Raw genomic sequence first — 57,671 nt, 5'->3', positions numbered from 1 at the left:
GCGAGATCCTCGAACTCAAGAACACCATCAACACGATGGTCGACCAGCTCTCCGCCTTCGCCGACGAGGTCACCCGCGTCGCCCGCGAGGTCGGCACCGAGGGCCGGCTGGGCGGTCAGGCCGACGTCAAGGGCGTCAAGGGCACCTGGCGCGACCTCACCGACTCCGTGAACTTCATGGGCGGAAACCTCACGTCCCAGGTCCGCAACATCGCCCAGGTGGCGACGGCGGTCGCGCAGGGCGACCTCTCCCAGAAGATCACCGTCGACGCCCGCGGCGAGATCCTCGAACTCAAGAACACCATCAACACGATGGTCGACCAGCTCTCCGCCTTCGCCGACGAGGTCACCCGCGTCGCCCGCGAGGTCGGCACCGAGGGCAACCTCGGCGGACAGGCGATCGTCCGGGGCGTGTCGGGGACCTGGAAGGACCTCACCGACAACGTCAACGTGATGGCGTCGAACCTGACCGGGCAGGTCCGTTCGATCGCCCAGGTGGCCACCGCCGTGGCCCGCGGCGACCTCTCCCAGAAGATCACCGTCGAGGCCAAGGGCGAGGTCGCCGCGCTGGCGGACGTCATCAACACGATGGTCGACACGCTGTCCGCGTTCGCAGACGAGGTCACCCGCGTCGCCCGCGAGGTCGGCACCGAGGGCAACCTCGGCGGACAGGCGCAGGTGCCGAACGTGGCCGGCACCTGGAAGGACCTCACCGACAACGTCAACTCGATGGCCAACAACCTCACCGGGCAGGTGCGCAACATCGCCCTGGTGACGACCGCCGTGGCCAACGGTGACCTGTCGAAGAAGATCGACGTCGACGCCCGCGGCGAGATCCTGGAGCTGAAGACGACCATCAACACGATGGTCGACCAGCTGTCGTCGTTCGCCGCCGAGGTCACCCGCGTCGCCCGCGAGGTCGGCAGCGAGGGACGGCTCGGCGGACAGGCCGAGGTGGAGGGCGTCGAAGGCACCTGGAAGCGCCTCACCGAGAACGTCAACGAGCTGGCCGGGAACCTCACCCGGCAGGTCCGCGCGATCGCCGAGGTCGCGAGCGCGGTGGCCGAGGGCGACCTGACCCGGTCCATCAACGTGGAGGCCTCCGGTGAGGTCGCCGAGCTCAAGGACAACATCAACTCCATGGTGGAGTCCCTGCGCGAGACCACCCGGGCCAACCAGGAACAGGACTGGCTCAAGACCAATCTGGCCCGGATCTCCAGTCTGATGCAGGGCCACCGTGACCTGCCCGTGGTCGCCGAGCTCATCATGGACGAGCTCACGCCGCTGGTCTCCGCCCAGTACGGCGCCTTCTACCTGGCGGAGGACAGCCAGCGCGGGCACGAACTGCGGCTGGTGGGCTCGTACGGCTATCCCGACGACGACGAGCGGCCCACCCGCATCCCGGTCGGGCGCTCGCTGGTCGGGCAGGCCGCGCGCAATCGCCGTAGCGTCACCGTGGAAGAGCTGCCCGAGGGGTACGTCACCATCTCCTCGGGTCTCGGGCACGCCGCGCCCTCCGCTCTGGTGGTACTGCCGATCGTGGTCGAGGAGCAGGTCCTCGGGGTGATCGAACTGGCGTCCGTCAGCCGCTTCCGGCAGATCCACCAGGACTTCCTGGCGCAGCTGATGCCGACCATCGGTGTCAACCTGAACACCATCGTCGCCAACGTCCGCACCGACGAGCTCCTTGACGAGTCCCAGCGGCTGACCGCCGAACTCCAGGCCCGTTCCGAGGAGTTGCAGGTCCAGCAGGACGAACTCCAGCGCTCCAACGCCGAACTGGAGGAGAAGGCCTCCCTGCTCGCCTCGCAGAACCGCGACATCGAGGCCAAGAACCTCCAGATCGAGCAGGCCCGGCAGGAACTGGAGACCCGAGCACAGCAGTTGTCGCTGGCCTCCAAGTACAAGTCGGAGTTCCTGGCCAACATGAGCCACGAGCTGCGCACCCCGCTCAACAGCCTGCTGATCCTTGCCCAGTTGCTGGCGCAGAACCCCTCGCGCAACCTCACCCCGAAGCAGGTCGAGTACGCGGGCATCATCCACTCGGCGGGCTCGGACCTGCTCCAGCTGATCAACGACATCCTCGACCTGTCCAAGGTCGAGGCGGGCAAGATGGACGTCGCCCCCGAACGGGTCCCGCTGCGCCAGCTCCTGGAGTACGTCGAGGCGACGTTCCGGCCGATGACGTCGCAGAAGAGCCTCGAGTTCACGGTGGCCACCGCGCCCGGCACCCCGGCCGACCTGCTCACGGACGACTCCCGGCTGCGTCAGATCCTGCGCAACCTGCTGTCGAACGCGGTGAAGTTCACCGAACAGGGCAGTGTCGAGCTGCGGATCGAACCCGCCGCCGACCAGGAGGTGCCGCCGGGCGTGTACCGAGGCGGTCCGGTCGTGGCGTTCCGGGTCAAGGACACCGGCATCGGCATTCCGCAGCAGCAACTGGAGACGATCTTCGGGGCGTTCCAGCAGGCCGACGGGACCACCAGCCGCAAGTACGGCGGCACAGGGCTCGGTCTGTCCATCACGCGGGAGATCGCCCATCTGCTGGGCGGCGCGGTCATCGTCGACAGTATCCCCGGCCAGGGCAGCACCTTCACGCTGTACCTGCCTGTCGCGCGTGCCGACTTCGAGGAACTGATGGAGGGAGGCGGACGTCCGGCGGAACAGCCGCACGACGCCTTGGCCTCCGAGGAGGCGGCCGAACCCCGGCAGCTCGCCGCTCCCGCGCCTTCTTCCGAGCAGCGCAGACGCCGTCTGCTGGTCATCGAGGAGCGCCCGCGCGGTCTGCTCACGCTCGTCGCCGAGCGGGCCGTCGCCGACCTCGCGTACGACTCCGACGATCCGCACGGGGGGATCGACATCATCACGGCGGTGGGAGCGCAGGAGGCGGCGAGCACACTGGCGGCCGACCCCTGCCACTGCGTCGTCCTCGAACTCGGCATGCGGCACGACGAGGGCGCCGACTTCCTGGAGGCCCTGCGCGGCGACTCGGCGCTGGCCAGCGTGCCGGTCCTGATCCACACCGGACACCGCGTGAACCTCGGCCAGGAGCAGGGGCTGCGGGCCCTGGCCGGCGACCGGCCGCTGGACTTCCTGGCCAGCCTGGACGAACTGCGCGAGCGCATCACCCTGCACCTGTCCGCCGAACAGCCGGGCGACGTGCTGTCGCTGGTGCGTCCCGAGGAGCCGCAGCGCCCCGCCGCACAGGCGGTGGACGACTCCTTCCTCGGCCGGACCGTCCTCGTGGTCGACGACGACGCGCGCAACCTCTTCGCGCTCAGCGGGGTGCTGGAACTGCACGGCTTCCAGGTCCTGCACGCGGACAACGGCCGCAAGGGCATCGAGATGCTGCTCGCCCACCCGGACATCTCGCTGGTCCTGATGGACGTGATGATGCCGGAGATGGATGGTTACGCCGCCACCGCGGAGATCCGCTCCATGCCGCAGTACGCGGACCTGCCGATCATCGCGGTCACCGCGAAGGCCATGCCCGGCGACCAGGAGAAGAGCCTCGCCTCGGGTGCCAACGACTACGTCACCAAACCCGTCGACACCGGCGACCTCATCGCCCGGGTCCGGCGGTGGCTGCCCGCGTGAAGCCACGCCGACACCACCAGCCGACCGCGTGACGTCCCAGCCGAGGAACAGGCCCACCGTGAGTGATCTCCGTCAGCCGCCCGAGTCCCGGAGTGCCGCCGTGGACAACCAGCCCACCGTCCACGGAAACGACGGTGACGGGCAGTCCTCTCCCGTCGGCAGGCTGGCGGCGACCGTGGAGCGGCTGCGGCGGGAAGTACGGGCGGCGCAGGCCGAGGCGGACGGACGGGCCCTGATCGAGCTGGCCAAGGGCATCCTGGTCGAGCGGCTCGGCTGCGGTCCGGCGCAGGCCTCGCGGCAGCTCGCCGAGCTCACGGTGCAGGCGGGTGTGACGCCGTTGGAGTTCGCGGTCGAGGTGATCAACCAGGCCTCGCGTGACCGGGTGTCGGAGGTGACCAGCGCCTTCCTCGCCGCCACCGCCGACCCGCCCGAGGGGCACTCCTCCGCCGTACGGCTGCGGACCGCCGAGAGCGGCGCGCTCGCCGCCCAGGACACGCAGGCTGTCGCCGACTCCCTGCTGGAACACGCGCTGGCCCCGCTGGGCGCGGAGGCGGTGGCCATCTGGGCCCTGGGGGCCGACGGGTCCCTCGCGCTGGCGGGCAGCGCCGGGTTCTCCACGGCCGAGGCCGGACGCTGGCGCCATGTGCCGCCGGGCGTGACGACCGTGGCGCGCCGTGGGCTCGCCGAGCGCTCGGGGGAATGGATCCGCAGTCTGTCCGAGACCGGCCTGCCGTCCATCGGGCAGCACTACTACCGCGACGGCGGCCGGGTCGCCGTACCCGCCGAGACCGGCGGGCGTATCCACGGCGTACTGGAGATCGTCTGGTCCACGCCGCTGGAGCCCCCTCCCGCGGCGATCGTCCGCCAGATCGAGGCGCTGGCCGAGCTGTGCGCGCATACCCTGGAGACGAACGCGCTCCCGCATCCCGACGACGCCCCGCACCCGCGCGTCCTGCCGGACGTCTCCGAGCTGATGGACCTGGCCGACGGCCTCCACGACCCGGCGCTGGTGCTGGTGCCGCATCTGGACTCCGACGGACACCTCGTCGACTTCCGCATCCACCACGTCAACAGCCGCTTCCTCGACCCGGCGGGCCGGCCGCGAGGCGTAGTGAGCGGCGCGCTGCTGCTGGAGGCGTACCCGATGGCCGCCGGTCACAGCGAACTGTTCGAACGGATGGAGCGCGTCTACGCCACCGGCGAACCCTTCCGCGCCCACCGCATGCGGCTCACCGCCCTGGTGGACGACGTCGCGCTCGCGGCCGTCGCCGACATCAACATCAGCCGGCACGGCGGCAGCGTCCTGCTCATCTGGCGCATCGAGGACGAGACGGCCCGCCTGGCGAGCCTGCTCCAGCACGCCCAACGCCTGGGCCGCATCGGCGGTTTCGAGGAGAACCTGCTGACGGGCGAGATCACCTGGAACGGTCAGCTCTACCACCTCTACGGCAAGCAAGTCTCCGACGCCGCCGTACCGCTGGAGAACCTGCCCGCCCACGCCCACCCCGACGACGCGGTCGCCATCGGCCGCTTTCTGCGCACCCTGCTCCATCAGCGCCGTCCCGCGTCCACCGCGTTCCGTCTGCAACGCCCCGACGGGGTCACCCGCCACATCCGGGTCGTGGCGGAGCCCGTCCTCGACTCCTCCGGTCAGTTGTACGTCGTGCGCGGCGCCTACCAGGACATCTCCGCCCACCACTGGACCGAGGTCGCCCTCGCCGCCACCCGGGACCAGCTCGCCCACAGCGAGCAGCAGGCCAGCGAACGCAACCGGCTGACCTTGCAGCTGCAGCACGCCATCATGCCCCCGACGCGGGCGCCGCTGGAGGTTCCGGGGCTGGACGTGGCGGTGCGCTACCGGCCCGCGGAGACCCAGCATCTGGTCGGCGGTGACTGGTACGACGCGGTCGTGCTGCCGTCCCGGATGGTGCTGCTGTGCGTGGGCGACGTCGCCGGGCACGGAATCGAGGCGGCCACCAGCATGGTCGTCCTGCGCAACGCGCTGCGCGGGCTCGCCGTGACCGGCGCCGGGCCCGGCCAACTGCTGTCGTGGCTCAACATGGTGGCCCACCATCTGACCGGCGCCGTCACCGCCACCGCGGTCTGCGGCCTGTACGACCCCGAGAACAACACCCTGCGCTGGGCGCGGGCCGGGCATCTGCCGCCGGTCCTCGTACGCGGCTCGGATGCGGCACCGCTGCCGCTGGTCAAAGGGCTGCTGCTGGGTGCCGTACCCGAGGCCTCGTACGAGGAGCACGAGGTCCAGCTCGCCGTCGACGACACGCTGCTGATGTACACGGACGGTCTGATCGAACGCCGGGACCGGTCGGTGGAGGAGTCCCTGGCGCAGTTCCTGACGGTCGCACGGGCGGTCCCGCCCACACTGGACCAGCAGTTGGACCGACTGCTCACCCACAGCAGGTCCGACACGGACGACGACACCTGCATCGTGGGAATCCGGGTGGCCTGAGGCACGGTCGGCCCCCGTAGGTGAGCTGGAGGCTTGTGTCGCCGCGTCCGGGCGGTGGACGGACGACGAGGAGGGTCGCCGCCGGCTGCCCGCCGGAGAAGTCCACGTCACCTGGTCCGACACGATCCCGGAGTCCGGGGGCGCGTCCGACCGGGTGCGGCGCCTGGGTCCGCGCGGTGCCTCCGTGGCGGGACGTCGTGGGGGCGACGCCCGCCCGAGGTGGTACCGCACCGACCCCGGACCGTGAAGGGAACGGGCATGCCCGACAAGAGGAGTTCCGGCGTCTCGGACCGGTTGGCGCGGACCGCCGGCGATGTGTTCGGCTGGAGCGAGCTGCGGCCGGGGCAGCTGACCGCCATGGAAGCGGTCATGCGGGGGCGGGACACTCTGGCCGTCATGCCCACCGGCGCCGGGAAGTCGGCCGTGTACCAGGTGCCCGGGCTGCCGCTGCCCGGGCCGACAGTGGTGGTTTCCCCGCTCATCGCCCTCCAGCGGGACCAGATCGCCGGCCTGCTCCGCCACGACGACGCCCCGGACGCCGTCGCGGTCTGGCGGTGATCAGCAGCATGCCCTTGGCGTCCGGGTGCTCCTTGAGGCGGCGGCGTACGTCGTCGGGCTCCGGCGGATGGGCGAGGTGCCGCTCGCGGTCGAACTTGGGATGGACCCAGATCGGTTCGACGCCGTTGACGACGACGCCCGAGATCACGGACTTGTGCGCGTTGCGCGACAGCAGCAGCTTCTCCCCGGGACCGGCCACGGCCAGCATGGCCGTCTTGACGGACAGGGAGCTGCCGCACGTGGAGAAGAACGCCTGCTCGGCCCCGACCGCGTCGGCCATCAGTTCCTGTGCCTGGCTGAGCACGCCCTGGGACTGACGGCGGTCGTCCAGCCCGTTGCGGGACAGGACGTCCGAGCGGAACACGTCGAGCCCGACGATCTCCGCCACCCGCGGGTCCACGCCGCGGCCCTGCTTGTGCCCGGGCGGACCACCGTGTCTCCGCGCCGCCGGAACTCCTCCAGCGCCTCCAGCACGGGCACCCGCGAGTGGTCCATGGTTCCTCCCAAGCCGTCCCGCTGGTCTGAACACCGTGTTGACCGCATGCGCCCGCAGAAACGCCCGGCACGGCCGTCCGGTCCTCCGGAGGGTCAGAAGGGGTGCAGGTGCCGCTCCATCCAGTCCGCTGCGGTCCGGCGGAACAGGCGCCGGTTGTCCGCGCGCAGGAAGTCGTGCCCCTCGTCCCGCAGGACGAGGAGCTCGGCGGGGACACCGCGCTCCCGGGCGGCCCGCACGAACTGTTCCGACTCCCCCGGCGGCACGTTGGTGTCGTGCTCGCCGTGGACGGCGAGCAGCGGGGCCCGCAGCGCGTCGATACGGCTCATCGGTGACAGGGCGTGCAGCAGTTCGCGGTCGCGCTCCGGGTGGCCGTACTTGTGCGCCGCCGATTCCGCGATCCAGGGCTCGGTGCCGGCGAAGAAGGTCAGCAGGTCGGACATGCCGCAGACGGCGATGCCGGTGCGGAAGAGGTCCGGGTGCCACACGAGGGAGGCGAAGGTCAGGTAGCCGCCGTACGAGCGCCCCATCACGGCCAGCCGGGTCGGGTCCGCGGGGCCCGCCGTGACCGCGTGCGCCGCGCAGTCCGCGACGTCGTCGAGCGCGGCGAAGCGGCCGCTGCCCAGGTCGGCGTCGACGAAGGACCGGCCGTGTCCGCCGGAGCCGCGGACGTCGGGGGCGAAGATGTCCAGGCCGCGCCCGAGCAGCTCGTGGTACAGCGGGTCGAACACCGGGCGTTCCTGGTCCTCGGGGCCGCCGTGTAGGTGGATCACGCAGGGCGCCGGCTCGTTCGGGGCACGTCCCGGCGCCCGGTAGTACCAGCCGCTGAGGGGCAGGCCGTCCCTGGCGGCCAGGCGCGAGAGGACAGGACGTACCGGCGGGCGGCCCGGCGGCACGGCGTCCTCGTCCCGGGAGGACCACGGGGTGCGCAGCAGGGACACGCCTTCATGAGCCCACCACACGCCGGGGCGGCGTTGCGAACCGGACAGCGCCAGCAGCAGCCGCCCCGTCCCGGCCGCCGCGATGCGCGTGACGACCTCGTGGGGCAGCGGTACCGGCCGCGCCGGTCCGGCGGTGTCCGGGGCGCCGTGCCCCGGGGCGGTCTCGACGACCTCCAGTTCGCCGGCGCCACGCACGTTCCAGGCCAGCACGGCCGTCCGGCCGTCGTGTGCCATCGCCAGCAGCTCGAGGCCGCTGTCCTGGCGTTCCGCCACGACGGTCCTGCCGCGCTGCGTGCCGTCGGCGTCGAGAGCGACGGCGAACAGGGCCGCGTACTCCCGGTCGGCGTCGCTGCGCAGCCACAGCGTCCGCCCGTCGGGCGAGAACCGGCCGATCCACGGGTCACCGTCGGCAACCGCCAGGGTGCAGGTGGTCGCCGCGTCCGAGGTGCGCCGGACGACCGCTTCCCGTCGGCCGCGCGGCCCCCGGCGCAGCAGCGCGAGCCGGCCGTCGCGGCTGAGGTCGCACACCCGGAGCGTGGGGGCGTCCGGTTCCGTGGCGAGCAGCACGGGCGAGGCCAGACCGTCGGGATCGATCAGGTAGGCGGACAGTCCTCCGCCCGGCCGGGTCGCCGGTGTCACGCCCGGCCCCACGGCGTACGCGGGGGTGCCGAGGAGGGTCGCCCGGCCGTCCCGGGCCGTCCAGTGGGCCGGGACGGCGTCCGTCGACTGCCACACAGCGTCCGCCTGGGCACGGGCGGTGGCTGGTGCGGCGAGGGTGACGGCGACGGCCGAGCCGTCGTGGGCCCAGCAGCCGAGGTAGGCGGAACTGTCGGGGTCTGCACCGGCCAGCAGGCGACGGCCGGTGCCGTCCGGGCGCACGCACAGCACCCGGGAGTGCTCCCCGCCGCCCGGCGCGGTCGTGTACGCGATCCAGCGGCCGTCGGGTGACCAGGACACCTCCTTCACGGGATCCGGGGAGGAGTCGAGCAGCCGGATCCCCTCGCCGTCCACGGGCCCGGCCCACAGCTGGGGGACGCCGCCCCGGTCGCAGATGAAGGCCACCTCGGTGCCGTCGGGAGCGGCGGAGGGATACCAGCAGCCGTGCGCGTGCAGCCGGGTCACGGCCTCCCGCGGGCCTTCCGCCTCGGGCAACGGCATCGAGGCCGGGGCCGCGGCGCGGGCGGGGCCCTGCGCCGGGGCGGGACCTGCGGCACGGGCGTGCTCCTGTGCCGGTGGCGGCGCCGTGGCACTGGCAGGTCCGTGCGCCGGTACGGGGCCGCCTGCGGCGCGGGCAGGCTCCTGCGCCGATACAGGTGCGGCACCACGGGCGGGTGGCCCCTGCGCCGATGCTGGCGCCGCCGCGTGCGGGGTCCGGGTGCCGGGCTGCCCGGTCACGTGATTCCGTGCGTCTGCAGCCATGTCTCCAGCAGTGCCACCTGCCACAGGGCGTTGGCGCCGCGTTTGGTCCGGTGCTCGTCGGGCGCCGCCAGGAGCTCGGCCACGTACGACTCCTGGAAGATTCCCCGTTTCTTCGCCTCGGGTGCCGAGAGGACCTCGCGCACCCGGTCCAGAACGGGGCCGGCCATGTGCCGGATGGCCGGGACGGGGAAGTAACCCTTGGGCCGGTCGACGATCTCCCGCGGCAGGAGCTTGCGTCCGGCTTCCTTCAGTACGCCCTTGCCGCCGTCGGCGAGTTTGAGCTCCGGCGGGCAGGCCGCGGCCAGCTCCACCAGCTCGTGGTCGAGGAACGGCACGCGGGCCTCCAGTCCCCAGGCCATGGTCATGTTGTCGACCCGCTTCACCGGGTCGTCGACGAGCATGACGTGTGTGTCCAGTCGTAGCGCCGCGTCCAGGGCGGTCTGCGCGCCGGGACGTGCCATGTGTTCCCTGACGAAGCGGCCCGACACGTCGTCCGGGGGCAGCATGTGCGGCTGGAGGATCCGCGCCAGGTCGGCGTGGGGACGGTCGAAGTACGTCTCGGCGTACCTCTGCGGTTCCTCCTCGCGCGCGACCGCGGCCAGCTCCGGGTACCAGTGGTATCCGGCGAACACCTCGTCGGCGCCCTGCCCGCTCTGTACGACCTTCACCTCCTTGGAGACCTGCTCGGACAGCAGGTGGAAGGCGACCACGTCGTGGCTGATCATCGGCTCGCTCATCGCGGCGACGGCGTCGTCCAGGCCGCTCGAGACCCGTTCGGAGGCCACCGTCATCCGGAGGTGGTCCGTGCCGAACTCCCGGGCGACCAGGTCCGAGTACTGGAACTCGTCGCCCTTCTCCCCGCCCTCGGCCTCGAATCCCACGCTGAACGTCTTCAGGCCTCGCTGACCCTCCTCGGCGAGCAGGGCGACGATGAGGCTGGAGTCCAGGCCGCCGGAGAGCAGGACACCGACCGGCACGTCGGAGACCATCCGGCGGCGCACGGCCGTGCGCAGCGCCTCCAGCACCGCGTCACGCCACTCGTCGGGCCCCATGCCCGCGTACTCGGCACGACGCGTGTAGGACGGCTGCCAGTAGCGGTGGTCGCGGTGGCTGCCGTCCGGTTCGACCACCCGTACCGTGGCCGGCGACAGTTTGCGCACGCCGTTGAGGACGGTGCGCGGCGGGGCGACCGTGGCGTGCCAGCTCAGGTACTGGTGGACGGCCACCGGATCGACGGAGGTGTCCACGTCTCCGGCAGCCAGAAGAGCGGGCAGGGAGGACGCGAAGCGCAACCGGTCCGGCGTCGGCGCCAGGTACAGCGGTTTGATCCCCAGCCGGTCACGGCCGAGCACGACACGGCCGGTGCGGTGCTCGACGAGCGCGAAGGCGAACATGCCGTAGAAGCGTTCGACGCAGGCGGTTCCCCACTGCAGGTAGGCGTGGAGCACGACCTCGGTGTCGGAAGTCGACTCGAAGCGGTGCCCGAGGCGCCCGAGCTCCTCGCGCAGCTCCCGGTAGTTGTAGACGCAGCCGTTGAAGACGCCGGTGATCTCGCCGTCGGCGTCGGTCATCGGCTGGGCGCCGAGGTCGGACAGGTCGATGATCTTCAGTCGTCGGTGCCCCAGCGCCACCGCGCCCTGTGTCCAGATGCCGTGGCCGTCGGGCCCGCGGGCCGCGAGCCGGTCGGCCATCCGCTCGACGGCCGCGAGGTCGGGTCGCCTGCCGTCGAAGCGGATCTCGCCGCTCAGACCGCACATGGCGCTCCGCCCCCTTCCCAGGAGCCGTCGGACAGGAGCCCGGACAGGAAGCCCGGGTCGCGCCTGCCGGTCGCGACCCGGGCGGTATTGCTGGACATGAACGAAACCTCTCCTCGGGTTGGGTGGGGTGAAGGGTGGACGGGCGGGAAGGTGGGACGCATCGCGCGCGACCGGGTCAGCTGCCCAGGACCTCCGGTGCCCCGGAATCTGCCGCACCCTCGGCGGAGCGCGCGACTCTCCTGCGGGAGAGGGAGGTCGGTATGCGGTGTCGCCGCTCACCGCGGGTGTCCGCGATCAGCAGGTCCGTGCAGGCCAGCAGGTCCTCTTCGCGAGCCTTGCGGCGCATGCGCTCGGCGGCGCTGCCCTCCGCCAGGGCCGCCTCGGTCAGATCCTTCACGGTCTCCCAGTCGCCGTGGGCCTCCAGCGCGGGACGCAACCGGGCCGGCAGCCCGCGTACGACTTCGGCGGCAGGCGCCTCCCGGTGGGTCCTCGGATCCACCAGCGCACCCTCCAGGCCGGACCGGGCAGCCCGCCAGGACGCGCCGCGCAGCCATTCGTGCCGGCCGTCGCACACCGCCGCGCCGGACGCGCGGCGTTCGATGGCCTCGGTCACCAGGGCACGGAACAGGCCGGCCACGAGCACGACGGTCTCCGCCCGCGGACAGGCGTCGCAGATACGGAGTTCCAGCGTCCGCAGGTGGGCCGAGGGACGAACGTCGTAGTAGATCATCCCTGGGTCACTGATGATTCCGCTCCGGACGAGGTCGTCCACCGCGGCGTCGTAGGCGGCCGCGCTGGGGAAGCAGCCGACGGGACCGGCGGTGGGCCAGCGCTGCCAGAGCAGCGTGCGCCAGCTGGCATAGCCGGTGTCGGCTCCCTGCCAGAACGGCGAACTGGCGGACAGCGCCAAGAGCACGGGCAGCCAGGGAGAGACCGCGCACATCACCCCCACGGCCGTCTCGCGGTCCGGTATGTCCACGTGGATCTGGGCGCCGCAGATGAGCTGTTCGTCGGCCACCTGGCGGTACTCCTCGACCATGTGGAGATAGCGCGCGCCGGCGGTGGGGTGTCCGGAGGCGGCCGGGGCAAGTGGTGCCGTGCCCGCGGCCATGACCGCGAGCCCCAGCGAGGAGGCGGCCGCGTCGAGCCGCCGTCTGGTTCTGGTGAGGTCGGCGTACATGCCTGCCAGGGTCGCGTGCACCCCGCTGTTCGACTCCACTGTGGACTGGTGCAGCTCCTTGGTGAAGGTGCCCTGGGGAAGCCGACGCAGGACCGCATCGGCACGCGGCACCAGCAGTCCGCTTTCCACTTGCAGGATGTGGAATTCCTCCTCGACTCCAATGCGCATGACCACAGTCGCTCCTTGAGATGTTGCTGAAGGTCCCGCCAGTCTCAGGGTGACCCCCAAGTGCCCAGGAGATCGATCGATACGCGTAGAATTGCGCATTTGAAAGAGATAATCCACAAATGAGCAGGGTTCCGGGTCAGCCGTCGGTGGTCCTGTCGACCAGCGCGCCGTACGCCAGCTGCAACGCGTCCGCCCCGGCCGGCGCGGCTGAGCAGCCGGCTGAGCCGGAAGGTGGCCACCGAGGTCAGGAGCACGTCCCAGGGTTCCGGCAGGTCGGGCAGCGGGCGATCCGGTCCCGTTCCCGAGGACGTCGTCGCGCGCACACGGCCAGCCGGGTCTCCCTCTGCACGTGCCGCGAAAGAACGAGGGCGCTCAGCCGCCCGACTGCTGCCGGAACATGTCGTACGCCCGCGGAGCAACATCGGGATGTAGCGCCGGCGGTGTTCGCAGCGCGTCTCGATGCGTTCGCCGTACTCCTGGCCCCTCATTCCGCCGGTTCGCAGGTGACCGTCACCGCCGACCACCGGTCCGCGCTGCTCGACGACCACCGGGGTGTCTCCGCACGGCGACGAGCGCCCGGGCGGGCGAGTACCCCGCCCGGTATCGAGGTGATCAGGGCTTGGACACCGCGTGGCGCCCGGCCCTCCCGGAAAGTGCGATGTGGCGAGGGGGCCGGGGCGAACCGGTGGACCCGAGGCGCCGCAGCCACCGGGAAGCCATGAGCAGCAGGCCCGTGAACACGGCCAGGAGCAGCAAGGAGGTCCACATGGGCCGGCTGCCGGGGGAATCCCCCATCGTCCAGGCTGACGATGCCGTCCACAGGACGACGCCGGCCGCGTAGAAGGCCCGGATGCGGCGCAGTTGCCTTGCGGCCCCGGCCGCCGTGGTGTCGTCGGTGTGTGTCATGCCGACCCGTGTACCCCGATCGACGTCCACAAGCCGGCGGGCCGACTAGTTGGTCTGTGAGCTCGTTCCGCTCTGCCGGGACACCTTGTCGGTCACGTCGACGGTGTCGGCGGACGGAGGCGCGGCGACGTCGACCTCGGTGCCGAAGCCGCTGAAGTCCATGACCACCTTCGCCTGGGCCTGCCGGGCGGATGTGTCGGTCCCGCCGGTCTGCGCCGTGTCCTTGACGGTCATCCGGATCTGCTGACGGCAGGTGAGGCCGTCTTCGTCGATCCAGAGGTCGACGGGCACGTCGTCGCCCAACTGCGCACGCAGCTGCCGCTCTTGGGCCGAGTCCCCCGGGCCAGCTTCGAAGGTCGAGATCGACGCGGTAGTGCGTGGTGGACACGCCGTTCACGGTCTCCTCGCCCACCTTCCGCACGTCCTTCTCGGACAGGGACTTGGCGTAGGCGAAGGAATTCGCCGGGTCGCTCATCGCGGGGCCGCCGGCGCCCTGCGAGCGATTCAGCCGCTGCAGGTCCACCTTCATCCAGCTCTTTCCCTCGGGCAGTTGGCCGCTTGCCGCAGGGGGCCTCTGGTACAGAACCTGGTTCACGATCCGCTGTTCGAGCTGCTGGCCGCCCTGGCCCAGCCCATACGGCTCGTACCGTCCTGCAGATCCAGCACGCCGGAACCGGTGATCGTCTCGCTGTCGCCGCCCGCGGCGACGGTGGTCGCCAGCTTGATGCGGGCCGTCTTCGCCTGCGTGGTCTTCTTGTTGGTCGCCTGGACCACCCGGGCCGGCGAGGACTGCGGCTGTTGCGGTGAGGCGGACCGATCGGCGCTGTCGGCCCCGTCGTCGCCGCATCCCGTCAGCAAGGCGACCGACACGACGCCGCCGGCGCCCAGAGCGGCTAAGCGAGAGGTACGTAAGGACGGTTTCATCACGCCTGACATCCCTTCATCACTTTGTGGTGTGAAAAGTGCTGCGAACCACCGGATGCCCCACCCGCAGCGCGATATACGCGGCCCTCGGCGATCGGGTGCCGCACCGGACCGCCTGCCGGTACGGCACAAGTACGGAACAAGACACGTGTCCTGCGTACTATCACTACGACAGCGGCGTGCGGCAGAAACTGACACCGCACCAGCGCAAGCAGGCGAGACAGCACGCCCATTGGATTTCGCGGAGGCCGCAGGCGCGCGCACTGCGGGCCACGGCCCCAGGAAGAGGTGCGAGCCCATGTCCGAAACCGCCCCCGGCACCACCGAGTTGACCTCCCAGTACAGCACCCAGGTGGCCGGTGACCTCGAAATCAACCTCAAGGAGCAAGAGCGCCTCGGCGGCGAAATCGAAGCACTCCAAGGTCAGTTGGCCGCTCTGCGGCACGACCACGCAGTTCTGCTGAACATGCAGCAGGTCCTGGGCACCCCAGCCACAGCCGGCTCGCCCGCCACCCCACCAGGCGCAGTGGTGCCCGCTCCCCGCAAGAAGAAGGCGCCCGCCCCGGACAAGCGGACGGGGACCCGGACATCCACCACACCGGCCGGAAAGCAGACCGGGAAGAAGGCAGCCGCCAAGACTTCGACCGTGCGGTCGGAGCCCACCCTCGTCGACCTTGTCCGAGAGCATCTGGCCGACCAGAGGGAGCCCCGCTCGGCGGCCGAGATCTCCACCGAGCTGGGCCGGCAACACCCCGAGCGCACGATCAAGGCCACCGTCGTGCGCACCACACTCGAGGGACTCGTGGCCAGGAACCAGGCCCAGCGCACCAAGCAGGGGACCTCGGTCTTCTACACCTCACCCGACGCGAGCGAACCCGCCGCGCAAACCGAGGGAAGTCCTCAGCAAGCGGACTGACGAACGCCGCGCGAGGCTCATTCAGCCGGTCGGCCGTGCGAGACGGAAACCGCCCCCGCCCCGTCCGTGCCATCCGGCGGCCGCGAGGACCGCGGCCGCCGCTCCGGTGCCCAGTACGGCACCGGCGACCACGTCTCCCGGATAGTGCACCCCGGTGTGGATCCGTGAGTAGCCCACCGCACAGGCCAACAGGCCCAGCGGCACGGTGGCAACGGGAAGCGCGGGCCCCACCGCCGCCGCGAAGGCCACCGCGGACGCCGTGTGCCCCGAGGGGAAGGACGCGGACTCCGGCATCGGCACGTGCCGCCCCGGAAACGGCGAGTCCTCGGCCCGGTGCGGACGCGGCCGGCGTACCAGACGCTTGCCGAGCATGTTCGCGCTCGCCGAGGCGACACCGATGGCCGCGACTCCGAGGGCGGCGGCGCGCCGGGGCCGCCCGGGGCACAGGGCGAGCAGTCCGGCGATCGTGAACGAGATCTTGGAGTGGTCCGCCGCGGCCGACAGCCGGCGCAGGGCGTAGTCCAGGGCCGGTGTGCTGGTGACCGTCACGGCCTCGTACAGCGCCTGGTCGAGGGCGGCGAGGTCCCGCAACAGCTCGCGCGAGGTTCGCTGTTGGCGCTGTGGTCGGTCAAGCATCGCTCTGCTCCTGGTTCTTGACGGCCGGGAAGGGAGTCCGTGCGAGGGCCAGTCGGACGACACGGCGCCAGTCGACGGACGGGGCAGTGTACGGCGCGCCGGGACGGTTTTTCGGTACCCGCACCCGCAGCGCCTTGGGTCGTACGGTGCACACGACCGGCGGGGGCAGCAGCAGCGCTTCGCCGTCCACGGCCACCGGGATGGTCTCCTCGTCGGCCTCGACGACCACCCGGCGCGAGGTCGACCAGGTGATCCCGCTGGCACGTTCGCCTCGCAGCGCGAGTTCGGCGGCCTGTGCCGCGCCCTCGATCCGCAGACTGATCACACCGAGTCGGCCTCCGTCGAGGTGGGATCTTCGTCCGCCGCCCATCGGGCCTGCCTGCACATAGGGGTTGTTGCTCACCAGCAGCGCGTGCGGGGCTTCGAGCCGCTGGTCGTCCGCCGTGGCGGTCAGCTGTGCTCCGGCCTCGCCGGCCAGCAGGTCCGGCAGCAGGTCGAGCGTGGTGGACGCCTTGGCCTCGCGGTATTCGGGCCTCTGCACGATCTCCGCGTACGTCCCGAACGAGACCGTGTTCACGAAGGGCCGACCCGCCACGTCGCCCAGATCCACACGGATCTCCACGCCGTGCGAGAGAGCCTTGAGGCCGCTTGCCGGATCGTCGCGGTCCAGGCCGAGGTCCATCGCGAAGTGGTTGCGAGTCCCGGCGGCAAGGACCACGAAGGGCACATCGTGTTCGGCGGCCACCGCTGCCACCAGGGCCTGGGTGCCGTCGCCGCCGGCCACGCCGAGCAGGTCCGCGCCCTCCGCGACGGCCTGGCGAGCAAGCGCAGCCGGATCGGGGCTGTTGTCCACGTCGAGCAGGATCACCCGGGCGCCCAGCGCCTCGGCCCGCTGCACAAGGCCGTGCTCGGCGACCTTTCCGCCGCCCGACAGCGGATTCATGATCAGCACCGGTCTGCGGGGCGGCCGGACCGGATGCGAGTGCATGCCACGGGGTGACCGCAGTCGGCGCAGTGCGCTTCTCGCGCAGGCCAGTGCCGCCGCCCACAGACCCAGCGCCGCCGCCGCGAACGGCCACAGGCCGGACACCGCGTACAGGACCAGGACGGCGACGGGCGCGGCGACGGCCAGCAGGGCCCCGCACAGACGCGCCACACCCCGATGCGCCAGAGCCCACCAGATGCCCACGCCGGCCAGGGCGAGGCCCACCAGCCCCAGCAGCAGGAGCAGCCACGGGCCCGCGGCCACGACCGCCGCGACCACCCCTGTCAGGCAGAGCAGAGCCAGCCTGGCCAGCGTCCGCGCCGCGGTACCGGAGCCGTCCGACTCCACATCGTTCATCGTCCGGGTCGCCTCTCACGGATCGTTGGCCCAACGATCTCATGTTGGTGCTCTCGCTGCCGGTGCCGCCCCGGTCCCCTGCGGTTCAGCGGGTCACGACGTGTCGCTCGTCGGGGACGCAGTGGGTCATGGTCATTCCCTCGACGTCGCGCGGAGGGTTCTTGCCGAGGTTCGACAACCGCTTGCGGTCCTCGTCGGTGAGGTCCTGGCCGGTCAGCGGCTCAAGCCCGGCGACGTCCTCCGGACTGACGCCGAGCCCCTCGCCGACCCGCAGGCCCAGGTCGTTCTCGACCAGCAGGAAGTGCCACACCATGCGCTCCTGCACGGGCCGGTCGCACTGGGCGATCAGGTCGGTGAAATTCTTCACCAGGTCGTCGCGCTCCCACTCCTCCAGGAGCAGGTACCGCTGGCCCGCCTGCAGGTAGTCGTTGGTGCGGGGGATGCGCTTGCGCGTGAGCCGGCCGTGGATCTCCGGGCCCTGTTCGTCGTGCGTCGGGTACTGCGCCTCGCGCAGGCCTCCGGTGATGAACGGCTCGTAGTTGACGTGCGGGTTCTCACCCGCGCCGTCCACGTAGTACGTCATCTGGCCGTCGCGCTGGTTGGTGCGCACGTCGGCGTTCTTGGCCTGGTTGACGGGGAGCTGGAGGTAGTTCGGGCCGACCCGGTGGCGCTGGGTGTCGCTGCAGGAGAAGGTCCGGCCGACCGGCATCTTGTCGTCGGAGAAGTCCAGTCCGTCGACGAGGACGCCGGTGCCGAAGGAGATCTGCTCGTTCTCGGCGAAGAAGTTGTCCGGCATCCGGTCCAGCACCATCCGGCCCACCGGCTTCGGCGGGAACTCCTGCTCGGGCCAGGTCTTGGTGTCGTCGAGCGGGTCGAAGTCCAGCTCGGGGTGGTCGTGGTCGTCCATCATCTGGACCAGGAGCTCCCACTCGGGGTACTCCCCGCGGGCGACCGCCTCGTACAGGTCCTTGGTGGCGTGGCCGAGCGAGTCGGCCTGCACGTTGGCGGCGTCCTCCTCGGTCGTCGAGCGGACGCCCGGCTTGGGCCTCCAGTGGTACTTGACCAGCTTGGTCTCGCCGTCGGCGTTGACCCACTTGTAGGTGTTGACGCCGAAGCCCTGCATGTGGCGGTAGTCCGCGGGGATGCCACGCGGGCTGAACAGGTTGACCAGCATGTGCATCGACTCCGGCGTCTGCGACATGAAGTCGAAGATGCGGCGAGGCTGCTGCTCGAAGGTGAACGGGTCGGGTTTGAGGGCGTGGATGACGTCCGGGAACTTGATCGCGTCCCGGATGAAGAAGACGCCCAGGTTGTTGCCCACCAGGTCCCAGTTGCCGTCCTCGGTGTAGAAGTTCACGGCGAAGCCGCGCGGGTCACGGGCGGCCTCGGAGGAGTCGCGCCTGCCGATGACGGTGGAGAAGCGGACGGCCAGGTCGGTGCGCTTGCCGCGCTCCTGGAACAGCTTGGCCCGGGTGTACCGGCTGATCGGCTCCTCGCCCCAGGCGCCGTAGGACTCGAAGTGGCCGTAGGCGGTCACACCGCGAGCGTGTACGACGCGCTCGGGGATGCGTTCCCGGTCGAAATGGCTGATCTTCTCCAGGAACTGGTAGTTCTCCAGCGTGGCGGGCCCGCGGGCGCCCACGGTGCGCTGGTTCTGGTTGTCGTGGACCGGATGGCCCTGGCGGTTGGTGAGCACCTTGCGGTCGTCCGCCGGAGCGGGACGGTCAGCGGACACGTCCGTCATGGTCAGGGACTCCTTGGTGTCGGGTTCTCGGCGAGTGGCGGCCCCTGGCGCAGCGGGCGGCGTCCGGCCGGTGTTCGGCGGATCACCCGAGTACCCGGTCGGCTCGCGCCACTCACGTCACGCGTCCGCCATCAGTGCGTCGTCGTCGGGGCGGGCGCCGGACAGCTGACGGCGGGCAGCTGCCAGAGCGGAGTCGATGTCACGGGTGCCCGTGGCGATGCACAAGGTGTACGACACGTCCTCAAGGCGCTGACGCGCCCCGGCGCTGCCCTCCTCCGCGTGCAGAACACGCAGCGCCTCGTAGCGCTCGAGCAGGTCGGTCAGAAGGGCGGGGTGGGCCATGAGCATGATGCGCTCCTCCATCTGCGCAGGGGAGTGAGGGCGGTCGCATCCGCCGCGTCACTCGGACTGTCGCGGGAGAGGCCTCGGCGGACACACCAAGGAGAGCCGCATTCGGCCGCTTCCGCGGTGGGCCTGTAATCCCAAGCACCTGCCGCCCGTCTGCCCTGACCTCACCGACGCAAACCCGCCTCCCGTTCAGCGCTTTTCCCAGCACGAGTCCACCTGCGGATCCGCCATCAGCTCTTCCCGGCGGGGGCAGCCCTGCGGGCGTCGACGTCGCCGTTGACCGTGGTCAGCGTCATGGTGTGGTTCCGGTCGGCGCGCTGTGCCGGGACGGCCACCGTGGCGCGGCCGTTGTCGGTGGCGGCGGTGACCCGGTAGGGCGGGCTGTCATGGGGCACGGTGACGTCGACCGAGCCGTTGACGGTCGCGGCGCTGACGCCCGACGGGACCGCGGCACATCCCACCACCACGTCGCCGTTCGTGGTTGCCGCGTGCACCCGCTGCGCTGCCACGCTCGTCGCGCGCACCGAGCCGTTGCGGGTGGACAGCCGTACGTCGGCGTCGTCGCGTCCGGAACGGGTCACCGTCACATCGCCGTTGACGGTCGTGATGTCCAGCGCAGCGGCGACGCCCGCCACGTCGACGCCGGCGTTGCGGGCGGTGGCCGTGACGCTCACACCGTCGGGGATCTCGACGTAGGGCATCCGGGGGCAGCCCTCGTCACCCGTGGTCCGGTCGGCGCACGACAGGTCGAGCGTCCACACCTTCCCGCGATGGGACCAGCGTTCGTCGACTCGGTCGTCGACGGTGACGCCGGGGCCGTCCGCCGGGCGCAGCCGCAGGCCGTTGTCGGTGGCGATCACGACGCGGTCGCCGGAGCCCGCTGTGCGGAAGGTTCCCGCCGCCTGGTGCCCGCCGTCATCGTCGCTGCACGCCCCGGCGAGAGGCAGCAGTGCCAGTACCATCATCAGGCGCGTGAGGCGCCGTGCCGGCATCGCCTTCATACAGGCTCGGATGCCCCGGTTCGCGATAGCCATGGCAGAGGCGGACGGCGCGCCGAGCCGTCGGGGCCTACGGCACCGGGACCGAGTCCGTCTCCGTCGGCCCCTCGGCCGCCGCGAGCGCCTTGTTGCGGCGCACGGAGGACCAGAAGGACCAGCCGATCAGGACGACACCGACGAGACCGGTGATGATCTCGTTGATCTGGTACTGGATGGTGACCATGAGGATCACCGCGAGGGCGCCGATCGCGTAGTGGGCGCCGTGCTCCAGGTAGACGTAGTCGTCGAGGGTGCCCTGGCGGACCAGGTACACGGTGAGGGACCGGACGTACATCGCGCCGATGCCGAGGCCCAGCGCCATCAGGACGATGTCGTTGGTGATGGCGAACGCGCCGATCACGCCGTCGAAGGAGAACGAGGCGTCGAGAACCTCGAGATAGAGGAACATGAAGAACGCCGCCTGGCCTGCCAGCTTGACCGGCGATCCGGTCCCGCCGGAGCGTTCGGCTTCTTCCTCGCGTTCCTCGTCCTCTTCGAGTTTGTTCTCGAAGTAGCCGGAGAGGCCGCCGACGACCATGTAGGTGATCAGACCCGCGATACCGGAGATCAGGACGGTCTGCGCCTTGTCGGCGTGCGCGCCGCCGTGCTGGTGGGCGTGGGTCGCGAAGGTGAACGCGGTGACCAGCAGGACGACCAGGGCGATGCAGACCGACAGCATGTCGACCTTGCCGAGCTTGGCCAGCGGCCGCTCCAGCCAGGCCAGCCACTTGATGTCCCGGTCCTCGAAGATGAAGTCCAGGAAGATCATCAGCAGGAACATGCCACCGAACGCGGCGATCGCCGGATGCGCGTCGGTCACCAGCTGCTGGTAACGGTCCTTGTCGGTCACGGCCAGCTGGACCGCGTCGTACGGATTGAGCTTCGCGGTGATGGCGACGATCACGACCGGGAAGACCAGCCGCATGCCGAAGACGGCGATCAGAACGCCGATCGTGAGGAAGATGCGCTGCCAGAAGTCGTTCATCTTCTTCAGGATTCCGGCGTTGACCACCGCGTTGTCGAACGACAGCGAGATCTCCAGCACGGCCAGGATCGCCACGATGCCGAACGCGGCCCAGCCGTCGTACAGCACTCCTGCGGCCAGGCCGAGCGCGGTGATCGCGAACGCCCAGCGAAAGGTCTTCAAAATCACTGGCACCAAGTCCTGTCATCGGGCGGTCGCCTGGGTGGCGGGCGCAAACGGCCCGTGGGGTCACGGGCGTTGTCTATCACGGCTGTCCGTCGCCGAGGTGGCGCGGGGTGCCGGCGCGGGCGCCCTGACGGGTGTCGGACCAGCTGTCCGGATCATGTCCGGAGGGGGCTCGTACGGCGAGGAGGGCGACGTCGTCGTCGTTGGTGACGTGTCGGACCCGGCGCAGCACCTGGTCGGTGAAGGAGGCCAGCGGGCGGTGGGCGAGGGCGGCGGCGTGTCTGCGAAGGCGCTGCAGGCCCTCGTCGAGGGTTTGGCCGGGCGCCTCGATCAGGCCGTCGGTGTACAGCAGCAGCGTGGAGCCGGGCGGCAGCAGGGCGGTCGCGTCGGTACGCGGTGTACGGACGCCGGTGCCCAGGAGGATGCCGTGGCCGTCGGTCAGGTAGCGGGCCAGGCCGTCGTGGCTGATCAGGAGGGGTGGCGGGTGGCCGGCGTTGGTCCAGGACAGCTCCCAGTGGCCGTCGTCCCGCTCCTCGACCCGGGCGAAGATCGTGGTGGCCATGGTGACGTCGGTGATGTGCATGACCGCCTCGTCGAGGCGGGCGACGATCCGGCTCGGCGGTTCCTGGTGCGCCCAGGCGTAGGCGCGGAGCATGTTGCGCAGTTGTGCCATGCCGGCCGCGGCCTCCAGGTCGTGGCCGACGACGTCTCCGACCGCCAGTGCGGTGGCGCCGTCGGAGAGTGAGAAGGCGTCGTACCAGTCGCCGCCGACCTGTGAGGCGTCGGGCGCGGGCAGGTAGCGGGCCGTCATCTGCAGTCCGGGCACCCGGGGCATCTGGGGCAGCAGGTGGTTCTGCATGGTCTCGGCGACCTTGCGCTGACGCTGGTACAGACGCGCGTTGTCCAGGGCCAGGCCGGCGCGGCGGGCGATGTCCTCTATCAGGGGGAGATCGGCGGTGGTGAAGTCCACCGGATCCTTGGCGCGGCCCAGGGTCAGTGCGCCCAGGACCGCGCGGGTGCTGCGGATGGGGGCGATGGCGGCGGAGCGGATACCGGTGGCCTCGAACAGGCGGTGCTGTTCCACGGCGATACCGGAATCCGGTTCCTGCTGGTACGTCTGCGGGCCGGCCAGAGTCGACGCGACCCCGCGCAGGGCCCTGGACAGGGGCATCGGTGAATCCTCCGGGATGGGCGGCATCGGTCCCTGGAGGTCCTCGTGGGGCACCAGGGTGCCGTTCTCCGCGTGGACGACGGCGGTGCGCCACACCTCGTCGCGCTCGGTGATCAGATCGACGACGGCCCAGTCCGCCAGCCGGGGCACCACCAGGGCCAACAGCCGACGCAGCGTTTCCTCGGCGTCGAGAGTGGACGTCAGCCGGGTGGTGGTCTCGGCCAGCAGGGCGAGCCGCTCGAGTTCCGGCAGCGCGTTGGCCGCCGTCTCCGGTCGTCTGACGGTCTCCGGCGGGCGCTGGGCGTGGACGAGCACGAGCGTGCCGGCTCCCCGGCCGTCCACGTCGTACGGCGTGATCATCCACGACACGGGCAGCAGTGAGCCGTCCCCGCACTCGAAGTGGTCCCCGTCGGCCTGGGCGGTGCGCCCGGCGTGGAAGGCCTGCCGCATGTCGCACCGGCTCCTCGGCAACGGGTGGCCGTGGGCGTCCCGGTGCAGCAGGTCGTGCGCGTCGCGGCCGAGGAACTCCTCGGCGGGCCGGACCAGCAGCTGTTCGGCGTGGGCGTTGACGGCGATGACGCGGCCCTCCTCGTCCACGACGTACGCCGCGGTTCCGATGGCCTCCAGGGCACCGGTGAGCCCCGCGGCGGGTATCGCCGTGGGTCGTCTCCCTGCGGTCGCCGCGTCCTCCGCGCCTGTCATGACTTCCTCTCCTCGCTGGTCGCCCGCCGCCGCCTGCCTGTCGGTGGCATTTTCGTCCGGCGGTACTGCCTTTCCCGTGTGCCCCGAGACCCATGTATCCAGCCTCGCGTGTGAGCGAGACCTCGCAACCGGGTCGGCAGGGCCGGGCGTGCGGAAGCGACCTGTGCCCCCGCCGAGATCCGCCACGCCGGCGGCGGCAGCTGCCGGGGAACACCACACCTTCGCGCCCCCTGGCGCTTCCGTGCGCCGGGTGCGCGTGGCCGAAATCCCTCTGTTTTCAAGGCACTTGGCTGCGCGCTGGGTATCCGTGAAGTCACGGGTGGAGACGGGCGGCATGGGGAGGGCCGGGACTGTGGCACGCCTATCGTGGACGTCCGGCCTCATCCCGTCACGCCGATCGCAGAGGCGCCATGTGGTGCGCGCGCTGCGGGCTCAGGGGCTCTACGGGCCCAGGTTCCGGGACGTGCTGCCCGCCTTCGCCGCTGTCGTGGCAGCCGTGTGTGCGGTGGCCGCCGTGCTCGCCGCGGGATACCGCGCTGCCGGGATCATCGTCCCTGTCGCCGGTGTGGTGTTCCTGGCCCTGGTCGTCACGGTCGCGATACGGCACGCCCGCCCTGGCGCTCGCCGCCGTATCGGTTACTACACCGCGGACGAGCTGCTCGAACTCGACACCCAGGGACTCGCGTTGGCGGTGGCGCGGATGCTGCGCCGGGACGGGTGGCGGGTGCGGCTGATGCCCGCGCCGGACCGGCCGCGTCTGTGCGCCCGGGACGCGGCCGGCCGTCGGATGGACGTGGCCTTCCGTCCGGTGGCGGAGCCCCTCCCCGACGAGGACACGCCGCATCCTCACCCGCACCACGGGAACCAGGAATCACCCCTGCGCCTGGTCGTCCATCGCGGTGTCTTCACCGCCCGGGACATCCGGTGGGCTCGGAGGGAGGGGACGATCTGCCTGCTCGACGGGGCCGCTCTACGGCAGTGGGCGGCGGGCGCACGTCTCAACGACCTGCTGTCGCAGGGGTGGTGACCAGCGATCGGTACGCCCCTGCCGCGAAGGAACGTCTCCGCGTCTGCCTCTCCCCCGTCAGATCCGCCCGCCGGTCAAGCGGGTGATCGGACCGTGCACGTTGCGCCCCGCGCGTCGGCCGGCCGCGTACGACGTCGCGGTCAGTGCGGTCACGCCGACACCCACGCCCGCGGCGATGAGCTTTCGCTGGGCTATCACCGTCCAGGCCGTCTTGGCGACGGCCGCGGCCTGCCCCGAGGCGGCGATGACGGTCTGGCGGCCCGCCTCGACGCTCTTGGCCGCGGTCTGCGCGGCCCCACTCGCCGTCCTGGCCGTCCGCTCCGTCGCCTCCTTGCCCGCTGACGCGGCGTCATCGGTCTTCGCGGCCGCCTTGTTCGCCGCCTTGGTCGCCGGGGCGGTGGCCTTCGCCGTGGTACGGCGGGCCTTCGCCGCGGCCTGGGTGGTCCCGGAATCTTGGTTCGTCTGCTCGTTCGATTCACTCATGGACAACGCGTTACCGCTCGCTCCGGCGGCAAACACGCTCTGTCGAAACGGCCCGGTGCCGTGGCACCGGGCCGTCACACGTCACCTGTCTCAGCCGATGTGGAAGCTGTCCCCGTAGACCTTCCAGTCCAGTGGCGGGTTCAGGTCGAGGTTGCCCTTGCGCAGGAAGACGCGCTGGGCGGTGTCGACCCTGCTGGTGTCGCTGTGCGCCTCCTCCTGCTTCATCGCCCACACGCGTGCGTCGAGGAACGCGTTCAGGTACGTCGTTTCGTCGCCGCCCTGCGCCGGGGGCTTGGCCTGGCGCAGGGCCCGGCGGCGGATGCTGCTGAAGCTGGTCGCGTCGCCGCCGTCGCCGTGCATCACGATGGCGTCGTAGTAGGCGAACTGACCGAGCACACGCAGTCCGTCCGTCTTGCCCTGCCTGACGGCGGGGTTGAAGTAGACGCGGTCGCGTTCGTCGTTCTGCGCCTGCTGGAACGCCGTGTCCCGGGCGGCCTTGCGCCAGTCGTCGGGGAAGTTCGGGTCCAGGCCGTCGTGCGAGTCGGTGCCGTCGACGCGGCGCAGCGCCGGCAGATACCTGGCGAGGACGTTGCCGGGCTTGCGGTCGGCGTACAGCTCGACGAGGTCGAGCATGTCTCCGGTGCCGGAGCAGAAGCCGATGATACCGGCGGTGTAGCCGCGGCCGTCACCTATGTCCTCTATGTACTTGTACTGCGCCTTCCAGTCGAGCGAGGAGTTCTCCGCGCTCGACACCAGCTTCATGGCGATCTCCTTCTTCGCGGGGTCGTCGAGGCCCACTGCGGCCGCGGGCGCTGCCGCGGCGCGCGAAGGGCTGAACATGGCGCCGCAGGTTGCCGCTCCCATCAGAGCGAGGAGGGTGCGGCGGGAGGCGTGGGCGGCCGGGGGCACTGTGTCAGGTTCCACGGGAGCTCCAAGTGGAGGTGGGGGGTGGAGAGTTGGTCCGTACCTGATTGTTAGGAACGTTTCCTACCAGTGCGGGGAGCCATCAGTAACCCACTACGCGGAACTTCGTAGGTTCGAACGAACGGTGGCCAGTAAGACGTGGGTCCGAGAAGCCGGACGAAGGGGACTAGCTCCGCAGGACGTCCTTCACGAACACGAGGCCGTCGCCGGCGGCCAAGTGCGCCGGGTCGATCGGGGCATAGCCGAACCAGGGGGACTCACGGGGGGCGGGTGGTGTGTCGCCGAGAGCAGTGGCCAGCCGCCGGGCGTCGATGAGGCAAGGGTCCAGCGGGAGGGCGTACAGGAGTCCTTCGACGGTGTCCGGCGGCGGTGTGTCCACTCCCTGGTGCCGGATCGTGCCGAGAGCCGTGGCCACGAAGGCGTACTCCTCACCGAGTCGGGCGCTCACGAGCGCACCGGCGCTCCACCACTCCACCCGCCCCTCCCACATCTGCATCGAGCTCTTCTCCCGCTGGAGATGGGAGTTGTGGGCGTGGACGAGTGCCGGGCCGCGGGCGGCGACGGCGAGGAGGTTGTCCGCCATCATCGAATCCCGCAGCGCGCACAGTCTCGTCATGCGGGTCGGTGAGGTGTCGGCCATCGAGTGGTGGTAGCGCAGCAGGCCGGTAGCGGTGCGGCCGTACAGACACGCCCGCTCCCAGTCGTCCCGCGATGTCGACGTGATCAGGTCGGGTGTCTGGACGTCGAGCAGCGTCATCAACTCGTCGGCGAGCAGACGCAGTCGGGCCGCTTCGGCCGATTGCCCGACGGACCGGGACGGGTCCCTCATCACGGCGGGATCGGTCCACCGGTCGTCGGCGCCGAGCAGGTGGTCGAGCGTCTCCGCGGTGCAGGGGAGGAGATTCGCGTCCACCCGGGCCGCCAAGTAGCCGTGGAGTGCGGTGAGTGCCTGCCGGGGGCTCGCGGCGCCGGTGATCTCCAGCGGGCCGTCGAAGCCGGCGAAGCGGAGCTGCTCGGACGCGGGGCGGCCGTCGTTGTGAGCGCGCATCCAGCGCACGAGGTCCCGGTTGGCCGCGCAGGCGCCCCAGCCGTGGCTGAATCCGTGCTCCATCACCTCGTCGAGGGTGCCGGTGCCCGAGGTGACGTAGTCGTCCACCGCCAGGCCCCTCATGCAGTCGCTCTCGATCGCGATCGTCCGGTAGCCCTCCTGCTCGACGAGTTGTCGGAAGAGCTCGTTGCGCAGTTCGAGCAGGGTGTCCTCGCCGTGGGTGGGCTCCCCCAGGGCGAGCAGCCGGGGCCGGGCCGGGAGCAGTCCCATGACGGCGGCAGCGTCGACGGCCTGGGCGGTGTCCTTGATGTCAGTCGCCATGCCTTCAACGCTATCGTTGAACCTTCGGTTGAAACTTTTTCGCTATATCCTCGCTGACGTGGGACGAAAGCTTCAAACCGAGCGGCAGCTCAGGCCGGTCGACCTGGCGCGCGGGCACGGTCTGTCGACCCAGGCGATCAGGAACTACGAGGAGGCCGGCATCCTCCCGGCGGCCGGTCGCACGCCGCACGGCTACCGCACCTACACCTCTGTGCACGCGGTCGCCCTGCACGCCTTCCTCGCCCTGGTGCCCGGCCACGGCCACCGGACGGCGACGTCGATCATGCGGGCGGTGAACGAGGGCGCTACCGAGGAGGCGTTCCGCCTCATCGACGAGAGCCATGTCCAGCTCCTCGACGACCGGCGGACCCTCGAGGCCGTGGAGCGGGCCCTGCGCGATCTGGAGGCCGGCACGGCGTCCGAGCCCGCAGCGGTGGCCGGGCCCGGCGGCACCTTCATCGGACCGCTGGCGGCCAAGCTCGGGATCCGGCCCGCGACGCTGCGCAAATGGGAGCGCGCGGGGCTGGTGCGCCCGCGCCGCGACGCGCTGACCGGTTATCGCGTCTACGACGAGGCCGACGTACGGGACGCCCGGCTGACCCATCAGCTCAGGCGGGGCGGCTATCGGCTGGACCAGATCGCACCGCTGATCGCCCAGGTCCGGGAGGCCGGAGGGCTGGAGCCACTGGGCGCCGCATTGCACGACTGGCACAGCCGGCTGGCCGCCCGCGGACGGGCGATGCTCACCGGGGCCGCGGAGCTGGAGGCGTACCTCCGCGAACGCGGATGCGGATGAGACCTCGGCCGTGGTCTCAGAAGTGCCGCGGCAGTCGGACGACCCGCACGAAGAAGCGGCTGTCGGCCGGAGCAGTTCGCACCGCTGATCGCCCAGGTCCGGGAGGCCGGAGGGCTGGAGCCACTGGGCGCCGCGCTGCGCGACTGGCACGGCCGGCTGGCCGTCCGCGACCTCAGAAGTGGCGTGGCAGTCGGACGACCTGCACGAAGAAGTCGTCGATCTGGCGGACCGCGGCGATGAACTGGTCCAGGTCCACCGGCTTGGTGACATAGGCGTTCGCGTGGAGCTTGTAGCTGCGCAGGATGTCCTCCTCGGCCGCGGAGGTGGTGAGCACGACGACGGGGATGTGGGCCAGGTCCGGGTCGGACTTGATCTTCTCCAGGACCTGACGGCCGTCGTACTTGGGGAGGTTGAGGTCGAGGAGGATCAGGTCGGGCCGCGGCGCGTCCGTGTGGTCGCCGCGTCGGTAGAGGAAGTCCAGTGCCTCCTCGCCGTCCCGGACCACATGGAGCGTATTGCCGATCTTGTTGTCCTCGAAGGCCTCACGAGTCATCAGCTCGTCGCCGGGGTCGTCCTCGACGAGGAGCACGTCGATGGGGCTGGCGGCGGGGGTGGTCATGCCAGGGCCTTTTCCTCGGTGCCGATACCGGATGTCTCCGGGCTTTCGGCGATGGACGGGAGAGTGAAGCAGAAGCGGGTGCCGTCCGTGTGGACGGTGTCGATCCAGATCCTGCCTCCATGTTGTTCCACGATCTTCTTGCACAGTGCCAGACCGATTCCGGTGCCACCGTAGGCGTCCCGCCCGTGCAGCCGCTGGAAGATGATGAAGACCTTCTCCGTGAACGGCTCCGGAATGCCGATGCCGTTGTCCGTGACGGTCAACAGCAGGCTGCCGGGGTCGTCGGGATCGGTTCCGCAGGTGATGGACACGTGCGGAGTGCGGTCGGGGTCGCGGAACTTGAGTGCGTTGCCCACCAGGTTCTGCCAGAGCATGGCCAGCAGGGTGGGGTCCCCGACGACCTCGGGCAGGTGTTCCGGGCGGTCGACGCGGGCGCCGGACTCCTCGACGGCCGTCCCGAGGTTGGCCAGCGCCTTGTCCAGTGCCTGGTCGAGACCGACGGGCACCCGGGCGTCGTTGACGCGTCCGACCCGGGAGAAGGTGAGCAGGTCGTTGATGAGGACCTGCATGCGCCGGGCCCCGTCGACCGCGAAGTCCACATACTGCCGGCCGCGGTCGTCGAGCGTGTCGCCGTAACGCTTCTCCAGCAGTTGGCAGAAGGAGGCGACCTTGCGCAGCGGCTCCTGCAGATCGTGGGAGGCGACGTAGGCGAACTGCTCCAGTTCGGCGTTGGAGCGGCGCAGTTCCTCGGCCTGGGCGTCCAGGTCGGCGGCCTGCCTGCTCAGCTCCTGTTCTTGTTCACGGGAGGCCTCGAGTTCGGCCACGACATGCCAGCGCATGCCCTCGACGGCGTTGGCCACCTCGGTCAGATCGGCCGGGCCGCCGCCGGTGATGACGTACGCGAAGTCGCCGCCCGCCACCCGCCTCGACGCCGTGCCCAGCGCCTCCAGGGGACGGGTCACCAGGACCCGGACCAGGACGGCACAGGCGACGCCGGCCAGCAGGAAGGCCGCGACCATGCCGGCCAGGACCGAGTCGCGCACGTTCCGTTCATGGGCGAGGTGGGAGCGGCCGTCCTCCACCGCCTTCGCCAGATCGGTGTTCTGCTTGCTCCACAACGTGCGCAGCCGGTCGAACTCCTTCTTGCCCTGATCGGCCTTCTGCTGGTCCAACGGCTTCGGCCGGCCAGGGGTGACCGAGACCGCGAGGGGTTCGGCGTAGCTGCGGCGCCAGTCGGCCGCCTGGCGTTCGATCGCCCTGAGGTCCGCCAGCAGTTCGGGCCGATCGCCGATCAACTCGCGCAACCGGGCGGCCGAGCCCGCCTCGGCCTGTTTGCCCCGGGTGTACGGGGCGAGGAACTGCCGGTCGGCGGCGATCGCGTAGCCGCGGATGCCCGTCTCCTGGTTGACCTGCGCCGCCTGCAGCCGGTACGCCTCGGTCTGGGCGGGCTGGATGCGGCGCAGCAGCTGGTCGCCGACCGCTGCCGTCCGGCCGAGCAGATGGGCGCCGACCACGCTGCCGACCACCACCAGCAGCGTCATGACAGCCAGAACCAGGTAGAACCAGCCCTGCACCGTCAGCCGGCGTCCGATCCAGGCCGTGCCCGTTCCTCGCCTCACCATGTGCTCCGACACCACGCTCCCGCTCACTCAGTTCCAGTTCAGGTGGACGACGGCCACATCGTCGGCCAGACCGCCCCGCGCCTCGGCGAGGCTCTCGGCCTTCTCGATCAGCCGGTCCACGAAGGCCTCCGCGTCCAGGGCGGCGCCCTCACGGGCGAGGGCCAGCAGCCCCTCCTCGCCGAGGCGTTCCGTGCCACGGCTCACGTGCCCCTCGAACAGGCCGTCGGTGAAGAGCACCACCGACGTTCCCGCCGGAACCGGCAGGTGTGCGGTCGGCCATCGCGCGCCGCCGGGGACCATGCCCAGGGCCGGTCCGCCGGGCACCTCCACCCACTCCACATCCGTTCCGGTGCGCTGCAGCAGACCGTGGTGACCGGCTCGTACGACATGGGCCTGCTGCTCTCCCGGGACGGCGGCCAGCGTCACGAGGGTCGCGAAGACCTCGTCACGCGCCCGTTCGGCCATCAGCAGCTCCTCGAGCCGGGCCATCTGCTGCGCGCCGGTGATGCCGCTGAGGACGAGGGTGCGCCAGGCGATGCGCAGGGCGACTCCCAGGGCCGCTTCGTCCGGGCCGTGCCCGGAGACGTCCCCGATGAGGGCGTGGAGGGTGCCGTCGGCGCTCTGGACGATGTCGTAGAAGTCGCCGCCCAGCAGGGTCTGCGCGCGTCCGGGCCGGTAGCGGGCCACGACCTGGACGCCCTCGGCGCGCAGCAGGGGGCGGGGCAGCAGTCCCCGTTCCAGCCGGGCGTTCTCCTGTGCCTGGAGCGCGCCGGCCTGCAGGGCCACCGCCGCCTGCTCGGTCTGCTTGCGCTGGATGGCGTAGCGCACCGCCCGCCCGAACAGTTCGGGCTCCACGCGGCCCTTGACCAGGTAGTCCTGCGCGCCGGCCGCGACCGCGGCGAGGCCGGTCTGCTCCTCGGCGAGCCCGGTGAGGACCACGATGGCGACCTGCTCGGCCAGCCCCTGGACCAGGGAGACCGCCTCGAGTCCATGGGCGTCCGGCAGGTGCAGGTCGAGCAGGACACAGTCGGGCGTCTCGGCGGCGAGCACCTCGGTGGCCTCGGTCATCGACCGCACCCAGCGCAGCCGCATCTTCACGGCGCCGTCGGCGACGAGTTCCTCCACCAGCAGCGCGTCACCGGGATCGTCCTCCACGAGGAGAACCGACGGCTCCCAGTGCTCCCACGCCGTCTCGGCACCGGCTGCCCTCGCCGACACCACCTCGGCAGCCCCAGTCCCCGGGATCACTGCGGTCCCGACCTCCCATACGTGTCGTTTGCCTCCAGACGTTGTCCAGCACAACGATGGGAGCCTGGTCAGAGCGACGATCCGATCTTCACGCGTCACGGAGAAGGCAACGGGGCCATCGCTGCGCCGCGCGGGGTCCTCCGCCGTGTGGCAGTGCCCTGCCCGTGTCAGCCCTCATCGCCGTCGTCATCGTCCGCCCATCCCGAAATTGCAATCGTTCTGGCCGCGGTTACCCCCGATCGGCGTCGCCATGCAGGGACAGGTCCAGAAAACGACCTTCCGCGACACACCTTCTCCACATCCGTGACCCTTCCCCGGGCCTTCGGTTCCGATCGGCCTGACGGGGAACCGGGTAGGACGTCAGAAAGGAGTCGCCGTGACCACCTACGTGATCACCGTCCCCGGCACGTTCCTGCGCGGGGTCCCCGACAGCGTCCGCTCCGACATCGGGCGAAGGCTCCGGCCTCAGGACCCCAGGAACACGGATCTCGGGGAGAGCGAGGATCTGAGTGTGCTGACCGTGGAGGAGGACGGCATGTTCGCCGCCCGGGTCGAGGTCGAGGCCGCCGACCGAACGCAGGCCGAAGCCGAAGCGGTACGGCTGGTTTCCCGGGCCCTTCGGGACAGCGGCCTGGCCGAGGAGGACTCGCCGTTGGGCGCGGCGGTCGTGACCGGCATCGACAGCGAGTTCTGAGGCAGGGGCCGCAACGGCCGTCCGGTTCGCGGCGTGTCCGGGGGATGGCGCCGCGGAGTCCGGCGGGCGAGGATGTTCCTTCGCGAAAGTGCGGTCCGCCCCCCGCGGTTCATGCCCTCTCGGTGCCCCGCGCGGCAAGGACGGACGGCGTCGGCCGCCTGAAGGAGCCTCGGGATGGGTTCACACGCAGCGCCGCACCACCACAAGCGCATCTTGGTGATGGTCTCGAGCCTCCTGCTCGTGGGAGGCGGCCTCCTGGGCCTCCCACGGGCCGACGGGGCACCCGCTCCGGCCGACGCCTGCCGGACGACCGCCACGCACCTGCCCCGCGGTGACTGCGGGCCCTTCTGGCAGGTCCTCGCCGAGGACTTCAACGGCGACCGGGTGCCCCTGGGTTCCTTCAGCGACTGCGAGCACGCCGTCGACACCTCCGCGGCCTACTGCGGGGGCCTGAAGGGGAAGTACCGCGACAACTGGTGGGCGTATCCGACCGGTTGGCCCGACACGGCCGGCAGCCGGGGGCGGGATGTGGTGGGGGTCTACCACCCGGAGGACACCGTGAGCGTCGGTCCCGCGGCGAACGGCGACGGAAGGATGTCGGTCCGGATGTGGCGACCCTCCGACGGCGGCCCCGTGCATGCCGCGGCGCTGGTGCCACGTGCGGTGATGCAGATGAAATACGGCAAGTACAGCGCCCGCATCAAGGTCACGAAACTCGCGCCCGGCTACAAGTCCGCGTGGCTGCACTACGGCGGAGGCTGCGAGATGGACCACCCCGAAGGCGAGTGGACCGGATCCCTCAGCTCCTTCCACCATCCCTGTGGTGGCGGTGAGCAGGGCTACTTCCCGGGAAGCGACGAATGGACGCGGTGGCACACGGTGTCCACCGAGTGGACTCCTGGCCACGTCCGGTTCTTCGTCGACGGCCGGCAGACGGGTCATGACACCCGTGATGTGCCGGACCGTCCGCTGTCCTGGGTACTCCAGAACGAAAGCGCTCTGGAGGGCCCGGGGGCGGCACCGGGAAGCAGCGCGCAGCTCGACATCACGTGGGTCGCGGCGTATGCCTACGGCTGGAAGTGACGGGTCGGACAGACGGGTTGATGAGTTCGTCCGTGACCCACCGGGCGACGTGCGCGGGGTAGGGCGACGGCAGGCCGAGGACCAGGTGGGTGAAGCCCGCGTCGATCGCTTCGGTGATCGCGTCGCGGGTGGAGCCCGGACGGTCGTAGGAGACCGGCAGGTGGATCGAGCGGGTGATCTCGGCCGGGTCGCGGCCGATCTCCCCGCAGTAGCGGTCCAGGAGGGCGCTGCGGCGGACGACGTCCTCGATGTCGCCGCCGGGGATGTTCCACAGGTCGGCGTGTTCGGCCGCGATGCGCAGGGTCGCGGTCGAACGGCCGCCGATGAGGAGCGGGGGGTGGGGGCGCTGGACCGGTTTGGGGTTGCCGAAGGCTCCGGTGAGGTGGTGGTGGGTGCCGTGGTGGTCGAAGGGTTTCTCCTCGGTCCACAGGCGCTTGATCAGGGTGCAGGCCTCCGCGAGGCTGCTCACCGCTTGGGCGGAGTCGTGGAAGGGCAGGCCGTGGGCTTCGTACTCGCGTCTGGCCAGGGGGTGGTCGGGGCGGGAGCCGACGCCGATGCCGAAGTCGAGCCGGCCTCCGGAGACCACGTCGACGGTGGTGGCGATCTTGGCCAGCATCGCGGGTGGCCGGAAGCGGTTGCTGGTCACCATGACGCCGAGCCGTAGGCGTCGGGTCTGGGCGGCCAGGGCCGCGAGGAGGGTCCAGCCTTCGTAGGCCGGGCCGTCAGGATCGCCGCCGATCGGCATGAGGTGGTCGAAGAGCCAGGCGTGCTCGATGGCGGGGATGGTGTCCGCCTCGCGCCAGACCCGGAGGATGTCGTGGTAGTCGACCTGCATGGGGGCGGTCATGATCCCGAAGCTGGGCGGGGGTCGGTGCGGCATGGACGGTGGGTCCCTTTCGTCCTGGGGTCTCCCCCGGCGGTCAGCGGCGGCGCAGTGACGGGTCGAGGAGCGCGGGCGGGGTGTCGTACTTCTCGTCCGGGGCCAGATCGGTGCCGGGGGCGACGATCTCGTCGATCGCGTCGAGCACGTCGTCGGTCAGGACGGTGTCCGCGGCGGCGAGCTGGGCGCGCAGGTGGTCGACCGTACGGGGGCCGACGAGGGCACTGGTCACGCCGGGGTGGGCGGTCACGAAGCCGAGGGCGAGCTGGATGAGCGTGAGGCCCGCCTCGTCGGCGAGGGTGGCCAGTCGCTCGACGGCGTCCAGCCTGGTCCGGTTGGCGGGGATCGTGGTGTCGAATCGCGCGGGCAGGAACGCGGAGCGGTGGGTGGTGATGTCCCGGCCCGCGCGGATCGCACCCGACAGCCAGCCCGAGGCCAGCGGGCTCCACACCAGTACGCCGAGGCCGTACTCCTGGGTGACGGGCAGGACGTGGGTCTCTATGCCGCGCTGGAGGATGGAGTAGCTGGGCTGTTCGGTGACGTAACGGCTCAGGCGGTGCTCGTGGGCGGCCCACTGGGCCTGCACGATGCGGTGAGCGGGGAAGGTGGAGGAGCCGAAGTAGCGGATCTTTCCCGCGCGTTGCAGGTCGGTGAGGGCCGACAGCGTCTCCTCGTCGCCGGTGTTCGGGTCCCAGCGGTGGATCTGGTACAGGTCGACATGGTCGACACCGAGGCGGCGCAGGCTGGCGTCCAGTTCGGTGACCAGCCAACGGCGCGAACTGCCCTGGTGGTTGCGCTCGTTGCCGATGGGCATGCCGGCCTTGGTGGCCAGCACGATGTCGTCACGGCGACCGGCGATGGCCTTGCCGACCATCTCCTCCGACTCGCCGTCGCCGTACATGTCGGCGGTGTCGATGACGTTGATGCCGGCCTCGAGAGCGGCGTCGACGATCGCGGTGGCCTCGTCCTGGGTGGTGCGGCCGATCGCGCCGAAGTTCATCGCGCCGAGCGCGAGGGCGCTGACCTGGACACCGGTGCGGCCCAATGTGCGGTACTGCATGAATGTTCCTCCGTGACGGGTGCAGCCGTGCGGCATGGCATGGCTTGGTCGCCGGGCTCCGCTCTGCCATCATGGACAAACGGAACCTCGTTCCGGAAACGATACGGAACAACGTTCCGTTTTTGCAAGGAGACGGAGGAAGCGGCACGGTGAACGACGACTCGGAGCGCGCGGCCCCACGCCGGAAAGACGCCCGGCGCAACAAGGAGAACCTGCTCGACGCGGCCGCCGCGGTGTTCGTCACCAAGGGCGTGGAGGCACCGGTGCGTGACATCGCCGCCGAGGCCGGTGTCGGCCTGGGCACGATCTACCGGCACTTCCCCACCCGGTCCGACCTGATCATCGCCGTCTACCGGCACCAGGTCGACGCCTGCGCCGAGGCCGGCCCCGCCCTGCTGGCGAGCAGCGCGACGGCGCATGCCGCGCTGGAGCGGTGGATCAGTCTCTTCGTCGACTTCCTGGTCACCAAGCACGGACTCGCGGGCGTCCTGCAGTCCGACAACTCCGGTTTCGACACGCTGCACGCCTACTTCCTCGACCGCCTCGTGCCCGTGTGCACCCAGCTGCTCGACGCCGCGGCCGCGGCCGGTGAGATCCGCTCCGGCGTCGGGGCGTACGAATTGATGCGCGGGGTCGGCAACCTCTGCATCGGCGCGGACAGCGATCCCGACTACGACCCGCGGCGGCTGGTCGGGGTCCTCATTGCCGGTCTGCGCCTGCGGGGCTGACGCGCCCCGGCGGGGGGTGTCGCCCCGGTCGGGCCGCACTTCCCCTCGCCGAGACCGGAGCCGTCTCACTGCAGCCCGCTTCCGCCGATCTCCTGTCGCCGCACGGCCTCCTGGCCGGGCCGGGCTCGCGCCGCACCGACCACGATCCGATGGCGCGCGGTACCGACGGCCGGTCTGCTCGATGACCTGGCGCCGGGACGACCACGGCGGTGGCGCAAGCAACCCGCGGTGGTCGTTCGGGGCCACCCTCCCCGGTAGGTCACATGCGTGCCTGTGCGCACCGGCGCGTGGAACGGCGGATCGTCGCCCCACCAGCCGTTCCGACACCCCCAGGCGCCAGGCTGTGACGCGGCTCACCAGGAAAAGGTGACAGGGGGTTGTCGCGGACGGGTGTGACCGTGGGTGCGTGATGATCACCGATGAGGACTGCCTCGCCGAGACCCTGGCCTTCAACGCACAGTTCGAGGCGACCGCCGCGAGCCGACCGGCGCGCGAAGGAACACCGGGCGCGGACCTGCTGGCCACGTTGCGGCGTAACCGCCTTGGTGGCGACACGCCGCCCACGAGACTGCCGTACGGCCAAGACCGTGTCGTCGAGGGCGGTGTCAAGGTGCGGGTCTTCGTGCCGGATCGCGTCGACGGCGTGTATCTGCACTTCCACGGAGGCGGCTGGGCGTTCGGTTCTGCGGACGGGCAGGACGAGCGGCTGTGGCTGCTCGCCGAGCGGGCTCGGCTGGCGGTGGTGAGCGTGGACTACCGACTCGCGCCGGAACACCCCTTCCCGGCAGGGCCCGACGACTGCGAAGTGGCTGCCCGGTGGCTGGTGAAGCACACCGCTGCCGAGTTCGGTACCGAACGGCTGCTGATCGGCGGCGAGTCGGCCGGAGCCCACCTGAGCGTGATGACACTGCTGCGACTTCGGGACCGGCACGGCGTCACCGGCGCGTTCCGGGCGGCCCACCTGCTCTTCGGGCCCTACGACCTGTCGATGACACCCAGCCAGCGTTCGTTCGGCTCCAGGCGGCTGTTGAGCAACACCGACACCCTGCGGCGTACGTACGAGCTGTTCACACCGGGCTCCGGGGCGGAGCAGCGCCGTGATCCCGAGCTCTCCCCGCTGTTCGCCGACCTTGCGGGCCTGCCGACGGCCCGGATCGTCGTGGGCACCGAAGATCCTCTGCTGGACGACTCGTTGTTCCTGGCGCAGCGGTGGCAGGCGGCGGGGGCGCCGGTACGGCTCGGGGTCGTAGCCGGAGCCATGCACGGTTTCACGCTGTTTCCCCTGACCGTCACCGAGCGGGAACTGCGCCGCGAGCGCGACTTCTTGTCCACGACGGGACGGTAGCGTCGCCCACGTGAATCGCACTGCCCGGCTCTATGCGCTGGTGGAAGAGTTGCGCGCGGCGGCGCCGCGGCCGCTGACGGTCGCCGCGCTCGCGGCACGTTTCGAGGTGAGCACGCGTACGGTGCAGCGTGACCTCCAGACGCTGATGGAGGCAGGTGTCCCGGTACGCGCCACGGCCGGGCGGGGCGGGGGCTGGGCGATCGACCCGCAGATGACCCTGCCCCCGGTCCACTTCACCGCCGAGGAGGCCTCGGCGCTGGCGGTCGCACTGGCCGCAGTCGACGTCTCCACCCCGTACGCCGGGGCGACCCGCACGGCAGGCCTGAAAATCGCGGCCTCGATGACCGGCCGCGCCTCGGCGGCGGCACAGCAACTGGCCGCACGGATCGTGTCGTTGCCGACGCCGGCCGACACCGCGGTCCGCGCCGCGGTGGAGCAAGCCCTCACCACCCAGACCGTTCTACGTCTGTCCTACGTCGACGCGGCAGGACGCCGAAGCGACCGCGCGGTGGAGCCGGCCGGGCTGCTCACGGCCGACGGACGGTGGTATCTCATCGCCTGGTGCCGCACACGACAAGCCGGCCGGGGCTTCCGGCTGGACCGCATCGCAGCGGCGGCCCCCACCGATGAGCAGGCCCAGCCGCACGACCTGTCCGCGCTGCTGCGGGGCTCGGCCGCCGCGAACGCCGTGCAGCCGGCCACGTTGGCCTCACTCATGCCTCCGCTTTGAGAGACGTGATGGTGGCCTGCCTGCGGCACCCCGTGTCACGGAACGCATCAGTGCGGGTCCGGCAGAACAGCCCGCCCCGCCGCCCGGTGTTCCGCCGCCGCTGCCGGGTCCGTCTCGTCGAGGATCGCTGCGATGCCCTCGTGGGCCAGGGCCTCGGCGTGGCGGTGGCCCAGCTTCGGGGCCAGTTCCAGGGCCTGGTGGTGCAGGCGCAGGGCCTGGTCGGGCAGGCCTGCCAGGCGGCAGGTCTCGCCGTAGGCACTGAGGAAATGGATCTTCCAGTGGTCCTCGAACAGTTCCTCCAGGAGCGCGAACGCCTGCTCGTGACGGGTCAGGGCCTCCTCGTAGCGGCCCATCCGGCGCAGGGCGACGCCGAGGCAGTTCAGGCACCAGGCCTCGTTGTGCTGGTGGCCGTCCTCGCGGGCCAGCGCGAGCGCCTGGTGGAGGTGGCCGACGGCCTCGTCGGGGTCCTCATGGGCGATGGCCACGCCCAGCGTGATCAGGGCCGTCAGGGTGGGCGGCCATGCTCCGTCGGCGGGTGGGGCCGCCAGCGCCGTACGGGCCAACTGCGCCGCCTCCTCGCGGTGCCCCAGTTGCAGCAGCGCCCAGGCCTCGTACGCGGTCGCGTGGGCCGTGCCCATCGGGCAGTCGGCGTCCGCGTACAACTTCGCCGCGAGACGGAACAGGCCCAGCGGCTCCTCGACGTATCCCTCGTCCCACGCCAAGTAACCGCGCCGCATGGTCAGTTCGGCCTCCGCGCGGAGGTCACCCGCCCGCGACACCACCGCTGCCGCCGCGTCGTACGCGGCACTCGCCTCCGCCATGCGGCCCGCGTTGTAGCGGGCGAACCCCAAGTCGCTGTGTGCCTCGGCCAGTTGCAGGGGGTCGCCGAGGCGTTGCGCGGCGGCCAGGGACCGTTCGAAGAGGCCGTTGAGCATCGTGGTGCCGCAGCGCCGGGCGAAGTAGGCCCGCATGAAGCGCGGGAGTTCGCACAGGTGCCGGTCGGCCCCGGCCTCCTCCGCCGCCTCGAAGGCGGCCAGCAGGTTGAGGTACTCGGTGCCGAACCAGATCAGGGCCGCGATCTTGTCGTCGAAGTGGGGCGGTTGGGACGGTGGGCGGTCCACGGTGGCCTCGCGGCTCAGGGACAGGAACGGCATCGCGGCATCCGCCGCAGCCGCCGCGTGCACGTAGTAGTCGAGCACCCGGGTCAGCGCCCGGTCCCGCTCCGCCGCGGAGTCCTGCTCCATGGTGGCGTGGCGGGCGTGCTGGTGGACCAGGTCGTGCAGGCGGTAGCGGCCGGCCGCGGGCTGCTGGACGAGGTGCGCGTCCAGCAGGTCCTCCAGCATCTCGCGTGCGCTGCGCAGCGGCACGTCGGCCAGGGCGGCTGCCACGTGCTCGTCGAACGACGACCCCGGCAGCAGGCCCAGCAGACGGAACAGCCGGGCCTTGGCGCGGTCCAACTGCCGTACGGACATGGCGAACGCGGTGTCGAACTCGCTCGCCCCCTCCGCCATCCGCTCGACGAGGATGCCGACGGTCCAGCCCGGCCGGTGCCGCAGCCGGGCCGCGGCCAGCCTCAGGGCCAGAGGCAGACGGCCGCACAGGCGCAGGACCTCTGCCGTGGCCTCGGGGTCGCGGGCCAGGCGCCCCTCGCGGCCCTCGGCCTCGCCGCTGGCGCGGGCCAGCAGCTCGGCGCTCTCCTGTTCGGTCAGGACGTCCAGTGACACCGGCGGGACCTCGTCCAGGCCGAGCAGCCGGTTGCGGCTGGTGATGAGGGCGACGGAGGGGCCGCCGGGCAGCAGCGGGCGGACCTGGTCGGCGTCGGCGGCGTTGTCGAGGACCACGACGGCTCGCCGGTGGGCCAGTTCGGAGCGCCAGCAGGCGGCCAGTTCCTCGACACCGCCTTCCTGCGGGACCTTCTCGGACGGCACATCCAGGGCGGCGAGCAGGGTGCGCAGGGCGCGGTCGGGGTCGAGCGGCTTGCGGCCCTCGGTGAAGCCATGCAGGTCCAGGTAGAGCTGGGCGTCCGGGTAGTCGGCGGTGAGCCGGTGCGCGGCGTGCACGGCCAGGCAGGTCTTGCCGACGCCCGCCATGCCGTCGACGGCGATCACCCGGCTGCCGACCAGCCCGTCGAGTACGGCCGTGAGCTGGGCCTCGCGGCCGGTGAAGTCGGGCACGTCGCGCGGGAGGTCGTTGCGGGGCGGGCGCGGGGCACCGGCGGGCGGTGACGGGGGGTGGACCTGGCGGGTGGTTCTCGGCGGTGCCGGCAGGGGGTTGGAGGCCCGCTCCCACAGCGGGCGCAGCGGGCGGGGGTCGCGCTGGACGAGGCGGCACAGGGCGATCACCGCGGGCCACGGCGGAACGGTCTGGCCGCTGAGGTAGCGCGACAGCGACGACGAGCTGAGCCCGGCGTCCCGTGCGAGGGCCCGTACGCCCCGCTTCGACAACTCCTGGAGCAGGCGCAGCCGGGCAGCCAGCTCCTCCTGAGGATCGCCGCCCACCGTCCTGTCGTGCTCGACCACTGCTCCCCCGCTCCCCTGTCCCGCCCCGGCCCAACTCTTCCAGGCCGGATCGTGCCTGTTCAAGGCTGTTTCGGCTGTCCCACGGTGTCCCACGGCCGTCGTCCTGACAAGCCCTCTCGGCTGAGATGGAATCACGCCCCGACGGACGGGGCACAGCCCGACAGAGGAGAGATTCCTGATGCAGTCCCGTATGCAGAACCCCGCCGTCGTCCTGTCCGACGCGATGCAGCCCATCCAGCAGCTCTTCAAGGCCGTGCACTCCGGCGGGGTGGACGGGCAGACGCTGGAGCTGGTGCATCTGCGGGTCAGTCAGATCAACGGCTGCAGCGCCTGTGTCGACGGCGGCGCCAAGACGGCCCGTAAGGCAGGCGTGAGCGACGAGCGGCTGGCCACGGTCGCCGCATGGCGGGAGGCCCCCTACTTCACCGAGGAGGAGCGGGCGGCGCTCGCGCTGGCCGAGGCGGCGACGCGTCTCGCCGACCGTCCCGAGGCGGTGAGCGACGAGATCTGGGACACGGCCGCCACCTACTTCGACGAGAAGCAGCTCGCCGCGATCGTCCTGATGATCGGCGTGACGAACCTGTTCAACCGGCTCAACGCCACGACCCGGCAGATCGCCGGCGCGTGGGGGTGAACGGCGCGCCAGTCCGGAGTGAAGATGTCCCCGATCATCCGTAGACCAGGAGGAACCGTCATGGCGGCCAGTACGAGGAAGACGACCAGGAAGACCGAGACGTTCACCGACGAGGAGCGCGCCGCGATGAAGGAGCGCGCCCAGGAGGTGAAGGCGTCGGCGCGCCGCGGCTCGCGTGCCGACAAGGCGGCGGAGGACGAGGCCGCCGTGGTCGCGAAGATCGCCGAGATGGAGGACTCGGACCGGGCCATGGCCGAAAGGATCCACGCTGTCGTCAAGGCGAGTGCACCCGGCCTGGCACCGAAGCTCTGGTACGGAATGCCCGCGTACGCCAAGGACGGCAAGGTCGTCTGTTTCTTCCAGAGCGCGCAGAAGTTCCACGCGCGCTATGCGACCTTCGGCTTCAACGACAAGGCGAACCTCGACGAGGGCACGATGTGGCCGACCGCCTTCGCGCTCACGAAGCTGACGGCGGCCGACGAGGCGCGGATCGGGGAACTCGTGAGGAAGGCGGCGGGCTGAGGCGCCCGGGGCCTGCGAGCAGGAAGAGGTGCACAAGGTGGAGCCGACGAACAGCCGACGACCTCAGGGGCTGTTCGTCGGCCTGTGCACGGTGGACGTCATTCAGCTCGTGGACCATGTGCCGGGCTCCGACGAGAAACTGACGGCTCGTGAGCAGGTGGTGGCCGCGGGCGGTCCGGCCGCGAACGCGTCCGTGACCTTCAGCCATCTGGGTGGCGTGGCCAGGCTGCTCACCGGGATCGGTTCCCATCCGCTGGGGGTCGCGGCAGCGGTGGATCTGCGGAAGCTGGGGGTGAGCGTGTCGGACCTGGCCGCCGATTCGGCCGACCCGCCCGCCGTGTCGTCCATTCTGGTCACCGAGTCGAGCGGGGACCGCGCCGTGGCGTCGACCAACGCGACCGGGTACCGGCTCACGCCGCCCGACGATCTCGACGCGCTGGTGGCCGCCTGCGACATCGTCGAGTTCGACGGCCACCACATGGAGCTGGCGACGGCGACCGCCCGCGCCGCGCGTGCCGCCGGCCGGAGGACCGTTCTGGACGGGGGCAGTTGGAAGGCCGGTACGGAGGAACTGCTGCCGTCGATCGACGTGGCCGTCTGCTCGGACGACTTCCGGCCTCCCGGCACGCACACCCCGGCGGACGTCCTGCGGTTCTTGAGGGATCACGGGGTTGTCTGGTCGGCGGTGAGTCGCGGTGCGCGGCCCATCGAGTGGGCGGGCCCCGAAGGCGGTGGCACCGTGGAGGTGCCTGGCGTCCGGGTCGCGGACACACTCGGGGCCGGTGACGTCCTCCACGGGGCGCTCACCCATCACCTCGCCACTCAGGGGGACTTGACGCCGTACGGCTTCAGCGAAGCCCTGCGTGCCGCAGCGGTGGTGGCCGCACGGGCGTGTGCCTCGTTCGGCACCCGGGCCTGGATGCACGGGCGATGAGGGACATCGGATCTATCCCGTTCCATTGACGCACAGCAACCCCATCTCTATGTTGCAACGCGGGATAGCTCCGATGATTCGCCCTTGCTGAGCCCGCTTGGAGGCACCGTGTCCAGCCCCTCCGCACCCGAGCCGTCCAGACGCACCGTGCTCGCCACCGGATCCGCCCTCGGCGGCACACTCCTGGCGTCGGGGCTGCCTCTCACGCAGGCGACGGCGGCCGACCGCACCGAGGCCACACCGTCGGCCGGCGACCCGTGGCGCACTGTTCTCGACGACGCCGACCTCGTCTGGCAGCGGATGCCGACCGCCTGGTACGAAGGCCCGTTCCTCGGGAACGGCTTCCTCGGCTCCGGGATCTACGCCGAACCGGGAGCCGCGTCGACGGCGGTGCGTTTCAACATCCAGCACTCCGAAGTACAGGACCACCGCCCCGAGTTCGGTTCACTCTTCGGTCTCGCCCGGCTGCCGATCGGATACTTCACACTGGAGCCGGTGGGCGCGATCACCGGGCTCGACTGGCGGCTGTCGCTGCGCGACGCCGAGTTGACCGGCACGCTCACCACCGACAAGGGCACCTTGGCCCTGCGCGCGCTGATCCACAACGACCGCTCGGTCCTGGCCGTGGAGGTGACGGCGAGCGAGGGGGAGCGCGGCTTCCGGTGGGTGTTCCATCCGGCGGACGCGATCAGTCCGCGGGCCGCCTTCAAGCCGCTGCCGGACGGCTACCAGGGCAATCCGCCCGCCCAGGTCGCCGACCACGACGGGATCACCGCCGCCGTGCAGCCGCTGCTGGCGGGCGGACAGCACGTCACCGCATGGCAGGAGCGGGCCAGGGGCCGGACCCGGACGCTGTACGCACACGTCGCGCACTCCTACCCCAGGTCCACGGCTCTGGGCCGGGCCCTCACAGCGGTCCGCCGGACGGCACAACTCCCCTACTCCGCCCTGGCGGTGGACCACCGCGCCTGGTGGCACGCCTACTACCGCAAGAGTTTCCTGTCCCTCCCCGACGCCCGTATCCAGCGCTTCTACTGGATCCAGCTGTACAAGACCGCCTCCGCCGCCCGCCGTGACGCCCCCGTGATGGCGACGAGCGGGCCCTGGCTGGAGCCCACGCCCTGGCCCAACACCTGGTGGAACCTGAACGCCCAACTGGAGTACTGGCTCATCCACGGCTCCAACCACCTCGAACTGGACGCCATCACCCGGGCGTTGAGCGAGTTCCGGGACAACCTCGCCCAGGAGACGCCGACGCCGTACCGCGCCGACTCGCTGGGCATCCCGCGCACCACCGATCCCCATCTGGTCAACGGCGCGGCGAGCACCCTCATGGGCTACGGTGTCGGCGTCCCCGGCCAGGACCCTCCCACCCCCGAAGTCGGGAATCTGACCTGGGCGTTGCACAACGTCTGGCTCAGCTACCGGCACACGATGGACAGGTCGATCCTCCAGGACGTCCTGTTCCCCCTGCTGCGCAAGGCGATCAACTACTACCTGCACTTCCTCGAGCCCGGCCCGGACGGCAAGCTGCACCTGCCCGCCACGTTCTCCCCGGAGTACGGCGGCGACTCGCGCGACTGCAACTACGACCTGATGCTCCTGTCCTGGGGCTGCCGAACCCTTCTCGACTCCGCCGAACTCCTCGGCATCGACGACCCGTTGGCGCCCCGCTGGCGTGAGGTGCTGGCGAAGCGGGTGCCGTATCCGACGGATGCCAACGGCTTCATGATCGGCGCGGACATCCCCTTCGCGAAGTCGCACCGCCACTACTCCCACCTGCTCGCGGTGTACCCGCTGTACGAGGTCACCGGCCGCACGCCCGACGAACGCGCCCTGATCGAGCGGTCGTTGGCGCACTGGGTGGGCTTCGAAGGCGCCCTGCAGGGCTACACCTTCACCGGCGCCGCCTCCATGTCGGCGCTGCTCGGCAAGGGCGAGGACGCGCTGGGGTACCTCGGCGAGCTGATGACCCGTTTCATCCAGCCCAACACCATGTACCAGGAGTCCGGGCCGGTCATCGAGACACCGCTGTCGGCGGCACAGTCACTGCACGACATGGTGTGTCAGTCGTGGGGCGGTGTCATCCGGGTGTTTCCCGCACTGCCCGCCGCCTGGGCGGACCTGGTCGTGCACGACTTCCGTACGCAGGGCGCCTTCCTGCTCGGCGCGCGGCGTGAGAACGGCGCCACGCGCTGGGTGCGGCTGGTGAGCGAGGCGGGTGCGCCCTGCGTCGTACGGCACGGGATCGCGGGTCCCGTCGACGTGCGCGACGGACGGGGACGCCCCCTCCCTCACACCGACGTCGGCGACGGTGCCGTCCAAGTCGCCCTGCGCAAGGGGGAGTCGGCGCTCATCACCGCCAAGGGCGACCGTCCCGACCTGACGGTCGCACCCGTGCGCCCGAACGAGGACGCGCCCCCCTGGGGGCTGCCCCGCCCCTGACAGGTCTCACCGCCTGCGGCCCCGACCGCCCACGGACCAGCCGCTTCCGATGCCGGCCACGTGCAGGGCGAGCACCATGAGACCGAGCAGCATGATGTTCGTCGAGGTGAAGGTGTCGTTGGTCGAGATGTCCGCAGCGTTGATCAGAAAGGAGATGAAGAACAGGACCGCGGAGATGATGGCGAGCATGGTGCCCGTCCCTTCGATTGTCTGAGGTAGTCACGCTGGGTACAACCCGCATGCCCCCAACTCCCCGGTACATGTGGGGAAAACGTAACGTTCGACCAGTCGGACATCGTTCGAAACCTCTTGACGTCCCCGTCCCACGCGATTGACACTCTCGCAACACGACGTCACACAGCCGAAACGGCAGGGTGCCCCCGCCGAGGCCCCGCCACGCCTCAGCAGGGGAACCCCACATGACGTACTTCGCACGTCCGCGCACCCGCGCGAGACGCCGGGCAGGCCACCTCGCCGGTCTGACCGCCGCGTCACTGCTCCTGGGCCTCGCCGCCCCCATGGTCCCCGCCCAGGCGGCGGACACCGCGGACGTCACCGACGGCCTGGCCCTCTGGTACAAGCTGGACGGTGCCTCGGGCGCCACCGTCACCGACGCCTCCGGCAACGGCCGCGACGGCACGGTGAACGGGACCGCCGACTGGTCGGACCCCGCGCAGGGACTCGCCTTCAACGGCTCCGACACCTCCATCAAGGTGCCGGACGACGTCATGAAGGGCATGGACTCGATCACCGTCTCCACGGATGTGCTGATCGACTCCGCACAGACCACGCCGTACTTCATCTACGGCTTCGGCAACTCCAGCGGCAGCAACGGCAACGGGTACCTGTTCGCCACCGGCAACTCCCTGCGCACCTCGATCGCGACCGGCAACTGGTCGACCGAGCAGACCACGAAGCCCTCCGACTCGCACAACCTCACCCGCGCGGTGTGGAAGCAGCTCACCTACACCCAGACCGGCAACACCGGTGTCCTGTACGAGGACGGTGTCGAGGTCGGCCGCAACACGGCGGTCACCATCACCCCCGGCGCCATCGGATCGGGAACCACCACCGCCAACTACATCGGCAAGTCGGTCTACTCCGGCGACAAGCTCTTCAAGGGCCGGATCCGTGACTTCCGGGTGTACGACCGGGCCCTCGCGGCCTCCGAGGTCGAGCAACTCTCCCTCTCCGTCGCCGTTCAGGGTGTCTCCGACGACAAGGCCGCGCTGAGCCTCGGCGACACGAGCGCCGTCACGGCCGACCTGGACCTGCCGAAGACCGGCACGGCCGGCGGGTCCACCATCACCTGGGCCAGCGACAACACGGACGTGGTGAGCGGCTCGGGCAAGGTGACCCGGCCCGCCGCCGGTGAACCGGACGGCCACGCCACGCTCACGGCGACCCTGAAGAAGGGCACCGTGACCGACACCAAGAGCTTCGACGTCACGGTCCTGCCCGATTTCGACGACGCCACGGCCACCGAACGGGCCGCCCAGTCGCTCGCCGTGCACAACCTCGACGACGTACGCGGAAACCTGACCCTCCCGGCAGCAGGCGACTACGGCACCACCGTCTCCTGGTCCTCCGCCGACGAGAAGGTCATCGAGGACGACGGCGTGGTCCACCGCCCCGCGCACGGCGACGGCTCCACCACCGTCGCGCTGACCGCCACCGTCACCAAGGGCGAGGCGAAGGCGACCCGCACCTTCACCGCGAAGGTTCCCGAACTCCCCGCGAACGAAGCCCTCAAGGGCTACATGTTCAGCTACTTCACCGGCGAGGGCACCTCGGACGGCGAGCAGCTCTACTCGGCGCTGAGCAAGGGCAACGACCCCATGAAGTGGCGGGAGTTGAACGACGGCAAGCCGGTCCTGACCTCCACGCTCGGCGAGAAGGGCCTGCGCGACCCGTTCATCATCCGCTCCCCCGAGGGCGACAAGTTCTACCAGATCGCCACCGACCTCAGGATCTACGGCAACGGCGACTGGGACGCCGCCCAGCGCTCCGGCAGCAAGTCCATCATGATCTGGGAGTCCACCGACCTGGTCCACTGGACGAACCAGCGGCTCATCAAGATCTCTCCGGACAGCGCGGGCAACACCTGGGCGCCGGAGGCGTTCTACGACGCGAAGCTCGGCCAGTACGTGGTCTTCTGGGCGTCGAAGCTGTACGACAACGAGGCGCACTCCGGCGACACGTACAACCGCATGATGTACGCGACGACCCGCGACTTCTACACGTTCAGCGAGCCCAAGGTCTGGATCGACCGCGGCTACTCGGTCATCGACTCCACGATGATCCAGAACAACGGCACCTACTACCGTCTGTCGAAGGACGAGCGGAACAACAGCTCCTCGACGCCCAACAGCAAGTTCATCTTCGAGGAGAAGAGCGACTCGATCCTGAACCCGTCCTGGACCGCCGTCGCGGAGGGCATCGGCAAGGGCGCGATGAGCGCCGCGGAGGGGCCCTTGGTGTTCAAGTCGAACACCGAGGAGAAGTGGTACGCGTTCCTCGACGAGTTCGGGGGCCGCGGATACATCCCCTTCGAGACCACCGACCTCGATTCCGGCAACTGGACCCCGGTCGCCGACTACGACCTGCCGGCCAAGCCGCGCCACGGCACCGTCCTCCCGGTCACCCAGGCCGAGTACGACCGGCTGCTGCGCTCCTACCAGCCTGACCAGCTCGTCGAGAGCGTCGAGGGCATCTCCGTGAAGACGCGGATCAGCCAGGCACCGGTCCTGCCGGCCACCGTGATCGCCACGTACGCCGACGGCGTCAGGCGTCCCGTCGCGGTGACCTGGGCCGACGTCCCGGCGTCGAAGTACGCCCAGGCGGGCACCTTCACGGTCACCGGCAGCCTGCCCGACGGCGCGGCGATCCCGGTCCAGGCCGAGGTCACCGTCTCGCAGGAGGGCCCCGACGTCCCGGCCGACCTGCTCCTGCACTACGGCTTCGACGAGACGGGCGGCAACATCGCGGTCGACTCCAGCGGCCACGGCTACCACGGCACCTATGCCGGTACGCCCGCCTTCGGCACCGGCGTGCAGGACGGCTCCTTCAAGATGTCGGGAGTCGCCACGGGCTCGCCGTACGTCAGGATCCCGAACGGTGTGCTGAAGAACGCCGACAGCGTGACGGTGTCGACGTACGCCAAGTGGAAGGGCGGCAGCAGCTTCCAGTGGCTGTTCGGGCTCGGTCCGGACAGCAACAAGTACCTGTTCGCGACACCCTCCAACGGCGGCAACAGCCTCTACTCGGCAATCACGAAGGCGAGTTGGTCGGCGGAGTCGAAGCTGACGGCCGGCTCGCAGCTCACGCCCGGCGAGTGGCGGCACGTCACGGTCACCCTCGACGGGGCCACCGGCACGATGGTCCTCTACGTCGACGGCGTCGAGGCGGCCCGCACGACGACCACCATCAAGCCGTCCGAGCTGTACGACGCGAACAAGGACTACAGCGGCTACATCGGCAGGTCGCTGTACGCGGGCGACCCGGCCTTCGGCGGCGAGGTCGACGACTTCCGCATCTACGACCGGGCCCTGTCGGCCGCGGAGGTCATGGAGCTCAGCGGCAACACCGCGGGCATCGCCAAGGCGACGCACCCGGCACTCAAGGTCGACGCCATCGTCGACAACGCGGACAGCAAGGTCACGCTGCCGATGAAGGAGGGCACCGATCTCACCTCGCTGGCACCGGAGTTCACCCTCGCCCACGGAGCGGCGATCAGCCCCGCCTCCGGCAGCGTGCAGGACTTCAGCAAGCCGGTGACGTACGAGGTGACCGGTTCCGACGGCAAGAAGCGCACCTGGACGGTCTCGGCGCTCATCATGAAAAGCCCGGTCCTGCCGGGGCTCAACGCCGACCCGAACATCGTGCGGTTCGGCGACACCTTCTACCTCTATCCGACGACCGACGGCTTCGAGGGCTGGAGCGGCACGCAGTTCAAGGCGTACTCCTCCACCGACCTGGTCCACTGGAAGGACCACGGCGTCATCCTCGACCTCGGTCCGGACATCTCGTGGGCGGACAGCAGGGCCTGGGCGCCGACGATCGCCGAGAAGGACGGGAAGTACTACTTCTACTTCTGCGCCGACGCCAACATCGGTGTCGCGGTGTCCGACTCGCCGACCGGTCCCTTCAAGGACGCACTGGGCCGACCGCTGCTCAAGGCGGGCCAGTTCAGCGGCCAGATGATCGACCCGGCCGTGTTCACCGACGACGACGGTCAGTCGTACCTCTACTGGGGCAACGGGCACGCCTACGTGGCGCCGCTGAACGACGACATGACGTCCGTCGACCTCACGAAGATGAAGGACATCACGCCCAGCGGCTACAACGAGGGCTCCTTCGTCATCAAGCGCAAGGGCACCTACTACCTCACGTGGTCGGAGAACGACACCCGCGACGAGAACTACCGTGTCGCCTACGCCACCGGTCCCTCCCCCACCGGTCCCTGGACCAAACGGGGCGTGATCCTGGAGAAGGACCTCTCCCTCGGCATCAAGGGACCCGGTCACCATTCCGTCGTCCAGGTGCCAGGCACCGACGACTGGTACATCGCCTATCACCGGTTCGCCATCCCCGGCGGTGACGGCATGCACCGCGAAACGACCGTCGACAAGCTGGAGTTCGACTCGGACGGCCTGATCAAGAAGGTCGTGCCCACGCTGACGAGCATCGACCCGGTGAGCATCGTGCACGCCGGCGAGGACGTCGGCGGGACGGAGGGCGACGCGATCGCGCTGCACGGCACGATCTCCGGTGCGGGCAGCCCGAAGTGGACCGTCGAGGAGGGGGCGCCCTGCTCCTTCGCCGACCCCGGCTCGGCCGCGACGACGCTCACGTGCACCGACAACGGCACCTACACGGTCACCCTCACGGGTGGGCGCAGCAAGGACACGGCGACGGTCCAGGTGGCCAACGCGGCGCCTGCCGTCGTCTCCGCCACAGGCCCGCAGAACCCCGTGCCGGTCGGCAAGCGCACCGTGGTCACGGCGGAGTTCACCGACCCGGGCACGAGTGACACCCACACGTGCGTGGTCGACTGGAAGGACGGGAGCGCGCCGCAGACCGGCACGGTCAGCGCGTCCGGCTGCCGCGCCGAGCACCCCTACACCAAGGCGGGAATCCGGCGTCCGGTGATCACCGTCACCGACGACGACGGCGCCTCGGCCGGCAGGACGCTTCCCGAGGTGATCGTGTACGACCGCTCAGCCGGTCCCGCGCTCGGCACCGGAGTCCTCGGTTCCCCGGCCGGCGCCTACCCCGCCAAGCCGGACCTCACGGGCAAGGCCGCCTTCTCCTTCGCCGCGGCCTACCTGCCCGGAGCCTCGGCACCCGCCGGGGAGGCCTCCTTCGACTTCGGCCCGGCCAGGCTGAAGTTCCGCTCGACCGGCTCCGACTGGCTCGTGGTCACCGACTCCCGGGCCGTCTACCAGGGGTCCGGCACGGTCGACGGCAAGAGCGGATACGGCTTCCGGATCACCGCCACCGACGCCCCGGACACCTTCCACCTCAGGATCTGGAAGAAATCCGGCGGTGAGGTCGTCTACGACAACGTCACCGGATCGAAGATCACCGGCATCATCGCCGTCGGTTGGAGCCGCCGGTAGAACCCGGCACCGCCGCCACGCCGAGCCCCGCCGACAGACACCTCGTCGGCGGGGCTCGGCGTTGGTATCTGTTCACGGACATGGCCCATTAACCGCTGCGCAACCTCTTTCGCGCGGAAGAACCTCATGGCATGCTCACCGCCCAACGCAATTATGAACGTCGTTCACATCCATGAAGAGCACATGGGAAGGGCGAACGGACATGAGCAATGCGCACACGGGCCCCATGGACCCTCGAAATGTCATGGACATGACCAGGAGAGCACTGCTGGGAAGCGCGGTCGCCGTGGCGGCCGGCGCCGTCACCGCGCCGACCGCCCGAGCAGCCGAAGTCACGTCACTGTGGCGGGAGTTCGGCCGCACTCCTCTCACCCATCCGCAGATCCCGTACGTCGGCCGCGCCGGGTGCCACGGCGGGGCGACACGCTTTCCCCGCCACCGAGTCGTCGCCGACGTACGCGACTTCGGCGCCGTGGCGGACGGGACGACCGACTCCGCTCCCGCGATCAACCGTGCCATCGCCGCTGCCGGAAGGGCCGGCGGTGGCACGGTCACCATCCCGCCGGGCACGTTCCGCATCGACGACGTGATCCGCGTGGACCGCTCGAACGTGGTGCTCAAGGGCGCCGGCAGCGGTCGTACGACCTTGCACGCGACGAAGAACCTCACCGAGCTGATCGGGACCTACGGCTCCCGCTACGGAGGCGACAAGTCGTCCTGGTCCTGGGCGGGCGGACTGATCTGGCTGGCACCCCGGGCCCGTTGGGAATCGCTCGTCGCCGCGATCAGGGCCAAGGCGTGGCCTTTCGAGGGCTGGACCGGCAACCGGCGCGACGAGTGGCGGACGCTCACCGAGCTCGCCCCGGCACGCCAGGGCTCCTGGACGGTGACGGCCGCCGACACCCGCTCACTGCGTCCGGGGGCCCTGGTCCTCCTCCGGCTCGCGGACGACGCGGACCACACCCTGCTGGAGCACATGTGCGGCGGCGGGCCCGGCCCCGAGACCTACTTCTGGGACGACAAGACGAAGCTGACGTCGTACGTGCCCTACGAGTGGCCCGTCCGCATCGTCCGCGTCCAGGGCCGGAAGGTCACCCTCGAACGCCCGCTCCCGCTCGACCTGCGCCCCGAGTGGTCCCCGCAACTGACCACACACGTGACGGAGTTGACCAGCTCGGGCGTCGAGGGCCTGACCCTGGAGGCGCCCGAGACCCCGCAGCAGCCGCACCTGCTCGACAAGGGCCACAACGGCGTCGTGCTGCAGTGCGCGTACGACTGCTGGGTGGAGGACGTGACGGTCCGTCATGTGGACAACGGCTTCGGCCTGGTGGCCGCCTCCGCCTGTACTCTGCGCCGGACGCGCGTGGCGGGCCGCGGCTCCCATCACCCCTACTTCTGCCGCGAGGGGTCGCACGACAACCTCGTCGAGGACTTCACGATCGAGGAGCGCACCAGCCCCGCGCCCGCGGGCACCCAGCTGCACGGCATCAACGTCGAGGGGCTGTCGTCGTACAACGTCTGGTCGCGCGGCGACATGCGGATGGGCACCTTCGACAGCCATCGCGGCCTGCCCTTCGCCAATGTCCGCACCGACATCACCCTGAACAACAACGGCCGCCACGGCGGTGACGCGAGCGCGGGCCCCCTCTTCGGCGCCCGGTTCACGCACTGGAACATCCGCGTCACCAACGGCCGCGCGGGGCTGGTGAAGATCGACGGCCTGGCGCCGTACTCCGCGACCGTCGGCATCGACGAGGTCAGGGAGTTCGACCAGATCGACGTCCCCGACTTCACGGGCGATCTGCACACGCGCCTTGAGCTGTACGGCAGTTCGGAGGCGGTGCGGCCACGGAACCTGTACGAGGCCCAGCGCCGGCTGAACGGAGCGGGTCGGTGAGCGCGCGGTCCCGCCTGTGCGTCCTGGTGACGGTCCTGGCCGCGTTCACCACCGGGATCTGCGGACCGGTGGCGGCACAGACCCCGCCCCCGCCGTACACCGCGGTCCTGGACGGCGCCCGTCTGCAGCAGACGAAAGCCCGGCTCGATCGTGGTGATCCGCAACTCCGGCGCGCGGTGGAGGCGTTGACGGTCCGCGCCGACAAATGGCTGGACCAGGGCCCCTGGACGGTCGTCGACAAACCCAGACCCGCTCCCGGCGGCGACGTCCACGACTACCTCAGCCAGGCCCCGTACTGGTGGCCCTCCCAGACCCCGACTGCCGACAACCCATGGGGCTGCCCGTACGTCCAGCGTGACGGAGAGCGCAATCCCGAGGTCGACTCCGGCACCGACCGCCAGGACGTCGAGAAGACCTTCGACTCCGCGTACGACCTCTCCCTCGCCTGGTACTACACCGGCGAGAAGCGGTACGCACGCAAGGCCGGGCAGGTGCTGCGCACCTGGTTCCTCGACCCGGCCACGAGGATGAACCCCAATCTGGACCATGCACAGTTCATCCCCTGCAAGTACGACGGGCGGGCCATCGGCATCATCGACTTCTCGCAGTCGTACACCAGCGTCCTCGACGCGCTCGCCCTGCTGGACACCGGCGCTCCGGGCTGGAGCAGGAAGGACCGCACCGGCATGACGGAGTGGAACACCGACTTCCTCGGCTGGCTCAAGGACGGTGACTTCGGCAAGCAGGAGGCGGCCGCCGCCAACAACCACGGCACCTTCTACGACATGCTGCTCGCCGGCCTCGCCTACGCGACCGGCGACAAGGCCCTGGCCCGCCGTACGGTCCTGGACGCCCGTGCGAAGCGCATCGCGCCGCAGATCGCGGCCGACGGCAGCCAGCCCCAGGAGCTGACGAGGACCCGGAGTTGGCACTACTCGACCTTCGACCTGGTCGCCTACACCCGGCTCGCGGCCATCGGTCGGCACGTCGGGGTCGATCTGTGGGCGTACCGGGGCCCGGACGGCCAGAGTCTGTTCAAGGCGGTGGACTATCTGTTGCCCGCCGCGACCGGCGCCGCCGCGTGGCCCCACCCGGAGCTGGAGTTCCTCCGGTACGCGGCGACCGACGTCGTGCACGCAGCCGCCGACGCCGGCGACACACGGGCCCGCAGGGCTGTTCCGTCGCTGGAGGCACCGCCGGGCGGCGACCTGTGGACCCTGCGTCCGGCGGCGGAACAGCTGGACTCCATCGCGGGGTGAAAGCCCCCGTCAGGCTGCTGCGGCGCCCGGTAGTCCCACACCGGGACATGGTCCGTGCCGAGCGCCCGCACCGCCAAGTGGGCGAGCCCGCGGGCGGTGGTGGTGCAGCCGTAGAGGCACCAGGCCCGGCCGCGCGACCAGCAGAAGCCGGGGCTGTAGCCCTGCACGGTGTCCGGGCCGATCGGTGCGCCGCCGGATCGGTCAGGGCGCCCCAGGCGCGGATGAAGCGCCCGCGCGGGTTGTACCGGCGAGGAGCCGGCTGCTCCTTGCTGTGCGGGCATTGCCATCACGAGCGTGCCGGGCCGGGGAACCGCCGACCCACTCGCCGAGGAAGCGCCGGTCACCGCGACACCCGTCGCCGTGGCCGGCGCAGTACGGCGGGACGTCACCCGCTCCTGCGCCCGACCCCCGCGTACACCCAGTACTCCGACGGGTTCTCCGGGATGTCCTCGTACTCGTCCGGACGCCACAGGGGTACGTGGACCAGGCCCGGTTCCGTCAGCTCGAAGCCGGTGAAGAGGTCCTTTATCTCCTGGTGGGAGCGGACGGTGACCGGTGAGGTGGCCCGGGAGCGGTACAGCTGGGTGACCGCGGCGGCCGTGTCGGGGCGGTCCTGGTTGGTGGCGTGGGACAGGGCCAGCCAGCTGCCGTCGGGCAGGGCGTCCCGGAAGGCGGCGACGATGCCGGCCGGGTTCTCCTCGGGCGCGACGAAGTGCAGGATCGCGACCATGAGCACGGCGACCGGCTGGTCGAAGTCGATCAGCTCGCGCACCTGCGGCGAGGCCAGGACGTCGGCCGGCCGCCGGATGTCGGCGTCGACGATGTCGGCGTACGGGTTGTCGGCGAGCAGGGTGGCGCTGTGGGCGACGGCCACCGGGTCCTTGTCGACATAGACCACCCGGGCCTGCGGGTTCGCCGCCTGGGCCACCTCGTGGACGTTGCCCTGCGTCGGGATCCCCGAGCCGAGGTCGATGAACTGCCGGACACCGGAGTCGGCCAGGAAGCGTACCGCCCGCCCGAGAAAGGCGCGGTTGGCGCGGGCCAGCATGCGCACCTGGGGGTCGATGGCCGTGACGGCCGCCACCGCCTCCCGGTCGATGGCGAAGTTGTGCTCCCCGCCCAGCATCGCGTCGTACATCCGGGCTACGCTCGCCTTGTCCGGATCGGTCCCTGGCGGCAGAGCATCCGTGTCGGTCACCAGAACGTCCTTTCCCAGCAAGGTACTTGACGGCCCATCATATAGTTGCCCTCGACGCCTGGCGATCAGTTGTCCCCCGCCGGGCGCCCGGACCCCCACCCGGAAAGGCACCACGACCCTGCGGAACGAACCGCACAGCCGCTCCGACGACGCCCCCGCCGCCGTGCCCCCGCCCCGTCGGTCGGCCTTCTCCCCCGCGGCCGACGTCATCGGCTCGGAACTCGACCTGGGGCTGACCGGCAGCCATGTCGTGCACGCGCTCACGCCCGGCTTCTGCGATGCGGCGTCCCTCTATCTGCTGGAGCGGTGGCGGCGCGAGGAGACCACGTACGCCGGCGCGGACCCCGCCCAGATCGAGGCCCGCAGACTGGCCCTGCGCGTGGGCACGGACGCGCCCGAGTCCTGGGAGCGCACCCTGCCGGTCGGCGAGGTACTCGTCTTTCCCCGCGATACCCCGTACGCCCGCGCCCTGGTCGACGGACACGCGCAGTTGCTGGACTCGGTCGACGACCACACGGCCGAGCGGCTCGCCGCCTCCGTCGGTGAGGACGCGCGCATCGGCGAACTCCTCAAGACGCGCTCCTTCCTTGTCGTGCCGCTGCGGCTGCGGGGCGGGGCGATCGGCTTCGTCGCCTGCTCCCGTGGACCGGACCGCGGGCCGTTCCTGACCGCTGAGATCGCGGCCGTGGAGTCGCTGGCCGCGCGGGCCTCGGTCGCCCTGGACAACGCGCGCCGCTACGAGCACGAGCGCCGCACCGCCCTGGCCATCCGGCGCAGCCTGCTCCCGGGCACGATCCAGGAGGTCGAGGGCTGCCGTATCGCCCACGGCTCCCTGCCCGCCGGACAGGGCTCGATCATCGGCGGTGACTGGTTCGACGTGCTGAGACGACCGGACGACCGGGTCAGCCTGATCGTCGGGGACGCCATGGGGCACGGCCCGGAGTCGGCCGTGGCGATGATCCAGCTGCGCACCGCCGTACGCACCCTGGCCGGTCTCGACATCCCCGCCGTCGATCTCATACGACGGCTCGACGCGCTCGCCAGCGACACCCCGGGCGCGTCCTTCGCGACCTGCATCTACGCCGAGTGGGACGCCCGGCGCGGCACCTGCACCCTCGTGGGTGCCGGTCACCCCCCGCCGCTGCTGCGTGGGCCGGACGGCCGGACCGCTCCGGTCACGCTGGTCGGCGCGGGCCTGCCGCTCGGTCTCGGTGCGGGCGCCTACGAGCCGACCGTACTGAGCATCGACGAGCCCGCGCTGCTCGTGCTCTACAGCGACGGTCTGGTCGAGTCGCGGGACGCCGACATAGACCACGAGATCGCCCGTCTCGCCCGGGCGGTCGACGCGGCCGCCGTCGACCACGACCCGCTCCCCTCCCTGTGCCGACGGCTGCTCAACGCCCCCTCCGATCCGGCCGGCGCGGACGACCGCACCCTGCTCCTCGCCGAACTCACACCCACCGAGGGCTAGGGCCTGTCCGGCGGACCATCCCGGCGTCGCGGGCTCTGGCACGCACTCTCCCGGAGGGGGTGCCCCCAGCGGCGTTGTCGTCGGTTGCCGACTCCCCCATCGCGTCGCCGCCCTCCTCCGCCTTGGAGCTGCGCACCAGAGCCCGCTCGGCTCGGCCGGTAGTCACTGTTTCTTTCAGCCGGCCTGATCCGCCGGACAGGCCCTGGTTCAGGCCGACAGGTTCGCCCACACCGCGTTGCCCCCGGTGAGTCTCGAGCGGTCCACCCCCCAGGTGTCCGCGAGCTGCTCCACCAGGAACAGTCCGCGCCCGCCCTCGTCGTCGAGCCCCGCCCGGCACCGGCGCAGCGCCGGGCCCGAGTGGTCGTGGTCGTGCACCTCCAGTCGGAGGACCCCGTCGGCGACCAGCCCGATGCCGCACAGGATGCGCACGCTGAGGGTGTGGCACACGGCGTTGGTGGCCAGTTCGGACAGGAGCAGCACCGCGTCCGAGCACAGCTCGCCCGGCAGGTTCCAGGCCTTGAGCCGGGTGCCGACGGAGCGCCGGGCGACACCGACGCTGGAGCGGTGGGCGGGAAGTTCGATCCAGTGGGTTCGTTCCTGGTCCACGGCGTCTAACAGCTGCGGGGACGAGGTCGTGTGGGGGGACACGGTGTTGGCCTTCCGTGGGGGCGGCGGCGCGGCCGGACGAGAAGCATCGGGGGCGTGGGATGCCAACACGCCACAGGGTGGGGACGGTTGGCGGAACCGTGCTCGCGTTCGGCGACCCGGTTCACACAAGTCACTATGCTCGCACCCAAGTTCAACCTGCAACCAGCTCCCTGATAATTTCAGAAAGCCGATATCCGTCTGGTGGCGTCATCAAGTCGCTGTCAGACTCGAGCCGGTGACAGACTCTCAGGAGGTCAGGTCGTGAGCGAAGGCCGTACGAGCACCGGTGGCACCAGTGCTCCCACCGTGCTGCGCATGATCCTGGGCCGCCGTCTGCAGGAGCGGCGCCAGGGCGCGGGGGCCTCGCTGGAGGACGCGGCCAGGGCCCTGAGGGTGACGTCCCTGACCATCCGCCGTCTGGAGAAGGCGGAGGTCGCCCTCAAGCCGCTCTACGTCG

At 70.7% G+C, this 57,671-nt stretch carries 45 protein-coding genes and 3 pseudogenes (1 of these 48 cut by a window edge); 22 read left to right on the top strand and 26 right to left on the bottom strand.

Annotation, left to right across the window (positions count from 1 at the left end; genetic code table 11):
• The 4 genes and pseudogenes from AQJ46_RS37675 to AQJ46_RS52895 all read left to right on the top strand — a co-directional run.
• Window positions 1–3,596, top strand: the 3' portion of a protein-coding gene (locus AQJ46_RS37675; RefSeq protein WP_059209839.1) for a HAMP domain-containing protein. It extends 679 nt beyond the left edge of the window; 3,596 of the gene's 4,275 nt are visible here — the last part of the coding sequence; its start codon lies off the left edge, out of view; its stop codon occupies window positions 3,594–3,596.
• A gap of 100 nt (window positions 3,597–3,696) precedes the next feature.
• Complete coding sequence (locus tag AQJ46_RS37670; protein ID WP_225887496.1) at window positions 3,697–6,066, top strand: SpoIIE family protein phosphatase; 2,370 nt, start codon at window positions 3,697–3,699, stop codon at window positions 6,064–6,066.
• A gap of 25 nt (window positions 6,067–6,091) precedes the next feature.
• Window positions 6,092–6,313, top strand: a complete 222-nt coding sequence (locus tag AQJ46_RS57635; RefSeq protein WP_079072584.1) for a hypothetical protein — start codon at window positions 6,092–6,094, stop codon at window positions 6,311–6,313.
• A gap of 11 nt (window positions 6,314–6,324) precedes the next feature.
• Window positions 6,325–6,585: pseudogene (locus AQJ46_RS52895) on the top strand (DEAD/DEAH box helicase); the annotation flags it as partial.
• Between the two features lie 34 nt (window positions 6,586–6,619).
• On the opposite strand, the pseudogene AQJ46_RS37665 reads toward AQJ46_RS52895, so the two are convergent.
• The 7 genes and pseudogenes from AQJ46_RS37665 to AQJ46_RS57625 form a co-directional block, all read right to left on the bottom strand.
• Window positions 6,620–7,119 (bottom strand): annotated as a pseudogene (locus AQJ46_RS37665) (ornithine decarboxylase); the annotation flags it as partial.
• 93 nt (window positions 7,120–7,212) lie between these two features.
• Complete coding sequence (locus AQJ46_RS37660; RefSeq protein ID WP_059209836.1) at window positions 7,213–9,477, bottom strand: S9 family peptidase; 2,265 nt, start codon at window positions 9,475–9,477, stop codon at window positions 7,213–7,215.
• Window positions 9,450–11,234: an N-acetylglutaminylglutamine amidotransferase gene (locus AQJ46_RS37655; RefSeq protein WP_059209835.1), complete on the bottom strand. Its 1,785-nt coding sequence runs from the start codon at window positions 11,232–11,234 to the stop codon at window positions 9,450–9,452. Before AQJ46_RS37655 ends, AQJ46_RS37660 begins: the two co-directional genes overlap by 28 nt.
• A gap of 175 nt (window positions 11,235–11,409) precedes the next feature.
• Entirely contained in the window at window positions 11,410–12,582 is a 1,173-nt protein-coding gene (locus AQJ46_RS37650; protein ID WP_059209834.1) for a carboxylate-amine ligase, read from the bottom strand.
• Window positions 12,583–13,194: 612 nt separating this feature from the next.
• Window positions 13,195–13,488 carry a hypothetical protein gene (locus tag AQJ46_RS37645; RefSeq protein ID WP_059209955.1) on the bottom strand — a complete coding sequence of 98 codons (294 nt, stop codon included), beginning with the start codon at window positions 13,486–13,488 and terminating at the stop codon, window positions 13,195–13,197.
• A gap of 45 nt (window positions 13,489–13,533) precedes the next feature.
• Entirely contained in the window at window positions 13,534–13,791 is a 258-nt protein-coding gene (locus AQJ46_RS57630) for a hypothetical protein (RefSeq protein WP_225887487.1), read from the bottom strand.
• 288 nt (window positions 13,792–14,079) lie between these two features.
• Entirely contained in the window at window positions 14,080–14,358 is a 279-nt protein-coding gene (locus AQJ46_RS57625; RefSeq protein ID WP_225887486.1) for a hypothetical protein, read from the bottom strand.
• 352 nt (window positions 14,359–14,710) lie between these two features.
• On the opposite strand from AQJ46_RS57625, the gene AQJ46_RS37635 reads away from it, so the two are divergent.
• On the top strand, window positions 14,711–15,328 hold the full coding sequence (locus AQJ46_RS37635; RefSeq protein ID WP_059209833.1) for a hypothetical protein: 618 nt from the start codon (window positions 14,711–14,713) through the stop codon (window positions 15,326–15,328).
• A gap of 21 nt (window positions 15,329–15,349) precedes the next feature.
• Here the strand turns inward: AQJ46_RS37635 and AQJ46_RS37630 are convergent, their stop codons facing one another.
• From AQJ46_RS37630 to AQJ46_RS37600, 7 genes are all read right to left on the bottom strand, one after another.
• Window positions 15,350–15,964, bottom strand: a complete 615-nt coding sequence (locus AQJ46_RS37630; protein WP_059209832.1) for a phosphatase PAP2 family protein — start codon at window positions 15,962–15,964, stop codon at window positions 15,350–15,352.
• Window positions 15,957–17,306: a diacylglycerol/lipid kinase family protein gene (locus AQJ46_RS37625; protein ID WP_059209831.1), complete on the bottom strand. Its 1,350-nt coding sequence runs from the start codon at window positions 17,304–17,306 to the stop codon at window positions 15,957–15,959. The genes AQJ46_RS37630 and AQJ46_RS37625 overlap by 8 nt, the downstream gene beginning before the upstream one ends.
• An 85-nt stretch (window positions 17,307–17,391) precedes the next feature.
• Window positions 17,392–19,050: a catalase gene (locus tag AQJ46_RS37620; RefSeq protein ID WP_059209830.1), complete on the bottom strand. Its 1,659-nt coding sequence runs from the start codon at window positions 19,048–19,050 to the stop codon at window positions 17,392–17,394.
• Window positions 19,051–19,167: 117 nt separating this feature from the next.
• On the bottom strand, window positions 19,168–19,398 hold the full coding sequence (locus tag AQJ46_RS37615) for a DUF5133 domain-containing protein (RefSeq protein WP_057614068.1): 231 nt from the start codon (window positions 19,396–19,398) through the stop codon (window positions 19,168–19,170).
• A 230-nt stretch (window positions 19,399–19,628) separates the two neighbouring features.
• Window positions 19,629–20,399, bottom strand: coding sequence for a DUF4097 family beta strand repeat-containing protein (locus tag AQJ46_RS37610; protein WP_059209829.1), 771 nt, complete (start codon window positions 20,397–20,399; stop codon window positions 19,629–19,631).
• A 67-nt stretch (window positions 20,400–20,466) separates the two neighbouring features.
• Window positions 20,467–21,588, bottom strand: a complete 1,122-nt coding sequence (locus AQJ46_RS37605; protein WP_059209828.1) for a DUF475 domain-containing protein — start codon at window positions 21,586–21,588, stop codon at window positions 20,467–20,469.
• A gap of 76 nt (window positions 21,589–21,664) precedes the next feature.
• Window positions 21,665–23,458 (bottom strand): SpoIIE family protein phosphatase, encoded by a 1,794-nt coding sequence (locus AQJ46_RS37600; RefSeq protein ID WP_079072581.1) that lies wholly within the window; start codon window positions 23,456–23,458, stop codon window positions 21,665–21,667.
• Window positions 23,459–23,873: 415 nt separating this feature from the next.
• On the opposite strand from AQJ46_RS37600, the gene AQJ46_RS37595 reads away from it, so the two are divergent.
• Entirely contained in the window at window positions 23,874–24,485 is a 612-nt protein-coding gene (locus AQJ46_RS37595) for a hypothetical protein (RefSeq protein ID WP_079072600.1), read from the top strand.
• Window positions 24,486–24,542: 57 nt separating this feature from the next.
• Here the strand turns inward: AQJ46_RS37595 and AQJ46_RS37590 are convergent, their stop codons facing one another.
• From AQJ46_RS37590 to AQJ46_RS37580, 3 genes are all read right to left on the bottom strand, one after another.
• A complete protein-coding gene (locus tag AQJ46_RS37590) occupies window positions 24,543–24,968 on the bottom strand; it encodes a hypothetical protein (protein WP_059209827.1) in 426 nt (141 codons plus the stop codon).
• A 90-nt stretch (window positions 24,969–25,058) separates the two neighbouring features.
• Entirely contained in the window at window positions 25,059–25,832 is a 774-nt protein-coding gene (locus tag AQJ46_RS37585; RefSeq protein ID WP_225887495.1) for a chitosanase, read from the bottom strand.
• 226 nt (window positions 25,833–26,058) lie between these two features.
• Complete coding sequence (locus tag AQJ46_RS37580) at window positions 26,059–27,261, bottom strand: erythromycin esterase family protein (RefSeq protein WP_059209825.1); 1,203 nt, start codon at window positions 27,259–27,261, stop codon at window positions 26,059–26,061.
• A gap of 58 nt (window positions 27,262–27,319) precedes the next feature.
• Here AQJ46_RS37580 and AQJ46_RS37575 point away from each other — a divergent pair, with 58 nt between their 5' ends.
• Window positions 27,320–28,057 carry a TioE family transcriptional regulator gene (locus tag AQJ46_RS37575; RefSeq protein ID WP_059209824.1) on the top strand — a complete coding sequence of 246 codons (738 nt, stop codon included), beginning with the start codon at window positions 27,320–27,322 and terminating at the stop codon, window positions 28,055–28,057.
• Between the two features lie 48 nt (window positions 28,058–28,105).
• Window positions 28,106–28,297, top strand: a pseudogene (locus tag AQJ46_RS57620) (MerR family transcriptional regulator); the annotation flags it as partial.
• Here AQJ46_RS57620 and AQJ46_RS37570 read toward each other — a convergent pair.
• Genes AQJ46_RS37570 through AQJ46_RS37560 form a run of 3 tightly spaced genes read right to left on the bottom strand, consistent with a single transcriptional unit; the run spans window position 28,230 to window position 31,546 of the window.
• Window positions 28,230–28,676 (bottom strand): response regulator, encoded by a 447-nt coding sequence (locus AQJ46_RS37570; RefSeq protein ID WP_057614041.1) that lies wholly within the window; start codon window positions 28,674–28,676, stop codon window positions 28,230–28,232. The pseudogene AQJ46_RS57620 and the gene AQJ46_RS37570 overlap by 68 nt on opposite strands.
• Window positions 28,673–30,298 carry a sensor histidine kinase gene (locus AQJ46_RS37565; RefSeq protein ID WP_107117404.1) on the bottom strand — a complete coding sequence of 542 codons (1,626 nt, stop codon included), beginning with the start codon at window positions 30,296–30,298 and terminating at the stop codon, window positions 28,673–28,675. The genes AQJ46_RS37570 and AQJ46_RS37565 overlap by 4 nt, the downstream gene beginning before the upstream one ends.
• A 27-nt stretch (window positions 30,299–30,325) precedes the next feature.
• Entirely contained in the window at window positions 30,326–31,546 is a 1,221-nt protein-coding gene (locus AQJ46_RS37560) for a PP2C family protein-serine/threonine phosphatase (RefSeq protein ID WP_059209823.1), read from the bottom strand.
• A 376-nt stretch (window positions 31,547–31,922) separates the two neighbouring features.
• On the opposite strand from AQJ46_RS37560, the gene AQJ46_RS37555 reads away from it, so the two are divergent.
• Window positions 31,923–32,240 carry a hypothetical protein gene (locus tag AQJ46_RS37555; RefSeq protein ID WP_059209822.1) on the top strand — a complete coding sequence of 106 codons (318 nt, stop codon included), beginning with the start codon at window positions 31,923–31,925 and terminating at the stop codon, window positions 32,238–32,240.
• A 174-nt stretch (window positions 32,241–32,414) separates the two neighbouring features.
• Entirely contained in the window at window positions 32,415–33,323 is a 909-nt protein-coding gene (locus AQJ46_RS37550) for a glycoside hydrolase family 16 protein (RefSeq protein WP_059209821.1), read from the top strand.
• Here AQJ46_RS37550 and AQJ46_RS37545 read toward each other — a convergent pair.
• The gene (locus tag AQJ46_RS37545; RefSeq protein ID WP_059209820.1) at window positions 33,286–34,203 is read right to left on the bottom strand and encodes an LLM class flavin-dependent oxidoreductase; all 918 of its coding nucleotides are present in this window, start codon (window positions 34,201–34,203) and stop codon (window positions 33,286–33,288) included. The two genes, AQJ46_RS37550 and AQJ46_RS37545, sit on opposite strands and share 38 nt — an antisense overlap.
• Before the next feature lie 40 nt (window positions 34,204–34,243).
• Window positions 34,244–35,263, bottom strand: coding sequence for an aldo/keto reductase (locus tag AQJ46_RS37540; protein ID WP_059209819.1), 1,020 nt, complete (start codon window positions 35,261–35,263; stop codon window positions 34,244–34,246).
• A 71-nt stretch (window positions 35,264–35,334) separates the two neighbouring features.
• Between AQJ46_RS37540 and AQJ46_RS37535 the strand changes: the two genes are divergently transcribed.
• From AQJ46_RS37535 to AQJ46_RS37525, 3 genes are all read left to right on the top strand, one after another.
• Complete coding sequence (locus tag AQJ46_RS37535; RefSeq protein WP_079072599.1) at window positions 35,335–35,991, top strand: TetR/AcrR family transcriptional regulator; 657 nt, start codon at window positions 35,335–35,337, stop codon at window positions 35,989–35,991.
• Between the two features lie 409 nt (window positions 35,992–36,400).
• Entirely contained in the window at window positions 36,401–37,336 is a 936-nt protein-coding gene (locus AQJ46_RS37530; protein ID WP_225887494.1) for an alpha/beta hydrolase, read from the top strand.
• Between the two features lie 10 nt (window positions 37,337–37,346).
• On the top strand, window positions 37,347–38,066 hold the full coding sequence (locus AQJ46_RS37525) for a helix-turn-helix transcriptional regulator (RefSeq protein WP_059209816.1): 720 nt from the start codon (window positions 37,347–37,349) through the stop codon (window positions 38,064–38,066).
• Between the two features lie 47 nt (window positions 38,067–38,113).
• Here the strand turns inward: AQJ46_RS37525 and AQJ46_RS37520 are convergent, their stop codons facing one another.
• Complete coding sequence (locus AQJ46_RS37520) at window positions 38,114–40,585, bottom strand: tetratricopeptide repeat protein (protein ID WP_059209815.1); 2,472 nt, start codon at window positions 40,583–40,585, stop codon at window positions 38,114–38,116.
• A gap of 178 nt (window positions 40,586–40,763) precedes the next feature.
• Between AQJ46_RS37520 and AQJ46_RS37515 the strand changes: the two genes are divergently transcribed.
• The 4 genes from AQJ46_RS37515 (at window position 40,764) to AQJ46_RS37500 (ending at window position 45,120) form a co-directional block, all read left to right on the top strand.
• Window positions 40,764–41,219: a carboxymuconolactone decarboxylase family protein gene (locus AQJ46_RS37515; RefSeq protein WP_059209814.1), complete on the top strand. Its 456-nt coding sequence runs from the start codon at window positions 40,764–40,766 to the stop codon at window positions 41,217–41,219.
• A gap of 60 nt (window positions 41,220–41,279) precedes the next feature.
• The gene (locus tag AQJ46_RS37510; protein ID WP_059209813.1) at window positions 41,280–41,741 is read left to right on the top strand and encodes an iron chaperone; all 462 of its coding nucleotides are present in this window, start codon (window positions 41,280–41,282) and stop codon (window positions 41,739–41,741) included.
• A gap of 37 nt (window positions 41,742–41,778) precedes the next feature.
• Entirely contained in the window at window positions 41,779–42,675 is an 897-nt protein-coding gene (locus AQJ46_RS37505) for a PfkB family carbohydrate kinase (protein WP_404828505.1), read from the top strand.
• Between the two features lie 108 nt (window positions 42,676–42,783).
• Entirely contained in the window at window positions 42,784–45,120 is a 2,337-nt protein-coding gene (locus AQJ46_RS37500) for a glycosyl hydrolase family 95 catalytic domain-containing protein (protein WP_059209811.1), read from the top strand.
• A gap of 6 nt (window positions 45,121–45,126) precedes the next feature.
• Here the strand turns inward: AQJ46_RS37500 and AQJ46_RS37495 are convergent, their stop codons facing one another.
• Entirely contained in the window at window positions 45,127–45,309 is a 183-nt protein-coding gene (locus AQJ46_RS37495; RefSeq protein ID WP_059209810.1) for a hypothetical protein, read from the bottom strand.
• A 230-nt stretch (window positions 45,310–45,539) separates the two neighbouring features.
• On the opposite strand from AQJ46_RS37495, the gene AQJ46_RS37490 reads away from it, so the two are divergent.
• From AQJ46_RS37490 to AQJ46_RS37480, 3 genes are all read left to right on the top strand, one after another.
• Window positions 45,540–50,741, top strand: a complete 5,202-nt coding sequence (locus AQJ46_RS37490; RefSeq protein WP_059209809.1) for a family 43 glycosylhydrolase — start codon at window positions 45,540–45,542, stop codon at window positions 50,739–50,741.
• Between the two features lie 244 nt (window positions 50,742–50,985).
• A complete protein-coding gene (locus AQJ46_RS37485) occupies window positions 50,986–52,638 on the top strand; it encodes a glycosyl hydrolase family 28-related protein (RefSeq protein ID WP_059209808.1) in 1,653 nt (550 codons plus the stop codon).
• Window positions 52,635–53,897 carry an alginate lyase family protein gene (locus AQJ46_RS37480; protein ID WP_059209807.1) on the top strand — a complete coding sequence of 421 codons (1,263 nt, stop codon included), beginning with the start codon at window positions 52,635–52,637 and terminating at the stop codon, window positions 53,895–53,897. The genes AQJ46_RS37485 and AQJ46_RS37480 overlap by 4 nt, the downstream gene beginning before the upstream one ends.
• A gap of 385 nt (window positions 53,898–54,282) precedes the next feature.
• On the opposite strand, the gene AQJ46_RS37475 is transcribed toward AQJ46_RS37480, so the two are convergent.
• Complete coding sequence (locus AQJ46_RS37475; RefSeq protein ID WP_079072579.1) at window positions 54,283–55,095, bottom strand: SAM-dependent methyltransferase; 813 nt, start codon at window positions 55,093–55,095, stop codon at window positions 54,283–54,285.
• Between the two features lie 163 nt (window positions 55,096–55,258).
• Between AQJ46_RS37475 and AQJ46_RS37470 the strand changes: the two genes are divergently transcribed.
• Window positions 55,259–56,566 carry a PP2C family protein-serine/threonine phosphatase gene (locus AQJ46_RS37470; RefSeq protein WP_059209806.1) on the top strand — a complete coding sequence of 436 codons (1,308 nt, stop codon included), beginning with the start codon at window positions 55,259–55,261 and terminating at the stop codon, window positions 56,564–56,566.
• Between the two features lie 207 nt (window positions 56,567–56,773).
• Here AQJ46_RS37470 and AQJ46_RS37465 read toward each other — a convergent pair whose 3' ends face one another.
• Complete coding sequence (locus AQJ46_RS37465; protein WP_057614072.1) at window positions 56,774–57,172, bottom strand: ATP-binding protein; 399 nt, start codon at window positions 57,170–57,172, stop codon at window positions 56,774–56,776.
• 303 nt (window positions 57,173–57,475) lie between these two features.
• On the opposite strand from AQJ46_RS37465, the gene AQJ46_RS37460 reads away from it, so the two are divergent.
• Window positions 57,476–57,671, top strand: a 196-nt coding sequence (locus AQJ46_RS37460; protein ID WP_159064100.1) for a helix-turn-helix domain-containing protein, incomplete at its 3' end; no start/stop codon positions are given.

Origin of the sequence: Streptomyces canus (assembly GCF_001514145.1) — a bacterium.
Taxonomy (GTDB): Bacteria; Actinomycetota; Actinomycetes; order Streptomycetales; family Streptomycetaceae; genus Streptomyces; species Streptomyces canus.
The sequence above is the reverse complement of the archived record's forward strand: the minus strand, read 5'-3'. Positions and strand labels throughout refer to the sequence as shown.

Coding starts and splice junctions, on each gene's coding strand:
- AQJ46_RS37580 (WP_059209825.1), bottom strand. CDS start 27,261: ATGGCGACTGACATCAAGGACACCGCCCAGGCCGTCGACGCTGCCGCC.
- AQJ46_RS37530 (WP_225887494.1), top strand. CDS start 36,401: ATGATCACCGATGAGGACTGCCTCGCCGAGACCCTGGCCTTCAACGCA.
- AQJ46_RS37545 (WP_059209820.1), bottom strand. CDS start 34,203: ATGCCGCACCGACCCCCGCCCAGCTTCGGGATCATGACCGCCCCCATG.
- AQJ46_RS37655 (WP_059209835.1), bottom strand. CDS start 11,234: ATGTGCGGTCTGAGCGGCGAGATCCGCTTCGACGGCAGGCGACCCGAC.
- AQJ46_RS37535 (WP_079072599.1), top strand. CDS start 35,335: ATGGACAAACGGAACCTCGTTCCGGAAACGATACGGAACAACGTTCCG.
- AQJ46_RS37630 (WP_059209832.1), bottom strand. CDS start 15,964: ATGCTTGACCGACCACAGCGCCAACAGCGAACCTCGCGCGAGCTGTTG.
- AQJ46_RS37615 (WP_057614068.1), bottom strand. CDS start 19,398: ATGCTCATGGCCCACCCCGCCCTTCTGACCGACCTGCTCGAGCGCTAC.
- AQJ46_RS37510 (WP_059209813.1), top strand. CDS start 41,280: ATGGCGGCCAGTACGAGGAAGACGACCAGGAAGACCGAGACGTTCACC.
- AQJ46_RS37515 (WP_059209814.1), top strand. CDS start 40,764: ATGCAGTCCCGTATGCAGAACCCCGCCGTCGTCCTGTCCGACGCGATG.
- AQJ46_RS37495 (WP_059209810.1), bottom strand. CDS start 45,309: ATGCTCGCCATCATCTCCGCGGTCCTGTTCTTCATCTCCTTTCTGATC.
- AQJ46_RS37645 (WP_059209955.1), bottom strand. CDS start 13,488: ATGACACACACCGACGACACCACGGCGGCCGGGGCCGCAAGGCAACTG.
- AQJ46_RS37585 (WP_225887495.1), bottom strand. CDS start 25,832: ATGGGAGCGGCAACCTGCGGCGCCATGTTCAGCCCTTCGCGCGCCGCG.
- AQJ46_RS37610 (WP_059209829.1), bottom strand. CDS start 20,399: ATGAAGGCGATGCCGGCACGGCGCCTCACGCGCCTGATGATGGTACTG.
- AQJ46_RS37570 (WP_057614041.1), bottom strand. CDS start 28,676: ATGACCACCCCCGCCGCCAGCCCCATCGACGTGCTCCTCGTCGAGGAC.
- AQJ46_RS37485 (WP_059209808.1), top strand. CDS start 50,986: ATGGACATGACCAGGAGAGCACTGCTGGGAAGCGCGGTCGCCGTGGCG.
- AQJ46_RS37490 (WP_059209809.1), top strand. CDS start 45,540: ATGACGTACTTCGCACGTCCGCGCACCCGCGCGAGACGCCGGGCAGGC.
- AQJ46_RS37635 (WP_059209833.1), top strand. CDS start 14,711: ATGTCCGAAACCGCCCCCGGCACCACCGAGTTGACCTCCCAGTACAGC.
- AQJ46_RS37650 (WP_059209834.1), bottom strand. CDS start 12,582: ATGCGCATTGGAGTCGAGGAGGAATTCCACATCCTGCAAGTGGAAAGC.
- AQJ46_RS37565 (WP_107117404.1), bottom strand. CDS start 30,298: ATGGTGAGGCGAGGAACGGGCACGGCCTGGATCGGACGCCGGCTGACG.
- AQJ46_RS37590 (WP_059209827.1), bottom strand. CDS start 24,968: ATGAGTGAATCGAACGAGCAGACGAACCAAGATTCCGGGACCACCCAG.
- AQJ46_RS37625 (WP_059209831.1), bottom strand. CDS start 17,306: ATGAACGATGTGGAGTCGGACGGCTCCGGTACCGCGGCGCGGACGCTG.
- AQJ46_RS37660 (WP_059209836.1), bottom strand. CDS start 9,477: ATGGCTGCAGACGCACGGAATCACGTGACCGGGCAGCCCGGCACCCGG.
- AQJ46_RS37540 (WP_059209819.1), bottom strand. CDS start 35,263: ATGCAGTACCGCACATTGGGCCGCACCGGTGTCCAGGTCAGCGCCCTC.
- AQJ46_RS37600 (WP_079072581.1), bottom strand. CDS start 23,458: ATGACAGGCGCGGAGGACGCGGCGACCGCAGGGAGACGACCCACGGCG.
- AQJ46_RS37620 (WP_059209830.1), bottom strand. CDS start 19,050: ATGACGGACGTGTCCGCTGACCGTCCCGCTCCGGCGGACGACCGCAAG.
- AQJ46_RS37550 (WP_059209821.1), top strand. CDS start 32,415: ATGGGTTCACACGCAGCGCCGCACCACCACAAGCGCATCTTGGTGATG.